We start from the raw sequence: 57671 nt of genomic DNA on the forward strand, positions 1-57671 counted from the left end.
GGCATCTATGTTCTCGTTTTGACAAATTGGCCAGGAACTTCTTGAGTTTTCTCTATCTCGTCAGTGCTCTCTTTTGGCTCAAATGAAAGATCAACACAACCTAGTGTCTTTCAGGAAGGGTTCCTAGTGGCAAAGCTCCAAGACCTAAAATTTAGCGACCTCAATAACGACGGGTTTCAGGATGTTGTTGCCATTGCAGCAAGCAATACAGGAGGATCCGCTAGTTGGATTAGCTTGTCAGGACTACTAGGTGGCCAAAAACTTGTGCCCTTGGAGCCTGTATTTCTAGGAGACAGAGTTGTAGTTAGTAACATTTCAATTGAGAAAGGCTCTCGAGGGAGTGCTCAGGTTTGCCTGGATATGCTGGTTCACGGGCCTAACGATGGCATGTGTTGCCCTACCAAGAAAGAGAGAAGATGTTTCGTGCTTTCTGAGAGGAGATGGATACCTCGTAAGTAAAGAAGCTACTGACTTCCTCGCAACTCCCAGCGAGCTAGAGTTTTCAACGTAAGTCAAACGTATTCATGCCCAGCGTAGTTTAGTGTTCCCTTGATTAGGGTCTCGCCCGGGATCCAAAGTTGGTCCTGGGGTAATCCCTACTTTGAGTCCTCCCCTCTTGACAAGCTAGAGAGGCTAGTCTGCCGCTCATCCCGAGGAAGCTCCACCAAAATGACAGGGATGGAGCTGGTTTCCAACACCGCCTGGGAGGTAGATCCCACCAAAACCTGCTCCCAGCCGCGGTGGCCCCGCTTGCCCATGACGATGTCGGTTACCTGCCGCTCCTGAGCTAGGGTTACGATGGTCTCTGCCAAGGGCCCCGAGGCCAAGCAAAACTGGTGGCGAATGTCCGCCAAAAGACGCTGGGTGAGTTGCCGCAACAGTTCTACCCCTTTCCCCTGCGGCTCATCGGTAACATGCAACACAATCACTTCCCCATCCACCCGCCGCGCCAAATCGGCCACCTTGCGCAGCACGGCTTCGGCCAAAGGGGAGGTGTCCACCGCTGCCAAAAAGCTCACCTTGCCCTGGCTGCCTACCTTGGTGGGATCCACCTCTCCTTTTTCCAAAAGCCGGGGAGCACACACCTGGGTCAGCCAAGCACCCAGGGGGGCCGTGACCAAAATCGACAGAGCCGCCAAAGCCAAAATGATCTCCCCACCGGGGATCCCTTGGGCCAAAGGGATCCCACCAATAGCCGCCTGCACCGTCGCCTTGGCCATGTTGCCCGGTAGCAAAAACAGCCGCTCCCGCCCGTTCCAATTGCTTCCCAGAGTGGAAAGCCACCAACCCAGGCCCCGCCCCAGCAGCAGACTCAAGGTCAAGAGCAGCAAGCCCGGCCAAAACACGGATCCCAGCACCCCCAGATCCAGCGACGCTCCCAGTAGCACAAACAACACGATCTCCGCCACCGTCCAGAGGGCATCGAACCCACCCCGCAGCCGCCGCGCCAAAGGGGCATCCAGCTCAATCAGAAAAAACCCCATGGCCATCACCGCCAGATAGCCGGAAAAATAGGGCCACACCTGCGGCGCCAGCACCAAGCCCAAGGCCATGCAGGCAGCCAGCAGCACTTCCTGCACGCTGTTGCGAGTCCAGTTTTGTTGGGTTAGCAGCGACACCAGAACCCGCGCCCCCAGGTAGCCTATGGCTATGCCCAGCAGGATCTCCATCCCCACTTGGAACGGCAGCCACTGCAGCGGCGATAGCTCCAGCCCCAGCAGGCGAACGCTCTCTGCAGAGCCCTGGCCCAAAAAGCTGAGCAACAGGCTAAACCCTAAGAGCAGCAGCACATCGGAAAGGGCGCTGCCGGTCAAAATAGCATCCGGGATCCCCTTGGCCACCCCCCAGCCCAGGCTTTTGAGGCGCAACATCCCCGGCACGATCACGGCTGGCGACTCCGCCCCAATCACGCAGCCCAACAGCAAACCGGTAGGCCAGTCCAACCCCAGGATCCAGGTGCTCAACGGGGCCACCGCCACCGCCTCGCAGGCTGCCGGCAAAAACCCCAGCCGCAACGCCACGGATCCCTGCTGGGCCAGCTTCTCCCGATCCAGCCCCAGGCCCGCCTTCATCAAAATGATCATCACCGCCACCACCCGCAGATCCCCCGCCGCTGCCAGCACCTCCGGGGATAGGACATCTCCCAGCAAGATCCCCACGAGGATCATCCCCAGCAGGGGGGGCATCCCCAGCCGACCCACGATTTGGCCGACAAAAAAGCCCATCACCAAGATCCACAGCCAACTGCCCAGCATCACCAGATCCTCATCTCCTTGTCGTCAGGGTGTTGAAGGGCAGCCCAGGGAGAAAAAGCCATCCGCGTCAGGAGTGGGAGCACCATCGCGTCCGCAGGGTGGGGCCTCAAACAAAGCCAAAGACCCCTACCCCCTGGACTTGCCCAGAAGTGTAGGAGTCATTAGCCTCAGCTTTTGAGGTTAGAACCCTCTTCCTCTATAGAAAAATTCCAAGTGAGGCGGTTGCGGCGAACTCCATCGCCGGTTGCCGGAGCACTACTCGAAAGCTGACCGGCAACTTACTTGGCACCTAAGATATCACGCTTTGTCTTCCACTGCAATTAAGCGATAGGGGTGATCGGGACACCCAATAGAGCGATAGAAATCGCTGCACACATTGTGGGTGAGGCGGTCACTCATACCCCGGGTTACCTGCTGCACCACTTGATGGGCCACCCGATAAACCAACTTGCGGGGCAGAACCTGCAAAAACCTGGGCAAAGCCAGCCAGATCTCCAGATGAAGAGCCCAGTGAACACGGGTGGTGGGCAGGTCTTTCAGGGATCCCTGCAGCTCCTCCAGCTGGAAATCGGCTTGGCAGCTGACCCGGTAAGGCATTCCTTCATCGCCGGGCAACTCAATCGAGGTCAGACAAAACCGGTAATCTTTATCCGGCCAGATCTTGACCCCAAAACTGGGCTCCAGCTCAAACCCCAGCCCGCCCATGCGGAAAAACTGCAACCTGTAAGTCTCGGCAGACAAAGCTTCCACCTGCAATGGCCTGAAGCACCGCTGGATCCACTGGGCATGGCCTCTCAGGTAACGGGCCAAGGTCTCCCGATCGGTTTCCAGATCCACTTGGCCACAGCGCGCGGCTTGTAAATCCAGGTGGGCTTTGTCCAGGGAGGGATCCCAAGAGGACGGAGAGGGATCTGCGGGAGCACCGCCTTCGGGGGACATGGCCCTTTCACTTGGCGGAACGGCGGGCTTGGAGCTGGCGATAGACATCCCTAACATCTACCTGATAGTGAGCAAGGGCCACGAGGCAGTGGTACCAGAGGTCGGCCATCTCACGGGCCAAAGCCACGCGGTCTTGATCCTTAGCCGCCATCACCACCTCAGCCGTTTCCTCGCCAAGTTTCTTCAAAATGGCATTTTCCCCCTTGGCTAGCAAGCTGCTGGTGTAGGAATCGGGACGGGGATCCGCCTGGCGGGCCTTGACCACGGCAAACACCTGAGACAGAGTATCTGCTGCCGGGATGGGATCCCTTTGATCCCCTGGCAGTGGGCGGAAGAAGCAACTGCGCGCCCCCGTGTGGCAAGCCGCATCTCCCACCTGCTCCACCAGGATGACCAGGGCGTCGCCGTCGCAGTCGTAGCGGATTTGTTTGACCCACTGCACATGGCCAGAAGTTTCCCCCTTGGGCCACAACGCCTGCCGCGAGCGGCTCCAAAACCAGGTGCGGCCTGTTTCCAGGGTTTTTTGCAGCGATTCCCGGTTCATCCAGGCCATCATCAGCACTGTTCCGTCCAGGTAGTCCTGCACGATGGCCGGGATCAGGCCCTGTTCGTTGTAGCTGAGGCTGACCAGCCAGGTGATCTCCTCGGGCAGAAGCGATCGAGGGGGATCCGAGGAAGGGTTGAAGGCCAGAGCAGCAACCATAGAGCAGCGACCTGAAAAACCGCATTGAGAGCAGGATAACAGAACCAGCCCTCGCCAAGATATCCTTGACAACCTCAGCCAAGGGGTACCAGTTCCCGTACCGCCAGGGACAGGACCACCTCTTCTCCCTCACCGGCCAGAGTCACCAGCCAGCGGTCGCGGTTTTCACGGGTGAGGACGATCCCCAGCCTCCCCTTAACAGAAGGAGGATACAACAGCCGTACCCACATGCTCGGCTCGAGCTGGGCAGCCGACCGCAGGGGATCAGCCGGGTTGCCGAGAATCCGCTTCTCCATTACCCAGGTCGCCCCAGGGTTCTCGGCCCCCCCTTCAGCAGCAGATGTCATGACCTCCCTCAGCACACCTCTCCTAAGCACCACCGGCAGGGTAAACAGCAAACTTAGCCCCCAGGGCTAGAGGCAAGCCGGACTTCTTCGGCCAGGATAGACCCTCTGTTGCGGAATGGCTGTATCGCAGATTACCGACTTAACCCGGAGGTCGGGCTGGGAGCACCGGTGTGGGGTTGGACAGAAGCGCTGGGCAGCAGCTTACGCTCCGGCTTGCGCTCTAGGAGCAAGGCTGACCGTTCCAAGCGCGTATCCACCAGTACCGAGGGAGGAGTCCAGTGGACACGCTCCAGCAGGCGCTGCAGCAGTTGAGCATCGAGGATGTCCACGCTGTGGGGGGATGTCGCCGTTCCGGCCACCAGGGGGGTGGGGGTGGCTTGAGGAAGGGATCCCTCAGCAACAGGTTCTGACCTATCGCTGGGCTCTTTTAGCACCAATTCCGCCATTGCCTGGGCCACCTCTTGACCATACACCCCATCGGGGCCAGAGGGGAGCAGATCCAGCCGTCCCTGCTGAGCGGCCAAACGGCTCAACCCCAGTTGCACAGCTACCACCGCTGCCCCCCGATCCCCCCGCCTCAACGTGCGTTGGCCGGCCAGAATGCTCTTGAGTTGGGCTTTGGCCGCCTCTTGCTCGCTGCCGGGCAAAAGTTGCACCAGCCCCTCCAGCCGATCTCCCTCAGAGCCAGCCTTGGCCTCGGGATGGGGATCCTCCCGCCAAAGGCGAGTCAGGTCGTAGAGCAAAATGGCATGGGGCACAGGACGGCTAGGCTGATGGGGAGCAGCATGGCCCGTGCCCAAGATCTGCCCCTGGTAGACCAGCGACGTGCTAAAGCCAGAATCCAGCAGCACGGCTTCCCGGATCCCGGTTTTGGGCAGCAGACTGGCCAGGATGGCGGCGTTGACGTGGGTTTTGGTAACTCCGATCACCACCCGCTCCTGGTCATCTACCCCAAAGAAAGCTCTGGGGCGAAACTCAGCAGCGCTGGCAAGGCGGAACGAGTTGATCTCCGCCGGAGAGAGGGCATGGCCATCCTTAACCAGCCATAGACCGGCCACAAACAGATCCGTGACATCCGGCATCAACTGGCGGATGTTCTCCAAGTGGGTCATGGTGTCGGGATCAAAGGGCACAAAGCGGAGGCGATCCCTGCCCAGCAGCACCAGCGGCCGGCCGCGGATTGCCTGGTCATCTTCGGGACGACCGGGGATGAAGGTCTTGTGGTTGGCAGCCATCACCGGCCCCACCATGACATTGCTGGCAGAGTTGATCCAAGGGATGGAGAAAAAGCTGCCATTGATGCCGGCATCGGCCTGGTAGCGCTGGGCCAGGGTGCTGACCTCGTAGCGCCGCTCCGCATGCACCGTAGCCGCCCGCCCGCCGCGAAGGGTGAGAACACGCACCTGGTCGATCACTTCGTCGGTCAAGGCCAACGGTTGGGTCACATCCAGCCGGTAGTCGGGGCTGCGGTTGAGGGTGAAGGTGCGGGCGCCAATGATGGCCTCGGTGATGCGAAACTGGTTAAAGCGTCGCACCTCCAGCAAGTTGGGCGATTGTCCTGTAAAACCGGGATCCATCGTAAAAGACATCCGGTAACCGGCATCGGCCAGGTATTGCTTCACCCGCTCGTCCCGGTTGCCTTCGGGATAGGCAAAGTAGTGGATGGGGTGGCCCAGCTCCTGCTCCAGCTTGGTCTTGCAGTCGAACACTTCCCGCCGCAGACGGGCATCGTCTAGCACCCGCAGGTCAGGGGGATGGGTGACGGTGTGGGCGGCAAAGTCGATCAGCCCGCTGGCATCCATCTCCCGCATTTGATCCCAGGTGAAGTGATCCTTGCTGGTGGGCACGCCGACAAAGCCGGTTTGCACAAAGTAGGTGGCGGGGTAGTTGTACTCCTTCAAAAGGGGGTAGGCGTTCTCGTACAGGCCCAGGTAGGCGTCGTCAAAAGTGAGCAAAATGGCTTTTTCGGGCAAGGGATCCCCGTCCCGCAGGTGTTTGTACAGTTGGTCGATGTGGATGGGGGTCAACCCCGCCTGCTTAATGGCCTCAAAGTGTTGCCGCAGCTCCGCCGCCGTAGTGTCGAACCAGACCTGCTTGCGGCCAGCCACCACATCGTGATACATGATGGCGGGCACATAGGAAAGACTGGCCAAGGGATCCAAAGCAAAGGGATCCCGTTCCAGTTGCAGCTCTTGGGGAAGGGGCAAGCGCTGTTGAGCCGCTTTGGCATGGGCGCGGGGAGCGGGTATCTCGGCTACAGGCGGCGATAGCCCTGGCAAGCGGCTGACCCAATCGGGATGAGCAGTTGCCCAGGCTACCAGGGCTCCAGTCCCAAACCCCAGCAGGATCACCAGCAAGCTGAAAAAGTGGAACGACCTAAGGCGAGACTTTGCCGGCGAACGTCGAGGGGGATGGGGAAAGCTCTGTCGTGAAGTGGGTGAGGAGTATGGCTGGGATCCCTTTGTTGACCCAGAGCCTGAGTAGCCTTGGGGTATCGACCCTCCCAAGCGCGTTGGATGTCGTTGAGATGTCATGACCTCACTCCCCACTTTCAATCATGTCGATGGCGCTCAAGTAGTTCAGCCCTCACCGGAACGCCTTTTCTCAGCAGAAAGCCACCCCCAGCACAGAGGGGAAAGGCAGCCTTCTGGACAACGGCAAAACCAATGACAGCCTACCACCCCATTCTTAAGTTAGGGGTATGGGAGCAGCCGCTGCCTACCCAAAAACTGCAGGGATCCCTTATGCTCTCCAAGCAAGAGAGTTTTGGTTGGGAGAGTTTGAATCGGCGGCTTTGGCAAAAGAACCCAGCGTCTCTCAGAAAGCCACCGGCTACTCAAGGTTGCTTAACAGATTGGATTCAGCAATGCCGATGATTTTGCCTCCCATTTGGGTAATCCGCTTCACTTCTTGGGAAAGGCGGCTGAAGGGCACTTTGTACTCGACAACGCTTCTGCGCACGCCTCCTCCCACAAGGCCGGATACCTTGATGGTGAAGATTTTATCGCTATTCGGCAGCCCTCCTTCTGAGCTGCTGGCCTGAGCGACCTCTGGTTCTGGGGCCGATGCCGCTTGAGGCGCGGTAGCAGCGCTCTCCCGCTCTAGGAGCAGCCTCCAACTGCGGGGATAGGCGGGGGCCAGACGATAGACCACTTTGTAGGACCCGGTCGCGTGGTCATCCTCGGACTCCACCTTCACCACAGTTCCAGCCGGAATATCCAGCTTGGCCCCCTTGGACATGACTTTAATTCCCGGCCAATTGGTGGGCGTATCCGTCAGTAGCTCGACCTCAAAGGCTTGATCCCCCAACAACAACTTGGCCATCTCAACAACTCCGTTTTGCTCAGCATTCAGTGGCGGGAGAGCCGCCCACAACCACAGCTTCATCGTCAAACATTCTACCGTTGCCAGGTGCCCACCAGAAACCTCCTGCGGGCAGGGGCTAAACTGCTGCCTCAAAAGGATTTGAGCTGCGCTCGATCTGAGTGGACAATTTGGGGATCACCTGCAGCTTGAACTGCTGTTCGAAGACTTTTTTCTTCTCGTTCAAGCTCCACAGCTCCAAGGCGCAGTCATCATTGGGATGCCTGGGATCCAAAATCAGCTCCATCTGCCGAGAGCCTTCTCCCAAGAGCTGAAAACGGCAGTGCAGCGCTTGGATGGCTTGCAGACGGCGGCGATCCAGGGCACAAGCCATGCGCAGCAAGGGGCTCAGTTCCAAGACGATTTGGCGATCCCGTTCGTCGGTGAGGCGCTGAAAGTTTTCGTGCTTCTTCTTGGGAGGCGATTTGCGGTGGTAGCGGGCCAAGTTGGCGATCACTTCCACCTCTTCTTCATTGAAGCCCAACAGTTCCCCATGGCGAATCAGGTAGTAGGAGTGTTTGTGGTGGGCGGCATGGCTGATAAAGTGGCCGCAGTTGTGCAGCATGGCCGCTGACCAGAGGAGGGCCCGCTCGCGGGATCCCCAACCATGCAACAGGCCGCGGGTCTGGTCGAAGAGGCTGAGGGCAAATTCGGCCACCCGTTCGGCATAGGGCAGCTCCACCTGATATTTTTCCGCCAGCTTGAGCACACTGCGCCGCCGCACCGAGCTGTGGTAGCGCAGCCGATCCTCAATCAAGCCTTGGCCGATCATCCAATCCACGATCAGCCCTTCCCGCAAAGCCCGTTCGCAAAATTGAACCCGCTCTACCCCCAGCAGACTCATCACTTCCTCTAGGATCAGGGCGCCGGCCAGGATGATCTCCCCCCGTCTTTCCCCTAGGCCGGGAAGTTTTTGCCGTTCGGCCACCGTCAGGGATCGCAGCTCTTTGATGTAGCCGCGCAAGGCTTCCAAGCTGAACTCATACCCCTGCAGGCGACTGGGGGGAGCGCCCAAACGACGGCGGGCATCCCACTGGGCCAGGCTCTCGACGGTGCCAGAGGTGCCCACCAAAGGCAGGGATCCCTGTTGTTGTGAAGATGCGACGATCCGTTTCATCTGCTCAATGGGGGATTCCAGCATGCCGCGGATGTGCTGGCGCAGGGCTTGCAGTTCGCCAGAAGTGGGCGGATCGTGGTGCAAAAAAGCCTGGGTTAGACGCACAGCTCCCACCTTGATGCTGCGCAGAAACTCCGGCTCTTGGCCATTGCCCAAGATCAGCTCTGTGGAGCCACCGCCGATATCCACCACCGCGTGCATCCGGTTGTGGAACTCCATCGCCGAGAGCACTCCCAGATAAATGCGGCGGGCCTCTTCCTGCCCCGAGATCAACTCCACCCGCAGGCCCAGCTCCCGTTCAATCCGCTTCAAAAACTCCGGCCCATTGGGGGCCTCGCGCACAGCACTGGTGGCCACCGCAACAATGGAATGCACCTGAAAGCTCTCGGCAATGCGGCAAAATCGTTCCAGGGCCACTCGGGCCCGCTCCATGGCTGCAGGGGTCAGGGCACCCGTCTGGTTGCAGTATTCCCCCAGCCGCACGGTGGCTTTTTCGCGGGAGATGATGGTGAAGCTGGGGATACGGGGATTGATGCGCACCACCACCATGTGGAGAGAGTTGCTGCCCACATCGATGGCGGCCAGAACGGGGGCAGCCCAAGATTCAGGACGAGAAGCCGGGCCGGTTTCGGAAACTGGGGGAGCAGAGGCGACAGGGCATTCCGTGAAGTCGGTGCGCGAAGAGATCATGGCTCGGGTGTGGGGGTCAACCCCTTTAGGATACTGTGTACTTTCCCCCCTTGTTCCGGGCCCAGTTGTCAGGTTTGCGATTGACTCGGCAAACAGGGGAATGGACTCAGCTTGGGATCCCTGCCGCTCTCGCCCCAGCCTAAGATAGGGACACAGTATTTGATTTGTTTGTTTCAAAGTAGGTTCCGATGTCTCAGCCAGCCGAATCACCTCAGAAGGCCAACAGCACCCTCAAACTGCTGCGCACTCACGAGTCTCCCCAACTGGAGCGCATCCGCCACACCACTTCCCATGTCCTGGCTATGGCGGTGCAAAAGCTGTTTCCCAAGGCCCAGGTGACCATCGGCCCCACCACCGACTACGGCTTCTATTACGATTTTGACCATCCCGAACCCTTTACGCCTGAGGATCTCGACCGCATCAAAAAAGAGATGCAGGCGATCATCAAAAAAGGTTTGCCGGTGATCCGCGAGGAGGTGAGCCGGGAAGAAGCCAGGCGCAGAATCGAAGCCCTCGGCGAACCCTATAAGCTGGAGATCTTGGACAGCATTCCCGAAGGAGAGGTCATCAGCATTTATCACTTGGGGGATGAATGGTGGGATCTCTGTGCTGGCCCCCACGTGGAAAACACCCGAGATCTCAACCCCAGAGCCTTTGATTTGCTCAGTGTGGCCGGCGCTTATTGGCGGGGGGATGAAACCAAGCCGCAGCTCCAACGCATCTACGGCACCGCCTGGGAGACCCCAGAGGAGCTGAAAGAATACAAACGGCGGCTGGAAGAAGCCAAACGGCGGGATCACCGCAAGCTGGGCAAAGAACTGGGCCTATTTTTGTTTTCGGATGAGGTGGGGCCGGGGCTGCCTCTCTGGACACCCAAGGGCACCATTCTGCGCTCGGTGCTGGAGGATTTTCTCAAGCAGGAGCAGCTCAAGCGGGGCTACCTGCCGGTGGTTACCCCTCATATTGCCCGTGTGGACTTGTTCAAGATCTCCGGCCACTGGCAAAAGTATCGGGAAGATATGTTTCCCATGATGTCGGAGAATGAGCAGGCGCGTGCGGCTGAACAGGGCTTTGTCATGAAGCCGATGAATTGTCCTTTTCACATCCAAATCTACAAATCCGAGCTGAGATCCTACCGCGATTTGCCCCTACGATATGCCGAGTTCGGCACCGTTTATCGCTACGAGCAATCGGGGGAATTGGGAGGTCTGACGCGAGTGCGTGGCTTCACGGTGGACGATGCCCATTTGTTTGTTCGCCCCGATCAATTGGAGGAGGAGTTTCTCAAGGTTGTCGATCTCATTTTGGTGGTTTTCGATAAGCTCAAGCTCAAGGATTTTCGCGCCCGCCTCAGCTTCCGGGATCCCAAGTCGGACAAATATCTGGGATCCCCCGAAGATTGGGACAAAGCCGAAAATGCCATCCGTCGCGCTGTGGAGAAGTTGTCGATGCCCCACTTTGAAGGGATCGGAGAGGCAGCCTTCTATGGGCCGAAGCTGGATTTTATTTTCCGCGACGCGCTGGATCGGGAGTGGCAACTGGGCACGGTTCAGGTGGACTACCAAAACCCACAGCGCTTTGATCTGCAATACGTAGCTGAGGATGGATCCCGGCAGCGTCCGGTGATGATTCACCGTGCTCCCTTTGGCTCGCTGGAGCGACTCATTGGGATCCTGATTGAAGAATACGCTGGGGATTTTCCCTTCTGGCTGGCCCCGGAACAGGTGCGCATTTTGCCCGTTTCCGATCAGTATCTGGGCTACGCCACCCAGGTGCGGGATCAGCTGCGAGAGCAGGGGATCCGCGTCCACATCGATGCCGACAGCGATCGTTTGCCCAAAAAAATCCGCAGTGCCGAGAAGGCCCGGATCCCTTTTATGTTGATCGTGGGGGAACAGGAACAAGCGGCAGGAACGGTGAGCGTGCGCCAGCGCCATCGGCAGGAGCTGGGATCCCTGACGGTGGCAGATTTCCTAGCCCAGCTACAGGCACTTGACTAGCCCGAGCATTCGGGATCCCCGGCTTGCGGCAATTGGGTTTTCAGAACTTGGAGCTCAAGAAAGAGCTTGAGTTTCCCTTTCTCAAGGGAAGCCAAGGGGGCTAATTGAAAAATCAGGATTTGGCCGACAACCCACCATGTTCTCTAGGGATTTTCTGGAGAGGATCCTGCAACGCTTTAGGAGCTGACGGCTAAATCGATCTGTCGCCGAATGGATTGGCCGTTACTTTGGTGAATTGATTGATAGTTACTTTGAATTGCAGTGAAATAGCCTGTCGATCTAAGCTCCTCATCTCCCGCTCTGCGATTGTAGATAACAGCACTATGAATTGTAGCTTTTACTACAGTATTAGCTTCTCTATTGGAGATAGGCTTTTGTGCATTCAAAGTCTGACCGCAGAGTGATGACTCAAGGATAGGATCCCATGCCCAAAACGCTGTTTAAAGTTGACCTGACTAAGCCAATGGATCAACAGGATCTACCGGGTCACAACCGCTGGCATCCTGATATTCCCGCTGTGGTTTCTGTAAACCCTGGCGAGGTATTCCGAATTGAGTGTAAAGACTGGACGGATGGGCAAATCAAAAACAACGATGATCCTTCCGACATTGAGCAGGTTGACCTAAGCGTTGTCCATGTTTTGAGTGGGCCTATTTGGGTTAACGGCGCCCAGCCTGGAGATATCCTGGTTGTCGATCTGTTAGACATTGGGCCACTGCCGGGAGACGAGTGGGGGTTTACAGGTATTTTTGCCAAAGAAAATGGAGGGGGATTCCTCACCGATCATTTTCCCAACGCGGCCAAAGCCATCTGGGATTTTCAAGGCATTTACACCACTTCCAGACACATTCCCCATGTGCGCTTTGCCGGCATCATTCACCCCGGCCTCATTGGCTGTGCCCCATCTCACGAGTTGCTGGCGGCTTGGAATAAGCGGGAAGCTGAGCTGGTCGCTTCGGCTCCCGATTTGCGCACTTACGGCGCGGGGCTATCCGGCAATCAGCCTGTGCTGGCCGCCTTGCCCAATCCCAAGAACGCAATTTTGGGAACTTTGCCCAAGTCAGAGTATGAGCGGGTTGCTGCTGAAGCGGCTCGGACGGTGCCCCCGCGAGAGCACGGCGGTAATTGCGATATTAAAAACCTGTCTAAAGGAACACGGATCTACTTCCCGGTTTACGTGGAGGGTGCCAAGCTGTCGATGGGAGATATTCACTTCTCGCAAGGGGATGGGGAGATCTCTTTTTGTGGCGCTATTGAGATGTCGGGCTACATCGATCTCCACGTCGATCTAATCAAGGGTGGTGTTGAGAAGTACAGATTGGTTAACCCCATTTTTAAGCCCGGCCCTGTTGAGCCACGTTACTCGGAATACCTTGTGTTTGAGGGCATTTCTGTGGACGAGCTTACAGGTAAGCAGCATTATATGGATGTTCACATTGCCTATCGACGCGCCTGCTTAAATGCCATCGAATATCTGAAAAAATTCGGCTTTACGGGAGAACAAGCTTATCTGCTGCTCAGTTCTGCACCGGTGGAGGGCAGAGTGAGTGGGATCGTCGATATTCCCAATGCTTGCTGTACGGTGGCTGTTCCTACGCAAATCTTCGACATAGATATTCTCCCTAGGTGAATGTTATCCGATGCCTCGTTCAAGGGGGTGGAATAGGAAGATGCCGCTGTATGAGTTTAAGTGTCAAACCTGTGGGGAGTTTGAGGTATGGCGGCCCTTATCTCAATATCGAGATCCGGCCTATTGTCCTTCTTGCAATCAGGAAGGGAAACGTCTCATTTCAGTTCCCATGGTTCAGCTTTCCAGCTCTTTGCCTATTTCAAAGGGGGGAAGAGAACCCAAACTGATCAAGCGTGAACAGCACTCAAATTCTGATCCAAACTCGCCAAAATATCGCTCCCAATCCTGTGGGCGACCTTGGATGTTGCACCATTAGTTATTAGACATAGTTGTTTCAGGCTAGGGTAAGACGCCTGGGCTATTGAAAAAAGCCTTCTGGCCCCGTGCATTATTGCTCCGCAGCGCTATTGCTATGCCTACGGCACCCTGACGGGAACCGCAACGCTGACGCGACGATGCGACGACGTAACGACGTGACCAACGTTTTAGGTGTGGGTGCAGTGTCCCAGTTTGAATCGAAATGACCATAGTGCTTAGAAAAAGAGAGACTCTCACAATACCCCCAGAAATGCTTTCCTCTGGCATGGCAGTTCACAACCTATGCTGGAAAAGGCGTTCAAGAAGCACCTCATGAGTGGGCCTGATCCTTCCTTGGCAGAGGGATCCCATCGCAGCGATATTGCCCTTCGCTTGCAGGGGATCACCAAGCGTTATCCTCTGGTGCTGGCCAACGACCACATCGATCTGGAGGTGCGTTGGGGAGAGATTCTGGCGCTGATGGGGGAGAACGGGGCGGGCAAGTCTACCCTGATGAAGATCGTCTATGGGTTGGTCAGCCCGGACGAGGGATCCATTCAAGTGGATGGGCAACCGGCCAAAATTCACAGTCCCGCCGATGCCATTCGGTTGGGAATTGGGATGGTGCATCAACACTTTATGTTGGTGGATCCCTTGACGGTTACGGAAAACGTGGTTCTTGGGGCCGAACCCGGCCATCTTTTTCAGGTCAATTTCCGTCGGGCCAGGGCTGAGGTGGCTCAGTTGATTGCCGAGATGGGCTTCCATCTGGATCCCGACGCCAGAGTGGAGGATCTGCCGGTAGGCCTACAGCAGCGGGTGGAGATCTTGAAAATGCTCTACCGCAAGGCCCGCATCTTGATTTTGGATGAGCCGACGGCAGTGTTGACTCCGCAGGAGGCAGGCGAGCTGTTTGCGTTTTTGCGCCGCTTTGCCCGGCGGGGGGGAGCTGTCATTTTCATCAGCCACAAGCTGAAGGAGGTAATGCAACTGGCCGACCGCGTCACCGTCATTCGGGATGGCAAGGTGGTGGCGACGTTGCCCACTGCCCAAACCGATGCCCAGGAACTGGCGCGGCTGATGGTGGGGCGGGAAGTCAGTCTGACCGTTGAAAAAAAGGCCGCTACCCCTGGGGAGGTGTTGCTGGATGTGCGAGATCTGTGGGTGGATATACCGGGGCGGAAGCCGGCGGTGGCGGGGGCGAGCTTCCAGGTACGTGCCGGCGAGATTGTGGGCCTTGCCGGTGTGGAGGGAAACGGCCAAACGGAATTGGTGGAGGCGATCACCGGCTTGAGAAGCTACCGCGGCCAAATTCGCTATGGAGCCGGATCCCTGTCTGCTTCGGCCCGACAGGTGCGTTGCTGGGGTCTGAGTCATATCCCCGAAGATCGCAATGTGAGAGGTTTGGTGCTGGATTTCCCCACCCGCGACAACCTGATCCTGGGGGATCACCATCAAAAGCCGTATACCGGCTGGTTGGGATTTTTTCGGGAAGAGGCCATTGACCAACATGCCCGCCAGGTGGTGGAGAGCTTCGACGTTCGCCCCCGCAGCATTTCCCTGACGGCCCGCCGCTATTCTGGGGGCAATGCCCAGAAGATCGTTGTGGGACGGGAGCTTTCCTGTGGATCCAAGGTGCTGGTGGCTGCCCAGCCGACGCGGGGGGTGGATGTGGGGGCCATCGAGGCCATTCATCGCCGCATCCTGCAGGCACGGGATCAGGGCATGGGGGTGCTGCTGGTATCGGCGGATTTGAATGAGGTGATCAGCTTGTCGGATCGCATTTTGGTGATCCATGAGGGCCGCCTGGTAGGAGAACTCAGGCCTGAAGAGGCCACCGAAGAGCGGATCGGGCTGCTGATGGGCGGGATCCAGCATTAGACGAGGCTGGGGGCAGCTTGAGAAGACCCTGCCGCCCGTTCTTGGGCTAGGGCTGCTCGCCGTTGCTCCAACTCTTGAGGAGAGATGCGCCCATAGGTCACGCTCATCTCGGCCAGCCGCTGGATCATGTCCTGCCGCAGCATGTCCTCGCGGTAGCGCCAGGCCCAGTTGTTCTCGGTGGTGCCGGGGAAGTTCATGCGCGCCTCTGCCCCCAGCCCCATCACATCCTGCAGGGGAATGATGGCCAGGTCGGCTACGGAAGAAAGGGCCAAGCGGATCAGATCCCAATGGATGCCCCCGGATCCCTGGCAGCCCAAATAGCGCAGCAGGTTTTGTTTTTCCCACTCCGAGCGCTCCGGGTCATGAAACCAGCCCACCACCGTATTGTTGTCGTGGGTGCCGGTGTAAACGACAAAGTTACGCTCGTAGGCATGGGGCAAATAGGGGTTATCCGGCCCGGAACCAAAAGCAAACAGCAGCACCTTCATGCCGAGCAGGCCGAATTGATCCCGCAGTTGCAACACCTCGGGCGTGATGTCTCCCAGATCTTCGGCAATCACCGGGATTTCCCCCAGCTTGTCGGCCAGGGCCTGAAAGAAATCTGCTCCCGGCCCTTTTTGCCACTCCCCTTCCACAGCCGTTTCCGCATCGCCCGGAATGGCCCAGTAGCTCTCGAAGCCGCGAAAGTGGTCGATGCGCACACAATCCACTTGCTTGAGAATGGCCTGCATGCGTTTGATCCACCAGTCGTAGCCACGGGCCTTGAGCACTTCCCAGTTGTAGAGGGGGTTGCCCCAGCGCTGCCCGGTGGGGCTGAAATAGTCCGGCGGCACACCGGCTACTTGTAAAGGCCGTCCCTGTTCATCCAGGTGAAACAGCTCCCGGTTGGCCCACACGTCGGCACTGTTGGGGGCAACATAGATGGGCACATCCCCGATGAGCTGCACTTGATGCCGATGGGCATACTCCCTCAAGGATCCCCACTGCTGGGCGAACAGATACTGCCAAAACATCTGCTCGGTAATGGCATCGGCATAGCGGTCGCGAGCCTCTTGCAGGGCCGGCGGATCCCGTCGCACCAAGGCCGGATCCCATTGGTTCCACTCTTGCTCGCCGTACACATCCTTGAGGGCCATGAACAGGGCATAGTCGGGCAACCAATCGGCTTCGGCAGCACAATAGGCTTGGAAGGCTTCCCAGTCGGCGGCGGACGCTTTTTCTTTGAAGGTTGCCCAGGCGCGGTGCAGCAGGCCCAGCTTGAAGGGGATCACGGTTTCGTAGTCCACCCGCTCGGCAGACCCGGCTTGGATCGTTGGCCATTGGGGCAGATCCTGCCAACTGTTGGGATCCAGCCAACCGGCCCCCACCAATAGCTCCGGGCTGATGAGAAGCGGGTTGCCGGCAATGGAGGAAAAGCTCATGTAGGGGGAGTTGCCCCAGCCGGTCGGCCCAAGAGGAAGAACCTGCCAGAGGCGTTGGCCGCTCTCCACCAGAAAGTCCACAAAGCGATAAGCCGATGGCCCCAGATCGCCGATACCAAATGGCCCCGGTAGCGAGGTGGGGTGCAGGAGGATCCCACTGAGTCTGCCCATGCGCATGGCCAAGCCCTTTTGCCCTAGGTGGTTTCACCGCCTATGCTGTCACTTCTGGAGCCACGGTGGACAGCTCCAGACAAGACAAAATTAGAACAAAGTTAAAAAATGAGCAGGATCCAAGGCCAAGACGCGCTTTTCCCTCTGGCCAGGGGATCCCGTCAGGGCGTCTCAGGAGCAGGACAGGCTTGGGCATACCAGTCGTAGAGGCCATCACCGGTGGTGAGCCAAGTCTGAGGGCGAGATTGGATGTGCTGCAAGGCTTTTTTCAGGGATCCCATCCGCAGAGGCTGCCCGACAATGAAAGGATGTAGGCCGATGGCCATGACGCGGGGGGAGCGTTCCCCATCTTGCCACAGTTGATCAAACTGGTCGATGAGGGCTTGGGCAAAGGCTTCTGCCGGCAGGCGGGCGCTCAGACAAAGGCTGATGTCGTTGGCCTCTAGAGTGTAGGGGATCCCCAAGAGAGGGCCGGCGGCAGTCTGCAGCCAGTAGGGTTGGTCGTCGTTTACCCAGTCGGTGGTGTAGCGGATCCCGGCAGCCTTGAGCAGGTCAAAGGTGTTCTCGCTAACGGAAAACCCCGGCGTCAGCCAGCCCCAAGGGCGGGATCCCGACACCTTCTCCAAAAGGGACAAACTGCGCTCAATGAGCTCCTGTTCGACGTCACGGGCCAGGCCGCTGTGGCCGGTGGAGTTGTTCCAGCCGTGGGCCAGCACCGACCAGCCGTATTGGCGGATCCCTTCGATGATGGGGGGGTAAAGATCCACCATTTCCGCATTCAAGGCCGCCGTCACCGGGATCCCCAGCTCCGCGAACAGTTCAAACAAGCGCCAAATGCCCACCCGATTGCCATAGTCCCGCCAGCCGTAGTTGGCGATCTCAGGGGAGCTGGTGAGATGGGGTTGAATGGCCGTGCCCAGCTTGCCAAAGGTGAAGTGCTCGATGTTCATCACCACGTACACAGCCACCCGCGCCCGATGCGGTAGGCTCGGCAGATTTCGGCTGGGCAGAGCTGAGTAGGCAGGGGGCAGCATGTCCGCTCTCCAAAGCTTTGATGCTCACCAAGGGGGCAGGCTAGTCCTTTGATTTTCCTGAGGTCAAGGCCCGATGGCAAGCCTGCACTTCTGGAAGGGTGAATAGGCGACGAAAGGCGATCCCTGCTTCTCGGCAGCGGTCTTCTGCCCCTTCCAGCCGATCCACCAAAGCCAGGATCCCTTCCGCCCGGTAGCCGGCTGCCCGCACCCGTTCGACAGCCTTCAAAGCAGAACTGCCGGTGGTCACCACATCTTCCAGGATCCACACCCGACTGCCTGCCGGCAACTCCGGCCCCTCGATCCAGGCTTGCGTGCCGTGCCCCTTGGGCTCTTTGCGCACGATTAGGGCGGCTAGGTTGGCAGGCTCAGCCCTCAGGGAGGCCAAACTCACCGCCGTCACCAAGGGATCCGCTCCCAGCGTCATCCCAGCCACTGCTTCGGTTTCGGGCGGCAACAGTCGGTGCAGCAGGGATCCCACCCAATAAGCTCCTTGGGGGTGAAGGGTAACCGGTTTGCAGTTGATGTAGTAGGGGCTCTTCTGTCCAGAAGTGAGGGTAAAGGAGCCTTCTCGATAGGCCAGTTGGGCGAGGAGATACAACAGTTTCTCCCGCGCTTCTTCTGGGGAAAGGGTCAGGGGAGAGCAGTCAAGAAGCAACACAGCAGGGATCCCCTTGGTTCAATGGCTGGCCAGAAAGAGCACTCAGGACATTTTATTATCCGGCGAATCTCCACAGAATCCAGTCTCCCCTTTTCCGGCTTTGCGGGAGGGATCCCTGTCACGCAAAAGATACGCCTGTCTTGGCTAGGGCCAATGTTGCTGAAGTTCTAGACCGGCGGATACCTGAAAATCTGTTCAAACAACCACCTGGGGCATCATTTGCTCAACCAACAGAAGCAACGTGTTGGCAACAGAAGCCGGCTCCTGGGCATTCAAAGTGGTGTGCGGAACTGAACCGTCCTGATTCCCCAAAATTAACAAAATGTCTTCTGGATCCCAGGCATTGGGTTGATCGACGTGGGTGATCCCAATCACGTAGGGGGCGCTCGTCCTGGCCTTCATAAAAGATTGAATGGCTTGGGCATTGCGAAACTGGCCCGGCAGGTGCGCAGGCACCAGAAGAACATAGCCGTGGGCACGCTTAATCAAAATATCCCACATAAAGTTAAAGCGAGACTGGCCGGGAGTACCGTAGAGATGCAGCCACATCTCTTCTTCATCCTCTCCAATCCTCAAACGGCCAAAATCCATGCTTACCGTTGTGGTTTTCTTCAGTTCTGCTACCTCGTCTGTTGCTTTGCAATCGGTGTCCACCACCTCGATCTCGCTAATCGTGCGAATAAAGGTAGACTTTCCAGCTCCCACCGGCCCTGTTACAACAATTCGCAAGATATTTCCCATAAACCAGCCTCAGACTAAGCTCTAGCGACAAAGCCGAATAAAGCCTTGAGGAACTGCACCACATGTGCCGCACGGGAGGTAAAACTATCCCCAGCTTGTTTCTCAGATAATTCTCAGATAGTTTGAATAGAGATACTGACAACAGCTTTGCTTCGTGGAGATTCCGGAAACTCAGATGCCTCAGCCTAATCAGAAGTCAGAGAAATTAAGCAAGTAGAGCAAGCAAGAGTCTACTCTAACTCAAATTAACTCAAATTAAACTGTTAGCACCATTGGCGATTAATCGTTTGAACAAAGCCTCACTCATGCCTGTTTCCTGTTGCACTGCATTGTAGGCCACCTCAAGGTAGGCTTGCTCAATAAAGGAGAGGTCAATCATACAGACCTTGCTCAAGCTGGTGCGCAACTGCTCAGGCTTGCCTTCTTTCACCAACCGCCGACTGACCTCCTGCACAACTGTGGCCATAGCAGGCACAACATGTTGAGGGCCGATCCCAACGCGCACATGAACTATGCCAATCTTCCAGCGCCGCTCAGCGTATTGTGGCCCCCAGTTATCCATGCCCGTAAACATTTCCTTGAACCAGTCGGCAAAGGTTTGGCCCAGCCGCTGCCGGTTGTGTTTGGCTATCACTGCCGCCATTTCGGCATCGCGATCCAGATAGCCGTAAAAGGCATCTGACATTTCTACCGCAATACTGCTGCCCCAGTCAGCACTTTGCTGCAAAATCTTCTTGTCATCATCGGTGAATTGCGTGCGCGAGATCAGGACTTGGAGCAGCTCCGAAGGTTTAATGGCCATAGTTCCCTCAACGTCAGGATAGGATCTAAAGACTTAGCTTCCGCATTTGGTTTTCTTACTTCATCGCCTCTGCAATGCTTGCCGCGACTCGCTTAATTTCCAAAAAAAGCAAGCCCTGCTTGACTTCATGACTGGCAATTGTCAGCAAGACAGCATCGGGGCCACAACTGGTTAAAACCCCGTATCCTTTTTCCCCCTGTACAAAAACTCTCTCTATGGCTCCGCGCCCTAGCTCTCTCCCAATCCGTTCGCCCAAAGAAAGCATGGCAGCCGACATAGCAGAGGTTCTCTCTTCATCCATACCCACAGGCAATGTGGAAGCCAAAGGTAACCCGTCAGGGGTGACCACTGCTGCTCCCTGGACTTCTGGCGTATTGGCAACATAGCTCTGGAGGATCGCCTGCAAAGAGGACAGATTAGCCATCCTATATCTCCCTGCTGATTCCCTATTTCTAATGTTTCTACCCGAAAACCGAAAACATGACCGCAAATGTCCTTATGCTTTTACTTTTCGCGAATGCCCTTGAGGAGGGTGGCCAATCGACTGACCAGAGAAGGCTTGACCGGGCCGCTCTCATCCTGAAAACCGGGCACCCTTGCCCCCAGCCTCTCCCTCACTTGCTCAGGATTCACCCCCTCAGCCACTGACTTGGACAGCTCTAAGCGACTGGCCGAAGAAGACCGAGCCAGAACCGTTGGCCCCTCACAGGGACTGATCAACCCCAGCTTGGCCAGACGGGCACAGGCATAGCGCACCTCCAGCAGGTCTGCCCCCAGTGCTTGAGCCAAAGCCGTCAGCTTGCGAGAAGGCGACACCTGCTCCAGGATCCCCCACTCCAGCGCAGAAAGCTTGAACAGAGGCAGTTCGGTGCTGGTACGCCAAAAGCAGCTATCAGGCTCTGGCAGGTCTTTTTCGGGGCGCTGGTCTAGCTTGAGCTGCTGCAGGGCTTCCAGGACAGCAGCGGTGGCGCCTTTGCTCAGGCCGGTCATTTCTCGGTAGGGCATGGGCACGTTGGGCAGGAAGCTGAACTGGCCGGATTCGAGGGCAAAGAGGCTGTAGAGGCCGGTTTGCAGTTGATGGCGGAAGAGCTTGGCCAGGGCTGCTGGGGTAATCAACCCTTGCCGCTGCAAGCAACGCCCCAGAGGCTCTTCCGAGCCGCAAAAGGAAGCCAGCTTCTCGACCACCCGCTCGCTCACCAAGCCGGAATGGGCCAGCAAGCTCTCCAGGCGGTGTTCTTCCTGAGGTGGTAGGGCAGCAATGACCCGACCTTGGTAAAACCAGATCCTGTAGATACCTCTGGGCGCCCAAATACAGAGCTGTCCTGTTTTGCTGCCCCTCTCGATCAGTTGCAACAAATCAGGCAAGGAAAATTCTTGGAGGTCTCCAACTATGGCCATAAGATTTTTTCGAGCCTCTGATTCGGTGGGATAAGTGGAAATCAATGCCTTAGTAACATTTCAGACATCCCCATTCTTGTACATGTACTCTCGGACAACAACCGTGTATCAACGGCTGTGTTCTTTGTAGCTAGGTACTCTGCGCGCCAGCAGTTACACTTACTATCCGGGAAAATCTATCAAGGAATACAATTAGGCAGCACTCGGAAGCCCTTCACAGAAGAGTTCTAGTTTCCTTTGTTTCAGCTTTGTGTTGGATCATGTCGCTTCGTAAGATAGAACTCCTATTTTTGCTTTCTCTGTGAGCGGAAGTTAGAGAAAAGTTATAGACCCTTCCAAGTTCTTTACAAAGCCAGAAGATTGTTTTTTTCCGTTAGGTTTACCTCACTTTTCGCGCATGCCCTTGAGGAGGGTGGCTAATCGACTGACCAGAGAAGGCTTGACCGGGCTGCCCTCATCCTGGAGACCAGGCACCCTTGCCCCCAGCCTCTCCCTCACCGGCTCGGGATTCACCTCCTCAGCAATCGACTTGGACAGCTCCCAGTGACCAGACCGAGCCAGAACCGTTGGCCCCTCACAAGGGCTGATCAACCCCAGCTTCGCCAGACGGGCGCAGGCATAGCGCACCTCCAGCAGGTCTGCCCCCAGTGCTTGAGCCAAAGCCGTCAGCTTGCGGGAAGGCGACACCTGCTCCAGGATCCCCCACTCCAGCGCAGAAAGTTTGAACAGAGGCAGTTCGGTGCTGGTACGCCAAAAGCAACTATCGGGTTCGGGCAGGTCTTTTTCGGGGCGTTGCTCCAGCTTGAGCTGCTGCAGGGCTTCCAGGACAGCAGCGGTGGCGCTTTTGCTGAGGCCAGTCATTTCTCGGTAGGGCATGGGCACGTTGGGCAGGAAGCTGAACTGGCCGGATTCGAGGGCAAAGAGGCTGTAGAGGCCGGTTTGCAGTTGATGGCGAAAGAGCTTGGCCAAATCTACGGGCGAGATCAACCCTTGCCGCTGCAGGCAACGCCCCAGAGGCTCCTCCAAGCCCCTAGCGACCAACTGGCTGACCACCTGCTCGTCCACCAAGCCAAAGCGCGTCAGCAGGCTTTCCAAACGATGCTTTTCTTCAGGGGTGAGGGCGGCGACCACCCGACCTTGGTAAAACCAAATCCGCTGAATGCCATTGGGTGCCCAGATGGATAATTGCCCTGCTTTCTTACCCTTTTCCATTAAATGCAACAGGTCGCATAAGGAAAATTCCTGAAGATCTCCAAGCATCGCCATACTTTTGCTCCCTTCACCGCTGCAAGATGCGCTTTCTCAGTATTTTCACGGTTTTTGCTTTGCTAAGTAAGAAACCAGAAGATGCGCTTACAGCTTGGTTTCGGTCTAATCTTACAACCAAATCCTCAAAAGTTAAAGCGGATTAATCTTTTTAATCAAATGTAATCGAAGTTGCCGAATTTTTGGCTTGGACGCAGCGGAAATTGTGTCAGAAGCTCGGTAAAACCTCGGAAGACTTAACGATCGATACTTAGTCATTCGTAATTTTTAACACTTTTTTAGCTGCGGCTACTCGAAGATCTACGGGGTACAAAAGTTCGCCTCAAGAGGAGTGAATTGAGGATTACACTGAGGGAACTCAAGGCCATGAGACCCCCAGCGATTGCCGGGCTAAGCCCAATGCCAAAGGGGGGTAGGAGCACGCCTGCTGCCACCGGGATCCCCACCAGGTTGTAGCCAAAGGCCCAGAGGAGGTTCTGCTGGATCTTGCGGAAGGTGGCGCGGCTGAGGCGGATGGCTTGCACCACATCCCAGAGGTGGTTGCGCATCAGAATGATATCGGCGGTCTCAAGGGCGGCATCGGTAGCGGAATGCAGGGCAATGCCCACATCGGCTTGGGCCAAAGCCGGAGCGTCGTTGATGCCATCGCCCACCATGGCCACCCTCTGACCCTGGGCCTGCAGATCTCGGATGACTTGAGCTTTGTCTGCCGGGTGAACCTCGGCGATAACGCGGAGACCTGGCACTTGCAGAGCCTCAGCCACCTGGTGGGCCACCTCCGCCCGATCGCCGGTTAGCAAAACCACCTGCAGGCCCATTTTCCGGAGCTGTTGCAGCGTTGCCTGCGCATCGGGCCGCAAGGGATCCTGGGCTGCCAGCAGCCCCACCAGGGATCCCTCTACAGCCACGCCCACCACCGTTTTGCCGGCTGCCAGTAGCGCCTCGGCCTGGGCCTGGGTCTCTGGGGAAATTGGGATCCCCAAAGCAGCCAGCCCATCCAGGGATCCCAATACCACTGCCTGCCCTTCCACTTGGGCAGCAACCCCTATCCCCGGCTGGGTTTGAAACTCGCCGGCGGAGAGCAACGGCAAACCCTGGGTGCGGGCGGCTTGCAAAATGGCTTGCGCCAGCGGATGGCGAGTGCCGCTTTCCACTGTGGCCGCCAGTTGGAGCAGGCGATTGGAATCTAGGGAGGGGTCAAGGCTGAGACAGTCCGTCAGGTGGGGATCCCCTTGGGTGAGGGTGCCGGTTTTGTCGAAGACCACCGTTTGCAAGCGATGGGCTTTCTCCAGAACATCTCCCCCTCGGATGAGCAAACCCCGCTCGGCTCCCAAGCCAGTACCCACCAGGATGGCCATCGGCGTAGCCAACCCCAAAGCACAGGGGCAGGCCACCACCAAAACGGCAATGGCCATCTTGAGGCTGCTGAGCAGAGGTGTGGGGTGAGGGGGATGGTCACTCAGATGCAGATGGGCGTGCAGGCTGAACCCCGCCAGGACGAAGTGCTCCGCACCGTCGCTCCCCCAGAGTGGGATCCCAATCCAGTACCAGAACCCAAAGGTGAGAATGGCCAGGGTCACCACCCCATAGGTAAAGTAGCCCGCCACCTGGTCGGCTATCCCTTGGATGGGGGCCTTGCGAGCTTGGGCCTCTTCCACCAGGCGGATGATCTGGGCCAAGGTGGTGTCTTTCCCGGTGCGCGTCGCCCGGCACAGCAGCAACCCCGATTGGTTCAGCGTTCCCGCCACCACGGGATCCCCCACTTGTTTCAGCACCGGCAAGGGTTCCCCTGTCAGCATCCCCTCGTTGACCGTGGCCTGGCCGGCAATGACTTCTCCATCCACCGGGATCTGTTCGCCGGCCCGCACTTGGAGCCAATCCCCCACTCGCACCTGTTCGACAGGGCACCATTCTCCGGTTTGGGATCCCAGATCCAGGTTCCCCTCTGGGCTGGAAGCCAGAGATCCCGCCTTCTCTGCAGGCTGAACCCGCCGAGCCAAACTGGGACACAAGCTCACCAGCGATTGCAGGCTGCTGGCCGCCCGCAGGCGGCTGTGCTGTTCCAAGGCCCGTCCCAACAGGATGAAGCTGAGCATCATGACGGGCTCGTCGAAAAAGCACTCCCAGCCCACCTGAGGGGCCAACAACCCCGCCAGACTGGCCAGGTAGGCCGATCCGGATCCCAAGGTAACCAAGGTGTTCATGTTGGGGGCCAGCCGCCGCGCCCCTCTCCAACCATCCAGGACAATGCCGCGAGCTGGGCCGACAAAAGTCAAGGTCGCCAAGCCCCAGTGCAGCCAGACATCATTAAGGAGGGGCAAGCCCAGACGGGCGAAGAGATCCAAGTGTCCGGCGGCAGAAATCAGCAGCAAAAAAGCGGCGGTGAGCGCTTGGCGAATGTGGTGTCGGGTCTGCTGTCGCTGCCGAGAGAGGGGATCCGCAGGCACATCCAAGGCTTCTTCCCACCCACCGGGAGGGGAAGAGGGATCTTGAGAGTGCTCCGCACCGCTGACGCGAACGGAACTCCCGCCGGAGAGGGCCTCACCCTCTGAACTGTAGCGGCTGGGAAACCCTGCCTCTGTCAAAATCTGGGCCAGGTGCTGCGGGTCGGGCCGGATCCCAGGGGCAAACTCCACAAGGGCCGACTCGGTAACCAGGTTAACGCTGGCCTTAACCACCCCCGGCTGTCTCAGCAGGGCCTGCTCAACGGTGCGAACGCAGCCGGCACAACTCATGCCCCCCACGTGGAGAATCAGGGATCCCTCCTGAGAAGGCGCTGTGGGCCTATCTTGGCCAGCTGGATCCCTTGGCCTGTCTGCCTTATGGGCCTTATGGGTCAGAGTGCTCCGCACCGCTGACGCAATTGCATCTGTAATGGCCATCTTTGTCCTCCCGTGGTTGACAGACTCCTGGCCCTACTGGCTGCGGTAGGACAGAGCTCTAAATCTCATTTTTTGCCAAACTCAGTTCCAGGATCCCGGCAATCTGGGCAAGGGTACGGGTTAGGCAGCGCGAGCAGCTGGGGACATAAAGCTGGGGGGAATGGACTCGGGAACATACCTTTGCAAAATATCCTCGATGGTCTGCATCGCTTCCGCATCCAGCGACCAGCCCCAAAGGCCGGATATCGCTTCCAGATGATGGGGTTTGCGCGCCCCCCACAGTGCCACACTCACCCCTGGTTGATCCAGCAGCCAGCGCACCGCCAACTGAGCCAAGGTCTTGCCATAGCGATCCTGAGCAAACCGGCTCAATGCCTCTGCCGCCTTTAGGTACTGGGAGTAGCGCGGTTCAACAAACTTGGGGTCGATCCCGGCGCGCATGTCCCCTGGGGGGAAGGTGGTTTGCGGCGTCATCCGTCCGCTCAGCAGACCTCGGCAGAGGGGACTGTACACCAAAGTGTGAATGCCGTGCTCTCGACAGTAGGGCAAGACCTCTGCTTCAATCTGCCGCTCGAACAGGTTGTAGGGGGGCTGGGCGGTGTGCAGAGGAGCCACCTGGCGAAACCGATCCAGTTGTTCTGGGGAAAAGTTGCTGACCCCAATGGCGCGGATCTTGCCTTCCTGCAGCAGGCGCTGGAAAAAGGCGGCTGTTTCCTCCAGGGGCTCTAGGGGATCTGGCCAGTGTACCTGGTAGATGTCAATGACCTCCGTCTGCAGGCGGCGGAGGGAGTTTTCCAAATCCTGAGCTAGCCAACTGAGGCTGCAGTTGCGCACCACCTTGCCGTTGACCCACTGCAGGCCGGCCTTGGTGGCAATGACTAGGCGATCCCGGCAGCCGGCATCCCGGATGGCCCGTCCCAAAAGCACTTCCGAAAGGCCGCGGCCGTAGGCCGGAGCGGTGTCAAAGAGGGTGATGCCTAGGTCAATGGCCTTGCGGAGAGTGGCGTAGGCCTCCTCAGGATCTGCTGGCCCCCACCAATCCCCCGTCATGCTCCAGGTGCCCAGCCCCACGCGGCTTAGTTTTAGCCCCGTCTCGGCAAGATCGATGAACTCCATGGCAACTTCTGTGAGGCGGTCTCCTCCCGCATGCTAGCAACCGTCAGCAGGTGGGCAGTCCCCCTTGCGCCAACGACCTCCCTCTTTTAGCTGCCTTGGGAAACAGCAACCAGGCTTTTTCCTCTGCTTGTTGGGGAGAGAGGCTCAGTAGAGTAGTGATTCCAGCTAGATCACTCACTGGTAGAGGAACTGCCTATGAGATCCCTTTTCCCTCTCTGCCTGGCCGGAGCGCTGCTCTGGGGATCCTCGCTGCCCGCCCAGACCCAGGGGATTAGGCCCCTCTTTCCCGAACCTTCCCAAACCCCGCTGCCCCCCAGCCCGGACATTCCCACCCTGCCCATTGTGCCGGATCCCCGGCCTGTGCCGGCAACCCCCGCTCCCCAGCGACCGCTGCCCAGGGGGAGTTTTGAGGAGATCAGCCGCTACTTCCGGGATCTCAACCGCGCCAAAAACCTGGCCCGTCAAGCTGCCGAGATCGCCAATGGGGGCCTACAGCGCTATCGCGCCGAAGCTTCCATGCACGGGGCAGCCATCGACTCGCCGTTTGAAGAGTTTGAAGATGCTTGGATCTTCACCTTCCGGGGGGGAGAGCCCGGCTTTGTCCAGCCCAGCATTGAAACCCAGGTGCGGGTGGACAGGCGCACCTTTCAAACCACCATCCTCTACAACGGCCCCATCCGCTCTCTGCGCTGAGGGATCCCTGGCATAATCAAAAGGCAAAAGGGAAGGGATCCAGGCCATGACCAAGTTTGTCTTCGTCACCGGTGGAGTGGTCTCCAGCATCGGCAAAGGCATTGTAGCGGCCAGCTTGGGTCGCCTCCTCAAATCCCGCAACTACACGGTGTCGATTTTGAAGCTGGATCCCTACATCAATGTGGATCCCGGCACCATGAGTCCCTACCAGCATGGAGAAGTGTTCGTCACCGACGACGGCGCCGAGACCGACCTGGACTTGGGCCACTACGAGCGCTTCACCGACACCAACATGTCTAAGCTCAACAACGTCACCACCGGCTCCATCTACCAGGCCGTGATCCACAAAGAGCGGCGCGGCGATTACCAGGGCAGCACGGTGCAGGTGATCCCCCACGTCACCCAAGAGATCAAAGAGCGGATCCGGCGAGTGGCCCGCGAGACCAACCCCGATGTGGTGCTGGTGGAGGTGGGGGGCACGGTGGGGGATATCGAGTCTCTGCCCTTTTTGGAGGCCATTCGCCAATTTCGCAAGGACGTGGGCCGCGCCAATGTCGCCTATGTGCATGTCACCCTGGTGCCCCTGATCAAAGCGGCAGGGGAGATGAAAACCAAGCCCACCCAGCACTCGGTGAAGGAGCTGCGCTCTATTGGTATCCAGCCGGACGTGTTGGTGTGCCGCTGCGAACAGCCATTGCCCCGCGGGATCAAGGAGAAGATCTCCGAGTTTTGCGATGTGCCGGTGGAATGTGTGATTCAGGCTCAGGATGCCCCCAGTATCTACGATGTGCCTTTGGTGCTCGAGCAGGAGGGGTTGGCGCAGCGGGTTTTGGAGATCCTCAACCTGGATCCCCAGCAGCCCGACCTGCGGGAGTGGGAGCTCTTGGTGAAGCGGCTGCACCACCCCCAAGAGCGGGTGGAGATTGCCATTGTCGGCAAATACGTGCGCCTTACGGATGCCTATCTTTCGGTGGCCGAGGCCCTGCGCCATGCCGGGTTGGCCCTCAATGCCGGCGTCACGCTGCGCTGGATCTCTTCTGAGGAGATCGAAGAGCGGGGACCAGAGGCATTGCTTTCCGGCGTGGATGGAGTGGTGGTGCCAGGGGGGTTTGGCAATCGCGGCATCGAGGGCAAGGTGGCTACCATCCGCTACGTGCGCGAGCAAGGCATTCCCTTCCTAGGGCTGTGTCTGGGCATGCAGTGCGCGGTGATCGACTGGGGATGTCACATTGCCCACCTGGAGCGGGCCAATAGCTGTGAGTTTGATCCCGATACCCCCCACCCTGTCATCAGCCTGCTGCCGGAGCAGAAAGATGTAGAGGATCTGGGGGGAACCCTGCGGCTGGGCCTCTATCCCTGTCGCATCATGCCCAATACCCTAGCGGCCAAGCTCTACGGTGAGGCCATCATCTACGAGCGGCACCGCCATCGCTATGAGTTTAACAATGCCTACCGCAGCCTTTTTCTGGACTCTGGTTATATCATCAGCGGAGTCTCGCCGGATAACCGCTTGGTGGAGATTATCGAGCTGCCCAGCCACCCCTTTTTCATCGCCACCCAGTTCCATCCGGAGTTTCGCTCCCGCCCCAACCGCCCCCACCCCCTCTTTTTGGGGTTGATCGAAGCTGCCCTGCGCAGCCGCCCTCAGCCTCACCCCCTGCAGTTGCAGAAGATGGGCTAGTTGACAGATCCCTTGTCCAAAAGTGGGGGCACGCCTCTGGTCCTGGTTCTGCAGAGCTTTGCTGAACATAAACTGCTGCGGAATCCTGGGTTTCGCCTGTGGAGCAGCCGTGGCCTACTGCCTAAAACGAGGTCATCCAATCTGCCAAAATTTCCTGTCGGCGTGGATGGCGCAGTTTGCGCATGGCTCGTGCTTGAATTTGTCGGACGCGCTCTCGAGACAGGCCGAAGAGCTGACCAATTTCGGAGAGAGTGTGCAGGTGGCCATCTTTCAGCCCATAGCGGAGCTTGAGGATTTCTTGCTCTCGGGGGCTGAGCTGCTCCAGCATTTCTTCCAGTTGGGCAGACAGCAGGTGCAAGTCCATTTGCGATTCGGGAGTGGGGCCGTTGGCGGCCTCGATAAGCTGCATCAGCTCCGTATCTTCCTCTTTGCCGACCGGAGTATGTAGCGAAAGGGTTTGGCGACCGGCTTCCAAGAGGGTTAAGAGAGCGTCCAGCTTGTCGGGGGAAATCTCCAGAGCTTCGGCAATTTCCGCTTGGGTGGGGCGACGGTTTAGGGTCTCGGTCAGCTCCCGCCGGATCCGCTTCACCTGGTTGAGCTTTTCTACCATGTGCACCGGGATCCGCACCAGGCGCCCCTGATTGGCAACGGCGCGGGTGATCCCTTGGCGAATCCACCAGTAGGCGTAGGTGGAAAACTTGTAGCCGCGTTCGTACTCAAATTTTTCTGCGGCTCGGATCAGGCCAATGGTGCCTTCTTGAATCAAATCCAGAAACGGCACACCGCGATTCAAATACTTTTTGGCAATCGAGACCACCAAGCGCAGGTTGGCCCTGACCAATTCCCGTTTCGCCCGTTCCCTGGCAGCTCCCCCCTCTGCGATCAGCCGCCCCAACTTCACCTCCTGCTCGGCATTGAGGAGTGGGTAGCGAGCCATTTCCCGCAAAAATACGCCCACTGAGTCTTCCGAAAGCGAGGCTTGGGTCGCTCGGTTGCCGGGTTTGCTGAGCCGTACCTCAACCCGCTTCAGTGGAGGAGGAGAGTTCTGAACAGCTACATTCGTCCCATTTGGTTGAGATTTCATACAAACTCAAGCTCAAGTTCACAAGCGGGTGTTAAGAACTTTACTCAGTACAGGATGGAGGCGGCTAACCTTTCAGCAAACCCAACTTCCTTCAGGGATCCCTGCAGACACAGGGCAGAGATCTCGCCGGATTTCAAGAGGCTACTCGATTTCTCTAGGTTCAGACTTCAGCTTTTGCTAAGGTGGGGCGCAGACTAAACACTTCCGTGATGGTAACGGTCAGCATCCGGTAGGATTGTTAAACTGACTACAGAGTTGACCTTGTTTTGCAGTGCACCATGCCACGCCAACGGAAGAAATCGGATTTGCCCAGCAAGATTTGTCTCACCTGTCAGCGACCCTTCACCTGGCGCAAAAAGTGGGCCGACTGTTGGTCGGAGGTGAAATACTGTTCTGAGCGGTGTCGCAATCATCGCCCCAAGGGATCCCTGCCTGCTTCCCGGCAAGACGGTTGGGACGGATAATGTTGTCTCAGGATCAGGACATAAGGGTTTGGATCTGTCGGGGTTGGCGATGCGGTTTCTCAAGTGGCTGTTGCACAATCCCCACGAGACAGAAGAGGAGGATCCCTTTTTGCGGGCCATTGCCCGCATCGAAAGCCTGATCTCGAAGCTGCTTTCAATTTTGATGATCGGGCTAATCGTAGTAGCAGTGGTGGACTTGGCCCGGTTCTTGGTGGCAGATTTGTTGATGGAGCCAACTGGGTTTTTCTCCACCACTTTGATCGAGATCTTCGGCCTCTTTTTAAATATTTTGATTGCGCTGGAAATTCTAGAGAACATTACCGCCTACTTGCAAAAGCAGGTGGTGCAGGTGGAGCTGGTGATCGTCACCTCTTTGATTGCGGTGGCCCGCAAGATCATCATTTTTGATTTCGAGAAGCTGGGGGGGTTGGAGCTCATTGGCTTGGGGGCAGCGACGTTGGCCCTCTCGGTAAGTTATTGGCTGGTGCGGCGGGCCAAGTCTCCATCCAAGTCCGGGGAAGATTAAGCTCGGACAGAATCCTGGTACGATGGGGATGGAGCTTTCCTGCAAGAATTGTGCGTGCGCGATCTAAGTTGGCCAGCCTGGTGAAGTTAGCTGTGCTGATGGTGGTGCTTTGGGTGGGGCTGAGTGCTCTCCCTGTCTTGGCCCGCCCGCATTCTTCTCGCGATTTGCTCCTGGCACAACACTTGGGCAAACCCGTGAAAACCTACAACAATCCCCCCCCAATGGTGATCGACCCGGCCAAGTCCTACACGGCCACGATGGAGACCACCGCCGGCACAATGGTTCTGGAGCTGTTCCCGCAAGAAGCTCCCCTCGCCGTCAACAATTTCGTCTTTTTGGCCAACGACCACTTCTACGATGGTGTCATCTTTCACCGCGTGATTCGGGGCTTCATGATCCAAGGTGGGGATCCCACGGGCACGGGGCGGGGTGGGCCGGGCTACCGCTTTCCCGATGAGCCGGTGCAACGTCCCTACAGCCGTGGCACTTTGGCGATGGCCAACGCCGGCCCCAACACCAATGGCAGCCAGTTCTTCATCATGCATGCCGACTACCCGCTGCCGCCCAACTACACGATCTTTGGGCAATTGATCGAGGGAGAGGATGTGTTGGATAAAATTGCAACGGCTCCCACCGACCCTCAGGATCGCCCCCTGAAACCGGTGGAGATCAAGTCGGTTCGCATCTTGGAATCCAATTAGGTTGGGCCAATCGGGTGGAACAGTTTGGTTAAATTAACTTGGCCTCTGGCCCCATTTTTGCAACTTGCCCCCAGGGGGACTCAGGTATGGAGTTCGCTAGGCCCCGGCGAATGTCCCCCCGCATTCTGGTTCTGGATTTTGATGGTGTGCTCTGCGATGGGCGGGCGGAGTATTTTGCTTCCTCCTGCCGCGTTTGTGCTCAGGTGTGGGGCTTGGCTCCTGCTCAGCTAGAGCCGCTGCGTCCTGCCTTCGACCGTCTGCGCCCGCTGATTGAGACCGGCTGGGAGATGCCTTTGTTGTTGTGGGGGCTGCAGCAAGGGATCCGGGAGGAAGACTTGCGCCAAGACTGGCCCAGCTGGCGGCAGCGGTTGTTGCAGCAGTCAGGGATCCCTGCCCTCTCTCTAATCCAAGCGTTGGATCGGGTGCGGGATCGTTGGATTGAAGAGGATCTGCAGGGGTGGCTGGGGCTACACCGCTTTTATCCGGGGGTGGCGGCTTGGCTACGCCAGGTTCAGGCTGCAGGGGAGCCGCGCTTGGCCATCCTCAGCACCAAAGAGGGACGGTTCATCCAGCAGCTCTTGGGCCGAGCAGGGATCCAACTGCCACGCCACCGCATTCTGGGCAAGGAGGTGCGCGCCCCCAAGGCCACCACTTTACAGCGGCTACTGGCTGCCGCCCAACTGCCGGCTGAGGAGCTGTGGTTTGTGGAGGATCGCCTGCAAACGCTGCGCCAGGTGCAGAGGGTGCCGGAGCTGGAGCAGGTTCTCTTGTTTTTGGCCGACTGGGGCTACAACCTACCAGAGGAAAGGGAAGAGGCCGCTCGGGATCCCCGTCTCCATTTGCTCAGCCTGGAACAGCTTTGCCAGCCCTTTGACCGTTGGATTGCCCCTTCTCCCCCGCCGCGCTTTTCTATCAGTCCCGCCAGCTCGGAAGACTTGAGCCAGGCTCGGCCCACCCCTGGCCGGAAACGCCCGGAAGCCGGTTTGGCCTCTCTGGTGCTGACCTTGGTGGAGCTGTTGCGGCAGTTGATGGAGGCGCAGGTGGTGCGGCAAATGGAGGCCGAGCGCCTTTCTGCAGAGCAGATTGAGCGGGCCGGCAGCAGCCTACAGGCCCTGCGGGAGCAAATTCGACAAATCTGCAGCCTGTTGGAGATTGACCCGGCGGATTTAAACCTGGATCTCGGAGATCTGGGCACCCTCCTGCCCCGCCAGGGGGACTACTACCCCGGACAACCCCACCGCGAGGGATCCGTGCTGGAACTCTTGGATCGCCTGATCCACACCGGCATCGTCATCGATGGGGAGATCGACTTGGGGCTGGCGGACTTGGACCTGATCCACGCCCGCCTGAAGCTGGTGCTCACCTCCAGCGCCAAGCTCTACTGAGCCCGTGGATTGAGAGTGCTGATGGAGACGATTGGGAGAAGAGATGCCGGAAGCGGAAAGAGAGACCGGAAATCGCGGTATGCTGGCTGTGGATCCCCTTCATCTGTCTTCATGTCTTCCCCTATGGATGTCTTTGCCCCAACCGGAAACCTGTATGCCGGTGCCATTTGGCCAGAAGTGGTGGTTACCCTCACCCTCTTGCTCGTCTTGGTGGTGGATTTGGTCGGTGGTTCGGCGGCGCGCAAAAGTCTTCCGGCCCTCTCCATCTTTGGCTTGATTGGGGCTTTGGTGACCTTGGTGTTGCAGTGGCAGCAGCCCCAGTTGGAGAGCTTCTTGGGCAGCTTTGCGGCGGATCCCATCAGCATTCTCTTCCGTGGCCTGGTGGTGGGGACGGCGGTACTGACCGTGATGATGGCGGAGCGCTACATCTCTCAGTCCGGAGCGCCCACAGGCGAGTTTTATGTGTTGCTGCTCACGGCCACCTTGGGGGGCATGTTCCTCTCCGGGGCGACGGACTTGATCCTGGTGTTTGTATCTCTGGAAACCCTGGGCATTGCCAGCTACCTGATGGCCGGCTATACCAAGCGGGATCCCCGTTCTTCGGAGGCAGCCCTGAAATATCTCTTGATCGGGGCCAGCAGCACAGCCATTTTTCTCTACGGCATGTCGCTGCTCTACGGCCTTTCGGGTGGGCAAACGAAGCTGGAAGCCATTGCCTCCTCTATGGGGGATGCCGGCTTGGCAGGGATCATCGCTTTGGTCCTCTGCATTGGTGGTATCGGGTTTAAGTTGGCGGCGGTGCCCTTCCACCAGTGGACTCCTGATGTCTACGAGGGATCCCCAACGCCGGTGGTGGCCTTTTTGTCAGTGGGATCCAAAGCAGCAGGCTTTGCCTTGGCGGTGCGCTTTCTGGCCACCGTATTTCCGGCCATGACGGAAGAGTGGCGGGCGGTGCTCTCGGTGCTGGCCATTTTGACCATGGTGCTGGGGAATGTGGTGGCCATTGCCCAAACCCGCCTCAAGCGGCTGCTGGCCTATTCTTCCATTGGACAGGCGGGCTTCGTTTTGATTGGCTTGGTGGCAGGCACCGAGGCAGGCTATGCTAGCTTGATCTTTTACTTGATGGTCTATTTGGCCATGAACCTGGGGGCCTTTTTGTGCATCACCCTGTTCAGCCTGAAGACCGGCACCGATGAAATTAGCGAGTACAGCGGCCTCTACCAGAAGGATCCTTTCCTCACCCTTTGCCTTAGCATTTGTCTTCTCTCCCTGGGCGGGTTGCCGCCACTGGCCGGCTTTTTCGGCAAGCTCTATCTCTTCTGGGCCGGTTGGCAGGCAGGGGCCTATACCCTAGTGTTGGTGGGGTTGGTCACCAGCGTCATCTCCATCTACTACTACGTGCGGGTGGTGAAAACCATCGTGGTGAAAGAGCCGCAAGAGATGTCGGTTTCAGTGCAAAATTACCCTGAGACCAACTGGCAGGCGGAAGGCATGCAGGCTCTGCGGGTGGGCTTGGTGTTCACTTTGGTGGCTACCATCTTTGCCGGGATCCTCTCCAATCCCCTCTTTACCCTCTCCACCCAGGCGGTAGAGCAAAGCCCCTTCTTGGGGTTCCCGACTGCACAGGCATTCATTCCGGAGTCGGCGAGCCTTCAGGTGGCAGTCAAGGGATCCCTGGGTTCCTCTCCTCAAGCTGGCGAAGGCTAGTTTTTGAGATGCTCTCCATCCCGAGGTTTTAAAAAGCGACGCTCGGCAGCGCGCGCTTCAGTTGTGCAGATATGGTCATTTCTCCCTCTGGAAGAAGGGCTGCAGCGCGAAACACCTGGGGAGCGTCTCAACCTAGTCTCAATCTAATTTGAACTAATTTGAAAGGACTCTAATCCAGAAGAGGGTCTCCCCACCCCAAAGGGATCCGGGATCTCTTCAAGGCCTCCGCATTAGCGCCCACCGATTACAGCAATGTAGTTGGTCACCCATTCGTAGTAGGGCACACATCCCTCACGCGGCCATCAGGGTGCGATCACAGCGCATGATGCCCCAGGGAATCAAATGCCCTCTAAGCTGACGTTGAGAAAGCGGGCAATCTCGGCTGCCTGGTTTTCGATCTCCGTCAGGGGAGGTGGCTGGCCTACGCCGGTGAGGGGGATGTCGCCACGTCCTTTCACCCGCAAGTAGATGGCTCGGCGGGGGTTAAGCCCCTCTCTCAGCTCCACCCGTAAGCTTTGCACATCGGCAAAGTCATACTCCAGGCGGACTTCACGGTTTTTGCCCGGAAAGCCCTGGCGCACCAGCGTTATCTTTTGCGTGCGCCGGTCGAACTCGTTGTAGCCGCCTCCCAAGTTCCAATACAAACTCAGCCACTGGTATAGCCCCGCCAGGGATCCGAGCACCCCGTAAAAGAGCATGGCAATGCCCTGGGGAATAAACACCAGGCTGGCGGGATCGGAAAAGGGGAGCAAATTGCGGTGGAGATAGCTGGAAAGGCCGGCCAAGGTAAAGCCCAGCCCTCCCCCCGTCAGCGCCACCGCCCAAAAGTACACGCTGGGCCGCCGCGACCCAATCACGGTGTAGCGCAGCAGATCGGCAGAACGGATTTCAGGAACAATGGCGGACACAGTTGGGATCCCTGCAGGTTTTCCAAGGCTGGCTTCCCCCATTCTATAGGCTATGGGCGGCAAGGGTTTTCCCCAGCAGAGGGGCGCTCAGGGGACTGGCAAGAGCTAGAGCCGCCTGGGGAATGGGGGCGGAAGTCCTCTGCGCTGTACAGCCCCTCTCCCGAAGGGAGTTAGGGATAGTTTTTATTGTTATGGCTCCTTTTGCTCCTTGTAAGAGCCGTAGCAGGGATCCCTGCTGGGGTTCTGAGGCGTTCTATCTGCTGACAGAGCCCAACAGCATACGCCAATGGGATCCCTCTCACCTCAGGGTTGGGTTTGGCGTGGGGTAACGATCCTGCCCTCCCCTGGGGCAACTTCCGAGGAACGGGGGCGGGCCGGCGCAGAGGGCTCATCAACGGCATTCGAGGGAGAGGCAGGGTTGGGATCCGGCTCGGGAGAAGCCGTCTGCTCCGGTTCTGCGGCAGGGGGAGAAGGCTGAGGCTCAGGGGTTGGGTCTGGCAAGGCTGGCGGCTGGGGTATGGCGTCTTGGGCCGTTCGTTCCCCAAAAGCCGATAAGGCAATGGCAGCTTCCCCGCGGCTAACCGGCTCGAAGGGGTTGAAGGTGCGGATGGGGCCAAAGGTGCGCAGCACGGTGGAGGCATTCTCTAGGCTGCGATCGGCTACCAGAGCAGGAATGGCTTCAGGAGGAATTTGCGCCGCATCGGTGAACCCCCAGCGCTCCTCCAGCTCCGCTCGGGATCCCTTGATCTGGCCGGGAGGTAAGTCCAGAGGCACCTTCATGCGGATCAACTCTGCCCGCGACAGCAGGCTGTTGGGGCGAAACTCTCGATTGGCATCTCCGGCAATTATGCCGGCAGCTCCCAGGGCTTGAATGTAGCGAAAATGGGGATCCTCCTCCGGCACATCCAAAAAGAGGGGGCGTTCCGAGGGGGATCCCAGGCGGATCTGCCGGCTGGGCTCATCGGCGTGGATGGCGTTGTTGGCCAGCACCAGCCAACGGGCAAATTCTCCGCGACGAACGCTGCGCTGCGGCTGAAATTCGCTGCCGGGGATATCGGCAAAAACTCCCAACCGATCCAGGTATCCCACCGAACGGGCCACCAGAGATCCGGGCTCCAAGTCTGTAAAGCGGCTGCTGTCCGGGCTGGGCAGGGGTGAGGAAGGGGTGGGAGCAGGGGGAGCGGAGATAGAGGGCGGGATGGATCCCGGCGAAGGTTGAGGCGAGGGAGGTGCCAGCGGCTCAGATTGGGCTGTGGGCGGGCCCACTGGGCGTACAGCGCGCTCCAGCCGTTCTCCCCACTCGGTTCCCTGGCAAGCCGACAACAGCCAGAGCAGCGGAATAAGGCTGCCGAGCTTGAGCCAGGGGCCAGGCCGCATAGGTTTAGACTGATGATGCACCGCTCTACCTTTCTCTATTGGTCTCTATTGGGCCCATTTGCGGCTGAACTCCTCCAGCACGTCCAGCAGGTTAAGCAGGCTTTGCATCGGCAGGAGATCGGCCAGGGGCAATTCTTTGCGCCCACCCCCCACTTTCACCGGGATCCCTTGCAAGATCTCTGTGACGGCGTCCTCATCCACCTTGCCTGCCATCACCTGGGGTGCCAGTCGCTCCGCCAAAAGGGTATGCAGGTGGGCATCGCGCAGGTAAAGATGCCAGCGGGCCACATCGATGTAAACTTCTTTACCAATGGCAGCAGCTAATTGCTCAATGTCTGGGTTGCTGGGCACTTTGGCCATCGCTCAGCTCCGTTGGGGGTTGCGTCTGCCCTTGCTCAATCATAGCCTGAACCCAAGGGATCCTCAGGGAGAGCTCGCAGCCGAGCGGTCGGGTAGAGGTAGGGCGAAGTTCTCTTGCAACTGCCGCAGCATCAACAGGTGCTCTAGGGCCAAGCGATCCCGTTCTGTCCGCAGCCGGCTCAGTTGGGCCTGAATTTGACGAATATCGGCCTCATCGGAGTCCCAGCTTTGCAAGAGGCGGTAGAGGCGCTCTTGTTGGTCGGCAATTTGCCGGTTTAGGCGGGCTAGGCGGCGGCTGAACTCCACATCGATTTCCTCTGCCAGCTCGGAATCCGGCAGCAGGGCCAGGCGATCCCAATGGATGCCCAGGTCGGCCAAGCTTGGCGGGGACGGATCCAACTCCTTGAGGAGGGGGAAATCCGGAAAAAGCAATGGATCTGTTTGATCGGGGGCGGGGGGTTGAGGGCGAGCCACCGGAGGGGTGAGACGGGATCCGGGCGAAGGCAGGTTCGTGGGTTGGGGGGCGGGCTTCTGTGCATTGGGAGAGGGGCGCAACTCCTTCGGACTCTGTCCCGCTGGCGCGAACGGCGCTGCCAGATGGCTACCGCTGGGATCTGCCTGGGCCGACAGGGATCCCAGACTGCATAGCCAAAGGCAGACTCCTAGCCCACAAGCCCGGCGAACTGCTTTTTCCACCCTGCACTCCTCAGTCTTTCTCAAGCCTGCTCAGGTCATTCCCAGCCCACCAAGGACTCCGTCCCGTTGATGCGAACGGCTCCGGTCCCGTTGGCGGAGCGAGATCCACGGTCGGGCATTGCCTCAAACAAAATCGAGTAGGCATCTTGTTTTTGCCCCGCCTCGAAAAGATAGCGTTGGGCAACACGAGCAGAGGCAGGCACGATGGCCACACGCACCGGCGGATCTTCCAGCGATACCAAAGGCTGGGGATGAGACCAACGCCATCCCGCCCAGCCCGCCCCTGCCAAGGCCACCACAGCCGCTGCCACTCGTCCCCAAGGGGTGCCCTTGCGTCGCCGCCAGCCCAGGTCGAGCACCGGCCTCCGATCCAGCTCATCGAACACACGGCTAATCAACAGCTCCGTCTGGATGGGATCCAAGGTGGGGGCCTTGAGGTTGGCCAAACCGGCCTGTAAAGCTGCCAGTTGGCTGTACAGTTGCCGCGCTTGGGGATCGCTGGCCAGCCAATCTTCCACCTGCCGCGCTTCCTGGGACGACAATTCCCCGTCCAGGTAGGCGCTCAACTGTTCAAAGCGCTCATCCACCACCGGCAGCTCTTGCTGGGGATCCCTGGGGTCGGGGTTGGGGTTGCCGCGAACCATGGTCATTCACCATTAAGGTAGGGTTTTAGGGTGGATTGCAAGCGGGCGCGGGCGCGGGCAATGCGAGACTTAACAGTGCCCAAAGACACCCCTGTGATCTCGGCAATTTCCTCATAAGCCATCCCCTGAATTTCCCGCAGCAGGATTGTCTGGCGAAAGGCCTGCGGCAGGTCGCGGACGGCTTGGTGCAATCGCTCATAGAACTCGCAAGTGGCGAGGTGCTCATGGGGGCTGGGGCTCTCGCTGGGCAGCTCCCACTCCATCTCGCTATCCCGCATCTGAATCGGCGCATCCAGAGAAAGGGGCTGCTGCTGCCGTTTGCGCTTGCGCAGCTCGTCGTAAAACAGGTTGGTGGCAATCCGCCCCAGCCAACTGCGAAATTTCGCCGGCTCCTGTAGGCGTTTCAGGTGGCGGTAGGCCCGGATCCAAACTTCCTGGGCCAAATCATGCCGGTCGTGCCAGTCGGGAGCAAGATGGTAGAGCACCTTGTCCACATGGGCCTGATGGCGACGCATCAGCTCGGCAAAAGCCTCCCGATGGGGCTGGGATCCCTGCTGACAGATCAGCACCAGATCCACATCAGCGAGCTTTTCGGGCCGCACAGGCACGTTCTTCACCAAGACCGACCAGCGCTGGCCACTGATGTCGCTGAGGGCAGCATCCATAGGCATCCATAAGTTCTAACAACAACAGCGGAGGGATCCCCTCCCAGACAGAACCTCTGTTGCCCAGACGAAATGGCAGAGTTTGGGTTCCCCCCACCCTCAACCGCAGGGTAGCTCTAGAGGCTCTGAGGGCCATACCGGCAAGACTCCACAGCAAGACTACCTCCTCACTAGATCTTGGCGCACATGGCGGGGTGGTGGATTGCAGGATAGCTCTTGAGTTGGTAACTGGGCTACAGTGGGCTTGCGGTATGGTGAAACGTCCGACCCGCCATGGCTTCCGATGCTCCTGTTGCCCTTCTCTCCGAGCTCAAGGCGGTGCCAATGTTGGCCGAACTTTCGGCGACGTCCTTGCAATGGTTGGGATCCCAGGTCAAGCTGCGGGATATCCCGGCGGGACAGGCCCTCTTCATGCAAGATGCCTGGGGCAGCGTAGTTTATCTGATCCTCGCCGGCTGGGCTAAGGTGCGGCGGGCTTTGCGGGCGCAAGACAGCACCAAAACCCTTGCCTTGCTGGGGCCGGGCGCTTGGGTGGGGGAAATGGCGGTACTGGACGAAGCTCCCCGCTCGCGAGATGTGCTGGCCCTAACCCCGCTGCGGGTGGCCGGGATCCCGGCGGCAACCTTCAAAGCGCTGATGTTGCGGGAGCCGCAACTGTGTTACCAGCTGGCCTGCAGCCTCTCCCGTCGCCTGCGCCTGGCCAACTTGCAGGCGGATCTTGACCAGCAGAGCCCCCCGCTGCGAGTGGTGCATACGCTGGTGCAACTGGCGGAAGCTTTTGGCGAGAAGACCCCCCAGGGGATGCGCATTGTCTACCCTCCCCCCCAGGATTTGGCCGATATCAGCCAAGTTAGCCGGGAGACAGCCCTGGCGGTACTGAGCCGTCTGCAGCAGCAGGGGGTTATTCAGCCGCTGCCGGAGCAACAGTCTTTGCTGCTGATCCGGTACGCCAAACTGCTGGAGGCCACCCGTCTGCTCTAGATATTCCCTCATAGACCTTTTCACTTTCAAAGAAGAGCTGGTTAGCTGGAACGGGTGGGGGCAAGGTGGCGATTCTCAGCGCAGGGATCCCTTTTACCGGGGAAAAGGACTACAGTTAAGTCGATGCGGGTCAGTTGTCCAAGGACTCCGTCCCGCTGGCACGAATCGGAGAGCGCGGACAAAAACCATGACGGTGCGGGTGCCCCTCGACTACTATCGGGTTTTGATGCTGTCGGCACGAGCAGATGAGCATCAGATTGAACAGGCATACCGGGAGCGGATCGATCTCAAGCCGGGCGAGCGCTCCTGGCTGTCGGGGTTCTCGCCACAGGCTGTGGAAGCTCGCGCCCAGATGATCCAAGAGGCGGCTTCTGTGCTGCTGAACCCTGAGGCACGACGAAACTACGACGAACACCTCATGCCAACGGATCCCACCTTGACGGTGGAGGAGGCGCACCTACCGGGAGTGCTGTGCTTGTATTGCGAAGCCGGAGAGTACCAGGCTGCGTTGGACTTGGCTCAACACCTGTTGGAGCAGGGCCACCCTGCTCGTTCCGATGCCATTTTGGCGCGGGCCATCGCTCGTCTGGAACTGGGTCGAGAAGCCTGGCAACAGGGATCCTATGAAGAGGCGGCGCGTTCCCTACAGGCGGGCTTGGCGGAGCTGGAGGAGTATCAGGCCTTTCCGCAGATGCAAGCGGAGATCCGTATCGATTTGGGCAAGCTGCGTCCCTATCGCATTTTGCAACTCCTCAGCCAAAGTGCTCCCGCCCAAGCTGGAAGACACACCGCTGATGGGAACGGGGAGCGACAGCAGGGACTGGCTCTCCTCAAAGCCATGCTGGACGAACGGGGCGGCATCGAGGGGATGGGGCAAGATGGCTCTGGCCTCAGCACCGAAGATTTCCTGCGCTTTATCCAACGGGTACGTCGCCACCTCACCCTCAAAGAACAGCAGGAGTTGTTCGAGCGGGAGGCTGAGCGTCCCTCGATGGTGGCCGCCTACTTGGCCGTGCAGGTGTTGCTGGCGGCAGGTTATCTGGAAAACCGCCCGGCTCTGGTGCGGCGTGCTCGCGGCTACCTGGCTCGTCTGGCGCAGCGGCAGGATGTGCATCTGGAGCAGGCCATCTGTAGTCTGTTGCTGGGGCAGACCGAAGACGCGCTCGCCCATCTGCGCTCCACCCAAGAAGTAGAGGCCTTGCAGTTTATCGAAGAACACTCCGCCGGTTCTCCCGACCATCTGCCGGGTCTGTGCCGCTTCACAGAAAAATGGTTTCAGGAGGAGGTGTTCCCGGAGTTCCGCGGTCTGGAAGCCGCCCAAGTGACGTTGCAAGCCTACTTCGACAACCCCCAAGTACAAGCTTACCTGGACGAAATGCCCAGCCGCGAAGACCCGCCGGCAGGGATGCTCTCTCCCAGTGCTCCGCACCGCTGTCGCGAACAAGCCCCCCATCCCCCACCTCATTTGCCTGCCGTGGTGGGTCCTGAGCCAACCCAGGAATTGTATCGCCCACCCGCCCCTTGGCAACAGGGGGTGCCAGAACCCCCGCGCCTCTCGGATTTGCCCTCTTACCGCAGCACCCCCAAAGCAGGCGTCTCTTCTCTTGCCGATGAGAGTTCTAGTGCTCCGCACCGCTGTCGCGAACGCGCCCAAGACCGTTCCCCTCAGCGGGAGGGAGCTGGCGTGAGCGGAATGCAGGAAGTGGAACGTTACCGCCGCAGCCGCTTGGGATCCCGTAAGCGTCCTGCCCTTCCCGCCGTGGGCTTCGCACCGCTGACGCGAGTGGCCGGGGTAGTTGGTGTGGGCATTCTCTCCCTGCTGGTCATCTGGCAAATGCTGCGGGGCCTGTTCACGCCGCCACCGGCACCGCCGCTGGAGCAGCCCCAGGTGCAAATTGAGCAGCCGCCGGTTGACATATCGCCACGCGACGCTTTCGCGAACAACAATCCCGGCCAGACAGAACCCGCTCCCCCGCCTGAGCTAACTGGCCCTCTGGCGGAGTGGCAAGGAGTACAACAGGTGCGGGTGATCTCCAACGATGGCATCAACATTCGCCAGCAACCCAGCCTGACAGGAGCCATTGTCGGGACAGCCCCACGCCAAGCCCTGCTGCGGGTGGTAGAGGTGCAGGCCGGTGAGGGACAAGTGCCCGTCTGGCTGCGCATCGAGCGAGATGGGGCTCCGGGGGGATGGGTCGCTGCCCAGTCGGGCTCTACCCGTCTGGTGGAACGGCCCTAGCTCTCCCTTGCTGCCAGCCGTTATTGCTCCGCAGTGCTGTCGCGACCAGGGGGTATAGCCTGCTTCCTTCTCAACTGTTGTGGATATTCTGCGCAATGCCCCGTTAGGGATTTATCTGGAAGAGCCTCGCACCTGGCTACATCGCCTGGATCCGCGAGTCAAGCTGGCCTGGCTGCTTAGCTTTCTCCTCAGCCCCATTCTGGCCGGCAATGGTTGGCGCTTGGCTGTGGTGGTGGCTCTTCTGCTGCTAACTGTGGCGGCCCGTCTGCCGCGCCGGGTTTGGTCAGGCCAACTCTCCCTGGTGCTGGCCCTGAGCCTGCTCACCTTTGGAATCACCAGCTTGGCCCCCGATGGGTTGGGGGTTTTCCCGCAGCCGCAACGGCAGGATATGCAGGTGGTAGGCTATGGGCTGATTCCCGTTAGCGGTGCCGAGCGCTCTGTTCGCGACAGCGGGAGGGATTCCTTTTTGGCTGTAGAACAGGGATCCCCAGACCGTGCCTGGCGGGAGCAAACCCGTGCTTGGCAAACCCCTTACCGCTACCGCCTTGTTCAATTTTCCCTGTTGGGGCGAACCTTTCAGGTCTCCCGCCGTTCTCTATCGGTGGCGCTGCGGCTGGGCACCCTCATTTTTACGTTGCTCTACGCCACCCATTTGTTTTTGTTGACCACGGCCCCCGAAGAAATTGCCGAAGGGATCGGCCAATTGTTGCAGCCTCTCCGACGTTGGAGCTGGCCGATTGCCGAAGTGATTCTCACCCTCACCTTGGCGCTACGCTTTCTGCCTCTGGTGATGGAAGAGGTGCAAAACTTGACGCGGGCGGTGCGAACTCGGGATGTGCGCTGGGGATCCCTGAGTTTCCGGGGCGGGATCCAAACCCTGCTGGCTTTGGTGGAGCGCTTTTTTGAAAACTTGCTCCTGCGTGCGGAACAGACGGCCATGGCGATGCAAGCCCGTGGGCTGATCGGCCCAGACCATCCCCTGCGCTGGCACCGCCTACAACTGCGGCGGCTGGATCGCGGTTTACTGGCCCTATTGCCCCTGTTTTGGCTGCTCAGAACCTTGTCCCACTGAGGTGACCGGCAAGGATGGGCCAAAGCCTTTTCCTACCTGGGGGGAAAGTGCTCCGCACCGCTGTCGCGAACGCGATGGGGCTCGTCGCTGCCCATCGGCATGAGCAGCCGAGAGACACAACGCCCATCGGAAGAGGGGTAAAAGGAGAGCTGACCCCCCATCCGTTGCACCACCCGTTGGCACAGGCTGAGTTCCAAACCAGGACTCACCGATAGAGGCGACTTGAGCAGAGGATCTGCGTAGATCACCTGCTCTGGCCCCAACTGAAGGGCGGCCATCAGGTGAGGGTCGAAGCTGCCCTGATCCACCACCAGCAGCTCTGCATAGCCAAAGTGCTCCGCACCGCTGTCGCGAACGCTGGCTTGGCTCCACAGATCCAGCCGCCCCCCTTCCGGGCTGCGCAAAATAGCGGCTGTCAACACCTCCCAGAGCACCATCTCCAGTCGTTCGGGATCCCCCTGGATGGTAAGGCTCATGTCCCCATGGGCCCGCGGCCATAACTTGCGTTTTTGGGTCAGGGCCTCCACTCGGCGTAGGCTTTTGCGCACCAAGGTTGCCAAGGGCACCGACCGCGACTGCGGCTGCACCTGCCAAGTTTCCGACTGCAACAACGGCCCTGTGGAGACGGTCAGATCCCGCAGCCCTCTGCCGATCTCCACCACCTTTTGCCAGCGGGTGGCTTCGTCTCCGGGAATCTCCGGCACCTGACCCAGGCGGCGCAGGCTGTCCAGAAGGGCATTCTGCATGTCCATCAGGCGGCGGTGTTTGTACCAGTTCAACTCCCTGAGCACCTCCTGCTGCTCTTGCAAAGTTTGCATCCAGAGCAAGCGCCGCACCGTCCAGCCGCAGGTCTGGGCGATCAACATCACAGCCGCCCGCTCGTCGGGATCCCAAACCTTGCCCGCTTCTGCCCCCAAGATCAAAACTCCCAAAGCTCCCGCCTGAGATTCCGTTGGGACAGTGTTGACCAGCAGCCAGGATCCCAGGCCGGCAGCAAAGTGCTCCGCACCGCTGACGCGACTGAGCCAAGTGCGGCTGGCAGGGGGGATCTGGGTGAGCGGGAGAGGTTCTGCTGACTGCAGCGCGTAGGCCAGTAGGGGATCTTGCAGATCGATCTCGGTGGGGCCGGTCTCCGTCCCGGCAGCAAAAGATGGCTGGAGCTGAGCCCGGCTCTCCCCCGGCTGCCAACTAACCATGAGCGCCAGAGGGATCCCCAGCAATTGGGCCGTCTGTCGAGTGGTAGTGGTGTACAGATCTGACAAGGTGGCCAAGTTTGGCAAGGTTGAACAAGTGGTGATCAGGCCCTTGAGCAACTGCTCTTGTCGTTGCCGGCGTTGTTCTGACCGAATTTGCCGCAGGATCACCCCCACCTGTTGGGCAATCCCCCGCAGCAGTTGCCGCTCTTCCCGGCTCCAGGCCCGTAGCTGGGGATGCAACACCAAGAGCAGCCCTTCCACGGGTGTGTTGGCCCCGGTATGGGTCAGCATCAGGGAACGAACTCCTGCCAGTTCCTGCCGCCAAGAGAGCAGGCGCAGATCTTGGTCGTAGTTTTCTGCCACCACCACCTCGCTGCGCATGAGATCCTGCCAGTCCTGGTCGCTCAGAGGGCTGAACTGCTGCGGCAAAGTCTGCTTGCCCTGTTGCTCCGCGACGCTGCGGTACTCGTAGAAGAGGCGGGGGATGGAGCTGTCGCTATCCACCGTCAACACGGCTACTGCACCGACTTTCAGACGCTGGCCCAGGCCGACAATGGCTTGCTGGAGAGCCTGTTGCAGCTCTGCCGGGTTGTAAACCGAGCGGCCCACCTGTTGCACAAACTCTTGGTCATCGGCCAACTGGCGAATGCGGCGATCCAGATTTTCCAGAGGGCTGGCCAGGGCCAACCCATTGGCGGCAGCGGCCACCAACTGTCGCTCAGCGGCTTGCCAGGTACGGGGCACATCGGATTGCACCCAGATAAACCCCAGCAGATCCTTCTCCAGCAAAATCGGGGCTGCCAAAACAGCCTGGGCTCGCAACTGCTGCATCAGCTTGGGGGGAACCTCAGAGCGAGTCGTCCCTGTGCCGCCCACCACCACCTGGCCATCGGCGAGGGTGTAGTACATGTCCCCCAATTCCCGCAGCGAAAGGCTGACCTCTCCTGTCGGCCCTGCTCCGACTTTCTCCGCCCCGCTGTCGCGAACAGCTTTGGGGACGCTCCCGTGGGGAACGAACTGACCCTGGCTGCGCTCGTGCCAATACACCTGAATGTGGACAGCGCCCAGAAAAGACTGTAACTCCTGCCTCACCAGGCTGACCCGTTCCTGCAGGGATCCCACCTGGCGCATCGCCGTTCCCAACCTCAGGAGCGGATCCTCAAGGCGCTTTTCGGTCTGCTGTTGCCAAGCGTTTTCCAACTCTTGCAGAGAAGCTGCCAACTGCCCCAGCAAAATCCCCAGGAGAGCCTTTTCGTCCTCACGGGTGGTAACCCCCCACATTTGGGATCCCAACATCAGGATCCCCAAGCAGCGCCGCCGTCCCACTGCCGTTCGCGACAGCGGGCCGTAGGCCGAGAAGGGATAAATGAAACAGCCCTGGATCCCGCCCAGTCGCCTGGCCTCCCGCTGCCAAATGCCCATGCGCGGCTCCTGAGAGAGGTCAGGCAGGCTGATCGGTCGCTGCTCGATCACCACCTGCTCCAGGATCTCCCCCGGCTGTAGAGGATGCACCGCCCGCAGTAGGGTTTGATCCTCAAGAAGGGTCACTCCCCCCTGACCCACCAACTGGTGATTTGGATAGTCGTAAAAGGCCAGCCAGATCAGCGGCGCCCCAAACACCGCCCCGACATAGTCGAGGGTGAGCTGAATCAGCCCATTGGCATCCGTTTGCTCTCGCATCTGTTGCAATGTCGCTTGCAGGGCCACCAGGGGAGATATTGACCCAGCTCTATCCGAAGAATAAGGGGGAACAGACTGAACCATACCTGTGTGGATCTATTCCGCAGGTTCCTCTGCAAGCCAATGCCGTATCAGCCAGACTTCAGCTCGTCTCTGTTATGAGCCTTCTCGTCTCCCTGCTTCCTTGTTACTGGGCAACACTGACACAAAAAAGCGAGGAGAAGCGAGCCCGGACTTGTTGCTGTTTGAAACAACTATAGCCCCCAGATGAAAGGCTGGGTAGCAATAGGGGCAGCCGAAGTCTTTGACATGCTCCCCCGCCTAAAGGCAGGGGATTCCGGTTCCTGGTTCTGCGACAACTTGCCGTGTTGGGTTGCCCCTCCACAACAGCGGTGCTCATCTCCCCAGGCGTTCCCCCAAGCGCTACGCGCCACTGATGCAAGCGCAGGGCGGTTTCCTCTCGCGCCAGCGGGACAGAATCCTTATGCCCTTAGGTACCGTTGCGAACAACAACTAAAAAACCTATTGAGGTTGCATCCAGTCGTGAGACTGTTGGGCTTAAGGCCTACGGCCCGCTTACGCGAATAGAGCGGTTGATTACCCTGCCGCTGCGGGCAGCATAGCACACAGCCGCCCTAAAGCGCGGGGCTTTAGACCCAGTTTTTTGGTAAGTGATTAAGTAATTAATTTGGGGTTAATTGTGGGAAGGCTTCACAACTGGGATCCCGCGCAGCTTGTGAGTATGGGTCACCAAGCTCTGGACAAAGTGTTGAAAGCGCTGTTGTAGCTTCTCGTCTTTGAGATTGCCTTGCTCGTCAAAAGCGTTCCAAGCCCGACCGATGGCGATTTGCTCTGGGATCACCCAGCCATGCACCCAACGCACAATCAAGCGCATCTGGTTCAGGGTATTGCTGTTGCTCTCGCCGCCCAAAACGCTGATCAACCCGAAGACCTTGCCCTCCAGTTGCTCAAAGCTCAACAGATCCAGGGCATTTTTCAGGCTGCCGCTGATGCCGCCGTGGTATTCCGGGCTGGCTAGGATGATCCCATCCGCCCGCTTCATGGTTGCTTGTAAGACCGCCACATCGGGATAATCTGCATAGGATTCCGAGCCATCCACAAAGGGCAACTTCATCTGCCGCAGATCGAGGATGTGCAACGGGATCCCCAACTTCTCAAACTCGCGCCGCGCCACCTCCAGCGCCTGGTACGTCAGGGAATTGGGCCGCAAGCTGCCCCCGATTGCCACGAAACGAGCCGCAGAGGTTTCAGCCATGGTGGTTTGAGGATTGCCAGTGAGGGCTTGTAGAGGAGACATGGGCCGGGTTCCTGAGCAGACATTAGTTACGTTGCAAACAATCATAACTCATACCAACTCCGAGTTGTAAAGATTTCTTTAACTTTTCTGCTCCCCAACCCTAATGCATTCGCCGAAGCGTTGCATAGCGATAACAGCCGGATTCCTATCCAGAACTGGGGATCTGGATACCTCTCGGCAAAGGGATCCGGGGCCAACGGATCACCTGCAGCAGGTTGGAAAAATCATCCCGCCAGACGGGATCCCCGGCCTGGGGCAAAAGGGGCTGCCAGGGATCCAGTTCCTGCAGGACTCCAGAGTTTTGGGCCAAAGGGCTCCGCCCTGCTGAGGCGGTCGTCGAAGCGTCGCGCGGCGATAACAGCACCCAGTGGGAAGGGGCCAGCCCCGCCTGGCGTTGCTCAGGGGAGAGATCCCGGTGGTCTTGGTGCCAAGCGTGAAGCTGCAGGGATCCGGCCAGGCCAGCCAACAGCGGGGCCAGGTCGAGGTGGCGGTTGGTGATGTTGAAGAGCAGCCAGCCGTGGGGCTTGAGCTTGCTGAGGTAGAGGGCCAAAGCCTCTTGCGTGAGCAAATGCACCGGCACTGCGTCAGAGCTGAAGGCGTCCATCACCATCAGGTCATAGCTGCCCTCTGGGATCCCCTTGAGGCTGAGCCGGGCATCACCGAGGATGACCTGCACCCGCGCCCGCGTCTGGGCCCACCGGAGATAGGAAAAATAGCGCCCCGCCCAATCGGCCACGGTGGGATCCAACTCGAAAAACGTCCACTCATCCCCTGGCTCGGCATAGGCGGCCAACGTGCCGATCCCCAGCCCCAATACGGCAATAGCGGGCATGGGAGCCACAGCCTGGGCTCTAAACGCCGCAAACACCTGCCCAACGGGCCCAGGCCGAGCGAAATAGGTCAGCGGCTCCAGCGCTTTTTCCGGGTCCAAGTTTTGGCTGCCGTGTAGGGTGGTGCCGTGCAGAAGGCCACGAAAGGATCCCTGCTCAGTTTGGTATTCCACGATCCGGTTGAGGCCGAAGGCGCTGCGCTCGCTGTGGATCACCTGCAGTCCCGGCTGCAGCCAGGGTTGCCCCAGCAGCACAACCAACCCCGCCATTGCTCCCACCCAACCGACCTTGGCCTGCCAGCCAGGGGCTCCGCTCTGCTGCTGTGAACGGCTCTCCCCTGACACCAACAGCGCCAGCACCGCCCAGCCCAACGCCAAACCCACCCCAGCGCCCACCTGCAGCAACGCCTGCGGTTGAAAGTGCAACAGCAGCAAAGGCAGGAGCAGCCCCAGCCCCAGCCACAGGCCCACCCGCCCCCCCTGCGCCCCCAGCACGGCCAGCGACATCCCCAGCAACAGGGGATATTCCAGCACCGTCTCGAACACCTGCGGTGCCAAGAGGGCAGAGAACATTCCCCCCAAACTCCCCCCCAAAGCCAGCCACAGGTAAAACTGCGTCAACTGCTTCACCGGCGGGCGACGGCAAGCTAACCGGCTGTGGCAGCCCCAGCTCACCAGCCCAAAGGTGATCAGATGCAGCGGCAGAAGCAAAAAACCGGGCCTCACCCAGCCCAAGACCTGTACCCCCACCGCCCCGCAGGCCAGAAGAGCTGTTGTTCCCAAAACCCACTCATTGGGGTGGATCCCCCCGAAAGCCAGCATGAGTGTCAGCAGATAGATCCCCAGAGGAATGGCCCACAACAGGGGCACTGCCGCCACGTCGGTGGTCAACAAGGTGGTGACCGCCACCAACAGGCCCGCCGGCAAAAAAGCCAGACCCGCCCAGCGCCAACGCTCTCGCCAGGAAACAGTCAAATCCCCCGGAGCAGCGCCGGATCCCTGGGAATCTGCCCCGCGTTCTTGTTGCTCCGCAACGCTGTTGCGACTGAGCAGCAGACCCACCCCGCTTAGCAGCACCAGGGCTGCCACCAGCGCGTAGGATCCCGTCCACAGGTGAGTTTGCCCAGCCAAAGACAGGCGGGGCTCCAACAACAGCGGGTACCCCAGCAGCCCGCCCAAGCTGCCGGCATTGCTGGCCACATAGAGAAAATAGGGATCCAAAGCCTCCCGTTGCCCCGCGACCCCTCTTGCCGCCAACCCCCGTTGCAGCAACGGCGTCGTCGCCGACAGGAGAAACAGCGGCACTCCAGCTCCCAAAGTCAAGTCTGCCAACAGAGCGAGAGGGGGCCACACTTCTTTCGGTTGGCCGGGGATCCCCAATTGAAAGGGCAAAAGCCTCAGACCGGCCAGCAACAGGATCCCGTGGATTAGCACCCCCATCCTGGGATTGAGCCCGCGCCCCAGCCGGTCTGCCCACAGGTAGCCCAGCAGCAGGGTGGCCTGAAAAAAGGCCAGGCAGGTATTCCACACCAGGGGGGATCCCCCCCACAGCGGCAACAGCAACTTGCCCACCAACAACTGTCCCCAGAAGAGGCAAAAAGCGCTACCAAACAAGCTGAGGCCAACTAGCCAAACCAAAGCCGACCCACCGCAAAACCCTCAACTGCCAGTATTCCCCACTTTCTCCCGGAAGCTTGAGATGGGATGTTGTAGCCGCTTGGTGGTGCCCCTTGGGATCACCCAACTCAGAGGAAGGCCGATCCTTGTTCCTCGATTCAAGTGCGCCAACGGGTGGAAGGGGGCCACCCTCCGCCAGTACTCTCAGTTGCCCCGATCACAAGGACTTTGTCCCGCTGTCGCGAACGGTTAGGATCGCAACGCTGACTCAAACCTACACTGCACCCCCATGTTGCCATGCAGCGCCAACGCGAACACAGAGCATCGCTGGCTCTGGCGTGACCAGCCCATTCGCTACCAACAGTCGGGATCCACAGGCCCAGCCGTGTTGCTCATCCATGGCTTCGGGGCCAGCAGCGACCATTGGCGGAAAAATTTGCCGGAGCTGGGGCAGCACTGTCAGGTGTATGCGGTCGATTTGTTGGGGTTTGGGGGATCCGCCAAGCCCCTGCCGGGATCCCCTTTGCCCTACACCTTTGAGACCTGGGGATCCCTGGTGGCCGATTTTGTGCGGGAGGTGATGGGCCAGCCGGCCTACCTGGTGGGCAACTCGATTGGGGGCATCGTGGCTTTGCAGGCGGCGGTTCTGGATCCAGCCCAGGTTTTAGGGGTAGCGATGTTGGATCCCTCGCTGCGGCTATTGCACGAGCGGAAACGGGGCCAGGTCTCCTGGCTGCGCCGCCGGTTCACCCCTTTGCTTCAATCCCTACTGGGGTGGCCTCCCTTCGGTCGTTTCTTCTTTGCTCAGGTGGCCCAGGCTAGGGCCATTCGCAATATCCTCCTCCAAGCCTACGGGCGCAAAGAAGCGGTTACCGAGGAGCTGATCCAGCTTTTGCTCAAACCCGCTTTGGAGCCGGGGGCGGCAGAGGTCTTTTTGGCCTTTGTGCGCTATTCTCAGGGGCCTTTGGCTGAAGATCTCTTGCCTCAGCTCACCTGTCCCGTCTTGATCTTGTGGGGGGAAGCGGATCCCTGGGAACCCATTGCTCTGGGGCGGGCCCTGGCAGAGTTTCCTTGCGTGGTGGGGTTCATCCCATTGCCGGGGGTCGGCCATTGCCCCCAGGATGAAGCCCCCGAGCTGGTCAACCCGCTGCTGTTGGACTGGATCCGGGATCCCACCCGAAAACCTGAGAAAGGACTCCATTCTCTCCCCCCAGAAGAGGGGAGCTAGGAAGCGGCGCAGCAAGAGCTTCCCTGGGCTCAAGGATGGCGCGGGCTGCCCTTGGAATTCTCATAATCTACGCCCGACCAAGGTGCTCCAGTTGATCCAGGTTGGGGCCCCTCAGCCGGAATGCCTGGCCAAACCCCTGGATGAAGCTACCAGTTTTGGGGACGATCTGACAGAAGTGAAAATCCGCCAAGCCCAGGATCATCTCGGCAATCTCGTACTTGGCGCGATAAAGGGCCTCAAACCCCTGCGCTTGCGCCTCTTCGCGGCTGAGAAACTGGGCTTCTCCGCTCACCATCACCCGCGGCAGGGCGTGGTTACTGCGGGGATCCCCTGGCGTAGGCGGCTCGTGGATGAGTAGCGCGGCCCGGGGATCCGCCCGCAAAGCCTGGGTGTGGGCAGAAAGATCGCTGATGACAATGGCAAAGCGCAAGGGATCCCGCTGTACCACAAAAGGCACCAACGACACCGCCGGGGATCCCTGCTCCAGCACCGCCAAGCTGGCCACCGGCTGGCCATCCAGCAGCATATTTAACTGTTCCAGCACCGACATGGTTGTCCTCCAGTCCCCTTGCTATTATCAGCTCCCCTGTACTGGGACAAGAGCCACAACCCTGCTTACAGGCTGTTCCTGGCCTGGTTGAACTCTGCCCGGCAGCTCGGAACATTGGGCGTCAACAACGTTGTAAATAAAACTTTACAATCCTATGCAAAGCGAGCTACGCTGGTGAAGAAAGCACAAGGAGAACCCTATGACCCGATATCGCTCCGTTGTCGTCGAAGAAGGTGGTCGGCTGAACAACTACGCCATCGAGCCGGAAATGTATGTGGACAGCACCCCCCGCGTGGGCTTCACCGAATATGCAGAGCGCTTGAACGGGCGTTTGGCAATGATCGGCTTTGTTGCCCTGATCCTGTTTGAAGCTCTGTCCGGTACCACCCTGCTCGGCTGGCTGCAATCCCTGGGCCGATAAGCCAAAGAACGCTTCCTAGGAAGAGGGCTGTCTCTAATCGCCGATTGACTGTTCGCGATAGTGGGACGGAGTCCTCACTTTGCTGCACAGTTCTCTACAACCTGATGTGCAAACGCTAGGCAGTTGTGCGAGTGTGCAGAGAGCGGGTAGTTAGGTTTATGTTTCTAGACCCCAGCTACCGTTTGAAATGTACCCCAAGCTCTGGGGGAACTAACGCCTGTGGAGACTCCTCTGGCGGGGTGGTAGGTCTAAAACCTACCGCTAGTCAAGGGTTGCTGAAGCAGGAAGAAAGCAACAGCGCTGAGCAAAAATCTGTTCTGTTCAGTGCTGTGTAGGTCTTTCAGAGCGGCATCTCCCAGTGCAGCTCGACATGGGTATGGCCTTCTGGGGTGCGGGTGCGATGCCAGGATCCCTTGGGTAGATAGCGGGCGATGGTGTTCATGGCCTTGCTGCCGTAGCCGCCGCTGAGGCTGGGAGCGTACTCGATACCGTCATTGACCACAGAAAGGCAGCAGTGGCGATTCGTTTGGGCCAGCGACACTCTGACAAAGGAAGCATTGCCTTTGGGGGGTTGCACGTGGGCGATGACATTGCCGATGGCCTCTCGCAAGAAGCGCAAGATGTCTTCTCGCTGATCAAGCCACTCGCCGGTGTTGGGCTCCTGCAGAGGTTGCAGTTGGCGCTCCACAGACAGCGTCAGGCTGCCCGCTTGGATCAGCTCGTCCAGATAGATCTCGATGCCGCGATGCAACCCCTCTCGCAAGCTGGGGGAGATGCGCAGCTTGGCAGCTAGAGTGCGCACATCGTTGAGCTGATTCCGGATCCCGCGTCCGATCCTCTCCAGTTGCTCGAGCAGGTGGTCGTAGACGGTGGGGTCGGGCGACCTGCCTTGCTGCTGCTGCCATTGCAAGCTCTCCAAGTCGTCCATCACCACCTTCAACTCCTGCAGCTCCCGATCGTGAATGTCGGTGGCTACCCGGTAAAGCAACTTGCGGGCTTGGTCGATAGCTGCCTCCTGTTCGGCCCGACGCAGACGCTCCAATTCCTGCTGTTGGGCCAAGAGCCGCTCCTGATTCTCCACAATGACCAAAGTGAGCAGCAGGCTCACCCCCGTTAGCCCACTGGCCAGGGCCGGCAAGACGAGAGGCCAAACCCAACGCCCCAGTAGAAACTGGGCCACAGCCCACCCTTCGTAAACGGCAAGCCCCACCACAGGCCGCAGGAGAAACTGCTGTTGCTTCCAGCCCCAAGGGCTCAAAAGTGCTCCGCACCGCTGACGCGAACGTAGGGGGGGACGATAAAGCACCAAAAGCAGTCCCGTTCCCACTCCCAGCAGCAAAACCACCGCAACCGCCACCCCCCCCGGCACGGATTGGTAGACCTCCCCGGTGAGCAGGCTGGAGAGGACTTGCGCCTGCAGCTCCACCGCCGCAATCTGGGATCCATCCGCAGTCCGCACTGGGAAGGTTTCGGGGTAGCCGCCCACAAAACCCACCAGGACAATTTTGTCCCGCAATTGGTCGGCAACTTCGGGATCGAGGGGAGGGATCCCTTCTTGGCCGCGGCAGGCTTGGCTGGGGTTGATCATCGGGGCAACAGACCCGGATCCTGCCTGGAGAACAGCTGGAGGGCAAACCCGTTCGATGGGGATGATGGGGATCCCGTGCTGGGAGCCGAGGGGGTTGAATTGAATCGGCTGCAAACCCCGTTCTCGAAACCAGCGGCTGGCCCGCTCCGGGTCGTATTTGGCAAAAGCCAGAGCCTCGACCGAGGCGAACATCTGCTCCTCTTGGCTGTCGCGGCGCAGGTAGAGCCCCCGCAACTGGGCCTGGCGCAGGATCCCGGCCCTATCCACCCGATATTGCACCACCCCCTGCACATGCTCTGGCGGCACCAGGTACTCCAGCCGCAGAGAAGAGAAGGGCAGAAAATGGTTGTAGATGTTAATCTCGGAGCGGCCAAAGCTCTCGCTGCTGCGGGTGGCCAGGACCAAGCGATCTGGGTAGCGCTGCACCACCTGACGCAGAGGGGCATCTAAGTTCTCGTTGCCCAGGTTTTGAGGTACCACAAAGCTGCTGGGCAGGTTTAGCACCACCACCCTGGCCTCAGCTTCTTCCAGTAGACGCAACGTCAGGCCGGCGTAGTTGGCCCGTTCCAGAAGGAAGTCAACTTGATGTTGGCCAAGGTGCTCTGCACCACTGGTGCGGCCATTGCTTTCCCCCTGTCCGCTGTTCCCGTTAGCGGGAACGTGCTCCGCACCGCTGTCGCGATCGAGTCCTATACGACCATCAATGCCGACGATCACCACCTCGGGAGAAGGCTGCTGAGGGCCACGCCAAGCGTACAGCCACTCCTGGGCGTCGCTCTCCATCCGCACCAACAAAGGATGCTGAGCGGAAAGGTTAAGCAGAGCAGCCCAACCCAAGCCCCAAGCCAAGGCCCAGCCCAGCCGTCGCCGGGAGGGGGATGGTCGAGCCGGAGAAGTAGGGCTTTGGCCAGCGAGCAAGTGGGGGATAGAATCCGGCATACTGCAAAGTGCTCCGCAACCCCGACGCGAACGGCACTGCAGACGCGGAGCTAGTTGCCATTCTGGCAGCTGCCGAGGCCCCCGTTGCTGGGGGAAAACCGCAGCCTCAGTGGTGATGGTTGCGCACCCGCGCTGCTTCCTCAGGGCTAATGCCGAGGCGAGTGAGGTTGATACGGCCTTTGTGATCGATGCTGCGCACCTTGACCACCACCTCATCTTCCACAGCCACCTCGTCTTCCACCCTGCCGACGCGGTACTCCGCCAGTTGCGAAATGTGGATCATGCCCTCTTTGCCGGGCAAAAACTCCACAAAAGCGCCGATGGGGATGATGCGGGTCACCTTGCCCAAATACACTTGCCCCTCTTCCACCCGCCGCACCAGATTTTCGATCATCGCCCGCGCCGCCTCCGCCTGGCCGCCCACCGAGGAAGACACGGTGATTGTGCCGTCGTCGCTGATGTCCACCTTGGCCCCTGTCGCTTCGGTGATGCCGCGCACGGTCTTGCCACCGGGGCCGATGATCTTGCCGATGTCCTCCGGATCCACCTTGAACGTGAGCAGACGGGGAGCCGTTTTGGCCAACTGGGGTCGAGGCGCAGCAATCGTCTCCAGCATCTTGTCGAGGATGAACTCGCGCCCGGCCTTGGCTTGCCGAATGGCCTGCTCCACCACGTCAACGGTGATGCCGGTGATTTTCATGTCCATTTGCAGAGCGGTGATCCCCGCCCGCGTACCGGCCACCTTGAAGTCCATGTCGCCCAGAAAGTCCTCGATCCCCTGGATGTCGGTGAGGATGCGCACCTCATCTCCCTCCTTAATAAGGCCCATGGCCACCCCGCTGACCGGCGCTTTGATCGGCACCCCGGCATCCATTAGGGAAAGAGTGGAGCCACAGACGGATCCCATCGAGGTGGAGCCGTTGGAGGAGAGCACTTCCGAGACCACCCTCACCACATAGGGAAACTCCTCTTCCTTGGGCAGCACCGGCACCAAGGCCCGCTCCGCCAGCGCCCCATGACCGATCTCCCGCCGTCCCGGCGAGCGTGAAGGCCGCGTTTCTCCCACCGAAAAGCCCGGAAAATTGTAGTGGTGCATGTAGCGCTTCTCATCCACCGGGTGCAAGTCGTCCAGCTCCTGGGCATCGCCGGGGGTGCCGAGGGTGGTAATGGAAAGGACTTGGGTGAGGCCGCGATTGAACAAGGCACTGCCGTGCACCCTTGGGATCAAACCCACCCGGCAAGAGACCGGTCGCACCTCGTCCAGCTTGCGTCCATCCACCCGCACCCCCTCTTGCAGGATTTGCTGGCGCATCAGCTTCTTGAGCAGAGCCTTGAACTGGTTGTCCAACTCTTTGGGGTTTTCCAGAAGATAGAGCCGCAAGGGATCCCCCTCTGGCCGTTCCTGGATTTGGGCCTCCAGCTTGGCCTTGAGCTCCTCCAGTTGCTGTTCCCGGCTGGTCTTGTCCAAAAACTGCCTGAGAATGGAGCGAATGCCCTCCTGAGCCTGCTCTTCTACAAAGGCAATCAGCTCCTCGTTTTTGGGGGGAGGGGGCAGCTCTACCGGGGTGATGTTGAGATCCGCCAGGACTTGCTGTTGGGCTTTGAGCAGCTCCTGGATGGCCTCAAAACCAAACTCGATGGCCTCCACCACATCCTTTTCCGGCAGTTGGTTGGCCCCGGCTTCCACCATGATCACGCCATCGGCACAGCCGGCCACCACCAGATCCAGATCGCCCGCCTCAATTTCGGCATAGGTGGGGTTGAGGATAAATTCATCCTTGACCAAGCCCACCCGCACCGCCGCCACGGGGCCATTGAAGGGGATGCGAGCGCCGTGAATGGCTAACGAGGCTCCCAAAATACACAACACATCGGGCGGCACCGTATCGTCCACCGAGAGGGTGGTGGCCACCACCTGCACATCATCCCGCAGCCATTCCGGGAACAACGGACGAATGGGTCGGTCTATTAAGCGAGAGATCAAAGTGGCCCGTTCCGGTGGCCGGCCTTCTCGCCGCAGATATCCCCCTGGGATCCGCCCCGCTGCGTAGAGGCGCTCTTCGTAATCGACCAACAAGGGCATAAAATCAACGCCAGGCCGGCCTGGCTGCCGTGTGGCGGTAACCAAAATCGAGGTTTCGCCCGAAGTCAGCCAAACCCCACACCCTGCCTGGGGGGCCATCAGCCCAATATTGATGTCAATTTCCCGCCCATAAAAGGAAATCGACCGAGTGTATTCTGCCATGTAACGCTTCGCCTTCTTTTTTTCTTGCCGCTATCGTAGCATTCTCCTTTTGCTCCTTTTCAGCCCCCGCTGACCGGAGGGATCAGAACGACTTCGTCTCCCGCCGATAGGGGAGTGTCGGCAGCTACAAAATTGAGGTTGAGACCGAAGCGCGTTTGGGAGCGCC

General features: G+C 59.1%; 47 protein-coding genes, 1 pseudogene and 1 riboswitch (1 of these 49 running past the window's edge). Of the genes and pseudogenes, 17 read left to right on the plus strand and 31 right to left on the minus strand.

Going from position 1 to position 57671, the window contains the following annotated elements:
- Positions 1–86: pseudogene (locus NW816_RS02135) on the plus strand (IS5/IS1182 family transposase); the annotation flags it as partial.
- Positions 87–596: 510 nt separating this feature from the next.
- Here the strand turns inward: NW816_RS02135 and NW816_RS02140 are convergent.
- From NW816_RS02140 to NW816_RS02170, 7 genes are all read right to left on the minus strand, one after another.
- Positions 597–2255: a cation:proton antiporter gene (locus NW816_RS02140; RefSeq protein ID WP_414408089.1), complete on the minus strand. Its 1659-nt coding sequence runs from the start codon at positions 2253–2255 to the stop codon at positions 597–599.
- A gap of 145 nt (positions 2256–2400) precedes the next feature.
- A riboswitch (Fluoride riboswitch) is annotated at positions 2401–2506 on the minus strand.
- 46 nt (positions 2507–2552) lie between these two features.
- Positions 2553–3194 (minus strand): DUF1997 domain-containing protein, encoded by a 642-nt coding sequence (locus tag NW816_RS02145; RefSeq protein WP_414408090.1) that lies wholly within the window; start codon positions 3192–3194, stop codon positions 2553–2555.
- A 7-nt stretch (positions 3195–3201) separates the two neighbouring features.
- Positions 3202–3897, minus strand: a complete 696-nt coding sequence (hisIE, locus tag NW816_RS02150) for a bifunctional phosphoribosyl-AMP cyclohydrolase/phosphoribosyl-ATP diphosphatase HisIE (protein WP_414408091.1) — start codon at positions 3895–3897, stop codon at positions 3202–3204.
- A 74-nt stretch (positions 3898–3971) separates the two neighbouring features.
- Positions 3972–4244, minus strand: a complete 273-nt coding sequence (locus tag NW816_RS02155) for a hypothetical protein (RefSeq protein ID WP_414408092.1) — start codon at positions 4242–4244, stop codon at positions 3972–3974.
- A 131-nt stretch (positions 4245–4375) separates the two neighbouring features.
- Positions 4376–6595, minus strand: a complete 2220-nt coding sequence (locus tag NW816_RS02160; RefSeq protein WP_414408185.1) for a polysaccharide deacetylase family protein — start codon at positions 6593–6595, stop codon at positions 4376–4378.
- 481 nt (positions 6596–7076) lie between these two features.
- Positions 7077–7568, minus strand: coding sequence for a phycobilisome linker polypeptide (locus NW816_RS02165; protein WP_414356682.1), 492 nt, complete (start codon positions 7566–7568; stop codon positions 7077–7079).
- A gap of 118 nt (positions 7569–7686) precedes the next feature.
- Complete coding sequence (locus tag NW816_RS02170) at positions 7687–9414, minus strand: Ppx/GppA phosphatase family protein (RefSeq protein ID WP_414356684.1); 1728 nt, start codon at positions 9412–9414, stop codon at positions 7687–7689.
- 188 nt (positions 9415–9602) lie between these two features.
- On the opposite strand from NW816_RS02170, the gene thrS reads away from it, so the two are divergent.
- From thrS to NW816_RS02190, 4 genes are all read left to right on the plus strand, one after another.
- The gene (gene thrS, locus NW816_RS02175; RefSeq protein WP_414408093.1) at positions 9603–11414 is read left to right on the plus strand and encodes a threonine--tRNA ligase; all 1812 of its coding nucleotides are present in this window, start codon (positions 9603–9605) and stop codon (positions 11412–11414) included.
- A gap of 424 nt (positions 11415–11838) precedes the next feature.
- Complete coding sequence (gene fmdA / locus NW816_RS02180; RefSeq protein WP_414356687.1) at positions 11839–13044, plus strand: formamidase; 1206 nt, start codon at positions 11839–11841, stop codon at positions 13042–13044.
- Between the two features lie 40 nt (positions 13045–13084).
- Positions 13085–13360 (plus strand): FmdB family zinc ribbon protein, encoded by a 276-nt coding sequence (locus NW816_RS02185; RefSeq protein ID WP_041438561.1) that lies wholly within the window; start codon positions 13085–13087, stop codon positions 13358–13360.
- Between the two features lie 314 nt (positions 13361–13674).
- Positions 13675–15222 (plus strand): ABC transporter ATP-binding protein, encoded by a 1548-nt coding sequence (locus NW816_RS02190; protein ID WP_414408094.1) that lies wholly within the window; start codon positions 13675–13677, stop codon positions 15220–15222.
- Here the strand turns inward: NW816_RS02190 and malQ are convergent.
- The 10 genes from malQ to NW816_RS02240 form a co-directional block, all read right to left on the minus strand.
- Positions 15219–16820, minus strand: coding sequence for a 4-alpha-glucanotransferase (gene malQ / locus NW816_RS02195; protein ID WP_414408095.1), 1602 nt, complete (start codon positions 16818–16820; stop codon positions 15219–15221). The genes NW816_RS02190 and malQ overlap by 4 nt on opposite strands.
- 155 nt (positions 16821–16975) lie before the next feature.
- Positions 16976–17848: a polysaccharide deacetylase family protein gene (locus NW816_RS02200; protein ID WP_414408096.1), complete on the minus strand. Its 873-nt coding sequence runs from the start codon at positions 17846–17848 to the stop codon at positions 16976–16978.
- Between the two features lie 40 nt (positions 17849–17888).
- Positions 17889–18506 carry an orotate phosphoribosyltransferase gene (pyrE, locus tag NW816_RS02205; RefSeq protein WP_414408097.1) on the minus strand — a complete coding sequence of 206 codons (618 nt, stop codon included), beginning with the start codon at positions 18504–18506 and terminating at the stop codon, positions 17889–17891.
- 195 nt (positions 18507–18701) lie between these two features.
- Positions 18702–19247: a GTP-binding protein gene (locus tag NW816_RS02210; RefSeq protein WP_414408098.1), complete on the minus strand. Its 546-nt coding sequence runs from the start codon at positions 19245–19247 to the stop codon at positions 18702–18704.
- Between the two features lie 250 nt (positions 19248–19497).
- Positions 19498–20049 carry a protoglobin domain-containing protein gene (locus NW816_RS02215; RefSeq protein WP_414408099.1) on the minus strand — a complete coding sequence of 184 codons (552 nt, stop codon included), beginning with the start codon at positions 20047–20049 and terminating at the stop codon, positions 19498–19500.
- Between the two features lie 55 nt (positions 20050–20104).
- Entirely contained in the window at positions 20105–20455 is a 351-nt protein-coding gene (locus NW816_RS02220; RefSeq protein ID WP_414408100.1) for a roadblock/LC7 domain-containing protein, read from the minus strand.
- 98 nt (positions 20456–20553) lie between these two features.
- Positions 20554–21414 carry a DUF4388 domain-containing protein gene (locus NW816_RS02225; protein ID WP_414408101.1) on the minus strand — a complete coding sequence of 287 codons (861 nt, stop codon included), beginning with the start codon at positions 21412–21414 and terminating at the stop codon, positions 20554–20556.
- A 417-nt stretch (positions 21415–21831) separates the two neighbouring features.
- Positions 21832–22713, minus strand: a complete 882-nt coding sequence (locus NW816_RS02230) for a DUF4388 domain-containing protein (protein ID WP_414408102.1) — start codon at positions 22711–22713, stop codon at positions 21832–21834.
- Positions 22714–22991: 278 nt separating this feature from the next.
- A complete protein-coding gene (locus NW816_RS02235) occupies positions 22992–25595 on the minus strand; it encodes a heavy metal translocating P-type ATPase (RefSeq protein WP_414408103.1) in 2604 nt (867 codons plus the stop codon).
- Positions 25596–25715: 120 nt separating this feature from the next.
- The gene (locus tag NW816_RS02240; protein ID WP_414408104.1) at positions 25716–26711 is read right to left on the minus strand and encodes an aldo/keto reductase; all 996 of its coding nucleotides are present in this window, start codon (positions 26709–26711) and stop codon (positions 25716–25718) included.
- 195 nt (positions 26712–26906) lie between these two features.
- On the opposite strand from NW816_RS02240, the gene NW816_RS02245 reads away from it, so the two are divergent.
- Positions 26907–27404, plus strand: a complete 498-nt coding sequence (locus tag NW816_RS02245; protein ID WP_414382123.1) for a hypothetical protein — start codon at positions 26907–26909, stop codon at positions 27402–27404.
- Positions 27405–27450: 46 nt separating this feature from the next.
- Positions 27451–29085, plus strand: a complete 1635-nt coding sequence (locus NW816_RS02250; RefSeq protein WP_414408105.1) for a CTP synthase — start codon at positions 27451–27453, stop codon at positions 29083–29085.
- 121 nt (positions 29086–29206) lie between these two features.
- On the opposite strand, the gene NW816_RS02255 is transcribed toward NW816_RS02250, so the two are convergent.
- Positions 29207–30169: an RNA polymerase sigma factor RpoD/SigA gene (locus tag NW816_RS02255; protein ID WP_414408106.1), complete on the minus strand. Its 963-nt coding sequence runs from the start codon at positions 30167–30169 to the stop codon at positions 29207–29209.
- A gap of 278 nt (positions 30170–30447) precedes the next feature.
- On the opposite strand from NW816_RS02255, the gene NW816_RS02260 reads away from it, so the two are divergent.
- The 5 genes from NW816_RS02260 (at position 30448) to NW816_RS02280 (ending at position 34952) form a co-directional block, all read left to right on the plus strand.
- Positions 30448–30633: a DUF2256 domain-containing protein gene (locus NW816_RS02260; protein WP_041437321.1), complete on the plus strand. Its 186-nt coding sequence runs from the start codon at positions 30448–30450 to the stop codon at positions 30631–30633.
- Positions 30634–30682: 49 nt separating this feature from the next.
- Positions 30683–31159 carry a phosphate-starvation-inducible PsiE family protein gene (locus NW816_RS02265; RefSeq protein WP_414408107.1) on the plus strand — a complete coding sequence of 159 codons (477 nt, stop codon included), beginning with the start codon at positions 30683–30685 and terminating at the stop codon, positions 31157–31159.
- Between the two features lie 221 nt (positions 31160–31380).
- A complete protein-coding gene (locus NW816_RS02270) occupies positions 31381–31860 on the plus strand; it encodes a peptidylprolyl isomerase (protein WP_414382189.1) in 480 nt (159 codons plus the stop codon).
- A gap of 110 nt (positions 31861–31970) precedes the next feature.
- Entirely contained in the window at positions 31971–33245 is a 1275-nt protein-coding gene (gene gvpJ, locus NW816_RS02275; protein ID WP_414408108.1) for a gas vesicle protein GvpJ, read from the plus strand.
- A gap of 123 nt (positions 33246–33368) precedes the next feature.
- Positions 33369–34952 (plus strand): NAD(P)H-quinone oxidoreductase subunit N, encoded by a 1584-nt coding sequence (locus NW816_RS02280; RefSeq protein WP_414329311.1) that lies wholly within the window; start codon positions 33369–33371, stop codon positions 34950–34952.
- A 338-nt stretch (positions 34953–35290) separates the two neighbouring features.
- On the opposite strand, the gene NW816_RS02285 is transcribed toward NW816_RS02280, so the two are convergent.
- The 6 genes from NW816_RS02285 to NW816_RS02310 form a co-directional block, all read right to left on the minus strand.
- Positions 35291–35860 carry a photosystem I assembly protein Ycf4 gene (locus NW816_RS02285; protein ID WP_011433078.1) on the minus strand — a complete coding sequence of 190 codons (570 nt, stop codon included), beginning with the start codon at positions 35858–35860 and terminating at the stop codon, positions 35291–35293.
- A 303-nt stretch (positions 35861–36163) separates the two neighbouring features.
- Positions 36164–37237: an S-layer homology domain-containing protein gene (locus NW816_RS02290; protein ID WP_414408109.1), complete on the minus strand. Its 1074-nt coding sequence runs from the start codon at positions 37235–37237 to the stop codon at positions 36164–36166.
- A 45-nt stretch (positions 37238–37282) separates the two neighbouring features.
- Positions 37283–37597: a DUF3181 family protein gene (locus NW816_RS02295; RefSeq protein ID WP_011433076.1), complete on the minus strand. Its 315-nt coding sequence runs from the start codon at positions 37595–37597 to the stop codon at positions 37283–37285.
- Positions 37598–37660: 63 nt separating this feature from the next.
- Positions 37661–38293 (minus strand): hypothetical protein, encoded by a 633-nt coding sequence (locus NW816_RS02300; protein ID WP_414408110.1) that lies wholly within the window; start codon positions 38291–38293, stop codon positions 37661–37663.
- Between the two features lie 35 nt (positions 38294–38328).
- Complete coding sequence (locus NW816_RS02305) at positions 38329–38937, minus strand: anti-sigma factor family protein (protein WP_414408111.1); 609 nt, start codon at positions 38935–38937, stop codon at positions 38329–38331.
- A 2-nt stretch (positions 38938–38939) separates the two neighbouring features.
- Entirely contained in the window at positions 38940–39602 is a 663-nt protein-coding gene (locus tag NW816_RS02310) for a sigma-70 family RNA polymerase sigma factor (protein WP_011433073.1), read from the minus strand.
- 273 nt (positions 39603–39875) lie between these two features.
- Here NW816_RS02310 and NW816_RS02315 point away from each other — a divergent pair, with 273 nt between their 5' ends.
- From NW816_RS02315 to NW816_RS02325, 3 genes are all read left to right on the plus strand, one after another.
- The gene (locus NW816_RS02315) at positions 39876–40583 is read left to right on the plus strand and encodes a Crp/Fnr family transcriptional regulator (protein ID WP_414382146.1); all 708 of its coding nucleotides are present in this window, start codon (positions 39876–39878) and stop codon (positions 40581–40583) included.
- A 187-nt stretch (positions 40584–40770) separates the two neighbouring features.
- Positions 40771–42822, plus strand: a complete 2052-nt coding sequence (locus tag NW816_RS02320) for an SH3 domain-containing protein (RefSeq protein WP_414408112.1) — start codon at positions 40771–40773, stop codon at positions 42820–42822.
- Between the two features lie 79 nt (positions 42823–42901).
- A complete protein-coding gene (locus NW816_RS02325) occupies positions 42902–43894 on the plus strand; it encodes an energy-coupling factor transporter transmembrane component T family protein (protein ID WP_414408113.1) in 993 nt (330 codons plus the stop codon).
- Positions 43895–43926: 32 nt separating this feature from the next.
- Here the strand turns inward: NW816_RS02325 and NW816_RS02330 are convergent, their stop codons facing one another.
- The 3 genes from NW816_RS02330 to NW816_RS02340 form a co-directional block, all read right to left on the minus strand.
- The gene (locus NW816_RS02330; protein WP_414408114.1) at positions 43927–46854 is read right to left on the minus strand and encodes a GAF domain-containing protein; all 2928 of its coding nucleotides are present in this window, start codon (positions 46852–46854) and stop codon (positions 43927–43929) included.
- 610 nt (positions 46855–47464) lie between these two features.
- Entirely contained in the window at positions 47465–48088 is a 624-nt protein-coding gene (locus NW816_RS02335) for an NADPH-dependent FMN reductase (protein WP_414408115.1), read from the minus strand.
- Between the two features lie 145 nt (positions 48089–48233).
- Entirely contained in the window at positions 48234–50555 is a 2322-nt protein-coding gene (locus NW816_RS02340) for a spermidine synthase (RefSeq protein WP_414408116.1), read from the minus strand.
- Between the two features lie 268 nt (positions 50556–50823).
- Between NW816_RS02340 and NW816_RS02345 the strand changes: the two genes are divergently transcribed.
- Positions 50824–51762: an alpha/beta fold hydrolase gene (locus NW816_RS02345; RefSeq protein WP_414408117.1), complete on the plus strand. Its 939-nt coding sequence runs from the start codon at positions 50824–50826 to the stop codon at positions 51760–51762.
- A gap of 67 nt (positions 51763–51829) precedes the next feature.
- Here the strand turns inward: NW816_RS02345 and NW816_RS02350 are convergent, their stop codons facing one another.
- Positions 51830–52312, minus strand: a complete 483-nt coding sequence (locus NW816_RS02350) for a pyridoxamine 5'-phosphate oxidase family protein (RefSeq protein WP_414408118.1) — start codon at positions 52310–52312, stop codon at positions 51830–51832.
- 199 nt (positions 52313–52511) lie between these two features.
- Here NW816_RS02350 and NW816_RS02355 point away from each other — a divergent pair, with 199 nt between their 5' ends.
- Positions 52512–52733, plus strand: coding sequence for a high light inducible protein (locus NW816_RS02355; RefSeq protein ID WP_414349692.1), 222 nt, complete (start codon positions 52512–52514; stop codon positions 52731–52733).
- Between the two features lie 340 nt (positions 52734–53073).
- Here the strand turns inward: NW816_RS02355 and NW816_RS02360 are convergent, their stop codons facing one another.
- The 3 genes from NW816_RS02360 to NW816_RS02370 all read right to left on the minus strand — a co-directional run.
- Positions 53074–55260: a CHASE2 domain-containing protein gene (locus tag NW816_RS02360; protein WP_414408119.1), complete on the minus strand. Its 2187-nt coding sequence runs from the start codon at positions 55258–55260 to the stop codon at positions 53074–53076.
- A 106-nt stretch (positions 55261–55366) separates the two neighbouring features.
- Positions 55367–57505 carry a polyribonucleotide nucleotidyltransferase gene (locus tag NW816_RS02365; RefSeq protein ID WP_011433060.1) on the minus strand — a complete coding sequence of 713 codons (2139 nt, stop codon included), beginning with the start codon at positions 57503–57505 and terminating at the stop codon, positions 55367–55369.
- Positions 57506–57564: 59 nt separating this feature from the next.
- Positions 57565–57671, minus strand: the 3' portion of a protein-coding gene (locus tag NW816_RS02370) for a MoaD/ThiS family protein (protein WP_414408120.1). 175 nt of this gene lie beyond the right edge of the window; 107 of the gene's 282 nt are visible here — the last part of the coding sequence; the start codon falls outside the window, past its right edge; its stop codon occupies positions 57565–57567.

The sequence above is a fragment of the Synechococcus sp. W55.1 genome, from assembly GCF_047461655.1.
Taxonomy (GTDB): domain Bacteria; phylum Cyanobacteriota; class Cyanobacteriia; order Thermostichales; family Thermostichaceae; genus Thermostichus.

Bases quoted from the DNA above. Each gene is read 5' to 3' on its own strand.
- NW816_RS02235 (WP_414408103.1), bottom strand. From the start codon at position 25,595: ATGGCCATTACAGATGCAATTGCGTCAGCGGTGCGGAGCACTCTGACC.
- NW816_RS02165 (WP_414356682.1), bottom strand. From the start codon at position 7,568: ATGGCCAAGTTGTTGTTGGGGGATCAAGCCTTTGAGGTCGAGCTACTG.
- NW816_RS02200 (WP_414408096.1), bottom strand. From the start codon at position 17,848: ATGCTGCCCCCTGCCTACTCAGCTCTGCCCAGCCGAAATCTGCCGAGC.
- NW816_RS02185 (WP_041438561.1), top strand. From the start codon at position 13,085: ATGCCGCTGTATGAGTTTAAGTGTCAAACCTGTGGGGAGTTTGAGGTA.
- gvpJ (WP_414408108.1), top strand. From the start codon at position 31,971: ATGTCCCCCCGCATTCTGGTTCTGGATTTTGATGGTGTGCTCTGCGAT.
- NW816_RS02315 (WP_414382146.1), top strand. From the start codon at position 39,876: ATGGCTTCCGATGCTCCTGTTGCCCTTCTCTCCGAGCTCAAGGCGGTG.
- NW816_RS02365 (WP_011433060.1), bottom strand. From the start codon at position 57,505: ATGGCAGAATACACTCGGTCGATTTCCTTTTATGGGCGGGAAATTGAC.
- thrS (WP_414408093.1), top strand. From the start codon at position 9,603: ATGTCTCAGCCAGCCGAATCACCTCAGAAGGCCAACAGCACCCTCAAA.
- NW816_RS02290 (WP_414408109.1), bottom strand. From the start codon at position 37,237: ATGCGGCCTGGCCCCTGGCTCAAGCTCGGCAGCCTTATTCCGCTGCTC.
- NW816_RS02320 (WP_414408112.1), top strand. From the start codon at position 40,771: ATGACGGTGCGGGTGCCCCTCGACTACTATCGGGTTTTGATGCTGTCG.
- malQ (WP_414408095.1), bottom strand. From the start codon at position 16,820: ATGCGCATGGGCAGACTCAGTGGGATCCTCCTGCACCCCACCTCGCTA.
- NW816_RS02280 (WP_414329311.1), top strand. From the start codon at position 33,369: ATGGATGTCTTTGCCCCAACCGGAAACCTGTATGCCGGTGCCATTTGG.
- NW816_RS02240 (WP_414408104.1), bottom strand. From the start codon at position 26,711: ATGGAGTTCATCGATCTTGCCGAGACGGGGCTAAAACTAAGCCGCGTG.
- NW816_RS02250 (WP_414408105.1), top strand. From the start codon at position 27,451: ATGACCAAGTTTGTCTTCGTCACCGGTGGAGTGGTCTCCAGCATCGGC.
- NW816_RS02190 (WP_414408094.1), top strand. From the start codon at position 13,675: ATGAGTGGGCCTGATCCTTCCTTGGCAGAGGGATCCCATCGCAGCGAT.
- NW816_RS02310 (WP_011433073.1), bottom strand. From the start codon at position 39,602: ATGGATGCTGCCCTCAGCGACATCAGTGGCCAGCGCTGGTCGGTCTTG.
- NW816_RS02305 (WP_414408111.1), bottom strand. From the start codon at position 38,937: ATGGTTCGCGGCAACCCCAACCCCGACCCCAGGGATCCCCAGCAAGAG.
- NW816_RS02270 (WP_414382189.1), top strand. From the start codon at position 31,381: ATGGTGATCGACCCGGCCAAGTCCTACACGGCCACGATGGAGACCACC.
- NW816_RS02255 (WP_414408106.1), bottom strand. From the start codon at position 30,169: ATGAAATCTCAACCAAATGGGACGAATGTAGCTGTTCAGAACTCTCCT.
- NW816_RS02215 (WP_414408099.1), bottom strand. From the start codon at position 20,049: ATGGCCATTAAACCTTCGGAGCTGCTCCAAGTCCTGATCTCGCGCACG.
- NW816_RS02140 (WP_414408089.1), bottom strand. From the start codon at position 2,255: ATGCTGGGCAGTTGGCTGTGGATCTTGGTGATGGGCTTTTTTGTCGGC.
- NW816_RS02330 (WP_414408114.1), bottom strand. From the start codon at position 46,854: ATGGTTCAGTCTGTTCCCCCTTATTCTTCGGATAGAGCTGGGTCAATA.
- NW816_RS02265 (WP_414408107.1), top strand. From the start codon at position 30,683: ATGCGGTTTCTCAAGTGGCTGTTGCACAATCCCCACGAGACAGAAGAG.
- fmdA (WP_414356687.1), top strand. From the start codon at position 11,839: ATGCCCAAAACGCTGTTTAAAGTTGACCTGACTAAGCCAATGGATCAA.
- NW816_RS02350 (WP_414408118.1), bottom strand. From the start codon at position 52,312: ATGTCGGTGCTGGAACAGTTAAATATGCTGCTGGATGGCCAGCCGGTG.
- NW816_RS02245 (WP_414382123.1), top strand. From the start codon at position 26,907: ATGAGATCCCTTTTCCCTCTCTGCCTGGCCGGAGCGCTGCTCTGGGGA.
- NW816_RS02345 (WP_414408117.1), top strand. From the start codon at position 50,824: ATGTTGCCATGCAGCGCCAACGCGAACACAGAGCATCGCTGGCTCTGG.
- NW816_RS02295 (WP_011433076.1), bottom strand. From the start codon at position 37,597: ATGGCCAAAGTGCCCAGCAACCCAGACATTGAGCAATTAGCTGCTGCC.
- NW816_RS02260 (WP_041437321.1), top strand. From the start codon at position 30,448: ATGCCACGCCAACGGAAGAAATCGGATTTGCCCAGCAAGATTTGTCTC.
- NW816_RS02230 (WP_414408102.1), bottom strand. From the start codon at position 22,713: ATGGCGATGCTTGGAGATCTTCAGGAATTTTCCTTATGCGACCTGTTG.
- NW816_RS02335 (WP_414408115.1), bottom strand. From the start codon at position 48,088: ATGTCTCCTCTACAAGCCCTCACTGGCAATCCTCAAACCACCATGGCT.
- hisIE (WP_414408091.1), bottom strand. From the start codon at position 3,897: ATGGTTGCTGCTCTGGCCTTCAACCCTTCCTCGGATCCCCCTCGATCG.
- NW816_RS02210 (WP_414408098.1), bottom strand. From the start codon at position 19,247: ATGGGAAATATCTTGCGAATTGTTGTAACAGGGCCGGTGGGAGCTGGA.
- NW816_RS02355 (WP_414349692.1), top strand. From the start codon at position 52,512: ATGACCCGATATCGCTCCGTTGTCGTCGAAGAAGGTGGTCGGCTGAAC.
- NW816_RS02360 (WP_414408119.1), bottom strand. From the start codon at position 55,260: ATGCCGGATTCTATCCCCCACTTGCTCGCTGGCCAAAGCCCTACTTCT.
- NW816_RS02155 (WP_414408092.1), bottom strand. From the start codon at position 4,244: ATGACATCTGCTGCTGAAGGGGGGGCCGAGAACCCTGGGGCGACCTGG.
- NW816_RS02145 (WP_414408090.1), bottom strand. From the start codon at position 3,194: ATGTCCCCCGAAGGCGGTGCTCCCGCAGATCCCTCTCCGTCCTCTTGG.
- NW816_RS02170 (WP_414356684.1), bottom strand. From the start codon at position 9,414: ATGATCTCTTCGCGCACCGACTTCACGGAATGCCCTGTCGCCTCTGCT.